Genomic DNA, 57,671 nt, shown 5'->3' with positions numbered 1-57,671 from the left:
GCGAGGTTCGACATGCGCGACATGGAGCTTTCAAGCGAGAGCAGCAAGTTCCCTTTTAACTGGTCTTTGGCGCGACGCAGTTCGTCGGCCGGGAGTGGCTCGCTCTTCAGGCGGCGAAACTGCTCCATGACGAGCTGCACAACCTGGATCGCCCGGTCGGATGAGGTTCCGGCGTAGACGCAGAGTGAGCCGGTGTCGCTGTATGGGTTCAGATCGCTGTAAATCGAGTACGCGAGGCCGCGCTCTTCGCGGACAGTCTGGAAAAGGCGCGAGCTCATGCCGCCACCGAGGATCGTGTTCAGAACGAGGGTGACGTAGCGGGATTCGTCAGCAATGGCCGGGGCGGGTACACCGAGACAAAGCTGCACCTGCTCAAGCGCCTTCTTGTTCTTGAGGATGATGCGGGCTGCGGTCTTGGGTGGAACTGTGACGGTAAGCGATTCTCCTGCAGGGAGCGATTCAAAGCGGCGCGTGACCTGCTCGACAAATACGTCGTGTTCGATGTTTCCGGCGGCCGAGAAGATCATGTTGCTTCCGTGGAATTGCTGCCCGTAGAAACTACAAAGCGTATCGCGTTCGAAGCGTCTTACGGTTTCCTTGGTTCCGAGGATCGGCTTGCCCAGCGGGTGGTCTTTCCAAAAGGCCTGGGTGAAGATTTCGTGTACCAGATAGTCAGGGTTGTCCTCGTCCATCTTGATCTCTTCGAGGATGACGCCGCGCTCGCGGGTGATTTCATCGCTGGCGAAGGTCGGATTGAGGACGAGATCGGAGAGAACGTCGAGGGCGACGGGTACATGCTCGTCGAGCACCTTGATATTGAAGCAGACTGTTTCTTTTCCGGTGAAAGCGTCCAGATTACCGCCAATTGCATCCACCTCGCGCGCGATGTGCTGCGCCGACCGTGACTTGGTTCCTTTAAAGACCATGTGCTCGACGAAGTGGGAGATGCCATTTACTTCGGCCAGCTCATGGCGCGAGCCGGCACGAATCCAGACTCCCATGGCAACGGAGCGGATGTGGTCCATTTTTTCGGTCAGAATCGTGAGCCCGTTCGGCAGGACGGTGCGGCGTATATTGCGTTCGTTATCCATTGCTAAATTCCTGAGTCTTCAAATGCCCTGGGGCGTGTTCTGGGCCGCTCTTAGGGGTGGGGAAGAATGCGCTATGCTTGTCTCTACGAGCTTTGGTTATGATGCCACCGGGCAGGAAAGAACCTATATCCATTTTAGACTCTCCGGAGGCTGCCGGGGCTCACAGTCTTTTTGGCCTTAATCTTCAACAACTTACGGACCTGTTGGCGCAATTTGGCACACCTGCGTATCGGGCAAGGCAGCTTTCCGAGGCGCTTTACCGGCAATGGGACGAGGATCTGGCCGAGATATCGACGCTGCCTAAGAATCTGCGCGAGGCCATGGTTGAGCATGGATACAAAGTGGGCTTACCCCGGATTGTTGAGTCATTCGTTTCGATCGATGGAACTGAGCGCTATCTGATTGCCGGGAACGATGGCCAGACGGTTGAGACAGTCTGGATGCCAGATGGCGATGGCGGCGAGGCTGGCGACGGCACCGAGGCTGGGACCGATTTGCGGCGAGCGACGATCTGTGTTTCGAGCCAGATTGGCTGCGCGGTGAACTGCCAGTTCTGCCTGACGGCGAAGCTTGGAATTATTCGCAATCTGACTGCGGGAGAAATTGCCGGGCAGGTTGTGTCGGTCCTGAAGCGCCACAAGGTCGAGATTGGGAAGAACAGAATCAACCTTGTTTTCATGGGGATGGGAGAGCCATTCCTGAACTATGACGAGTTCATGGCGGCGGTGCGGTTGCTGGTACGGGAAGTCGGAATTCCCGAGTCGCGGATGACAGTGTCGACTTCGGGGATTATGCCGGGAATTCTGCGCTTTGCCCAGGAGGCCATCAGGCCGAAGCTTGCGATTTCATTGAATGCTCCGAACGACAAGGCGCGCACAGAGATCATGCCCATTACAAAGAAATGGGATATCGGGCATTTGATTCAGGCGGTGCGTCAGGTGCCGCTGCGTCCGAAAGAGAAGGTCACGTTTGAGTATGTGCTGCTGGGCGGGTTGAATGATCGCGAGCGTGATGCGGATGAAGTGGGACAGGTGCTGCGAAGGGCGAATCTGCCACTGAAGGTAAACTTGATTGTCTGGAATCCGGGACCGGGGATGCCTTACAGCATGTCTGATCCGCATACCGTGCATATGTTCCAGTATCGGATTAAGTTCAACAACATTCCTGCGTATGTGCGGCGACCTCGCGGGCGGGATATTTTTGCGGCTTGCGGTCAGTTGAAGCGAACTACGGAAAATTTGGTTCAGTTGGGTTGATTTGGCGTATGTCGTCTGAGCCAAAGAGAAAAGCAGGTCCTTCGCTCCGCTCAGGATGACAGCTTTTGAATGCGATGAGCTACTTCGTCCCTTTGTCGGTGCGGACTTCGTCGCCGGTTCGCTGTACTTCCCAGTGAACCTTGTCGGTGGATTGCGCCTGCTCGAAGTGGATGTGGCTGTCGTCGCTGAAGTCGTTGGTGGTGCGATACCAGGTGGTCTTGCCGTCAGCTTCGCTCTTGCCCAGATACGTCCAGTGATTGTCTTTGATCTCCAAGTCACCCGGTCCGATGGCGGCGCCGTCCTTGGTGATTGGATTGGTGCGATAGTGGCCTTCGGCGTCGATGGGGACGAAGACGACGAGGGCCCCGGGATTGCCGTTGACGTTTTGCTCGCAGGCAAAGAAGAGTCCTGTGCGAGAGCAGTGGTTGATCAGCGTGTCGGTTGGTTTGCCGGGAATGCTGACTTTCCACGTGCCGTTGTAATTCCAGAGCGGGGCGTAGACGGAGTCGGGAAACCCTTGCGCGGCGGCTGTGATTGCTACCATCGAGAGGCACGCAGTCACGAGGGCGGTCCTCATCCGGCGTTCGGTCTCCGGCCGTTCTGCGGATAGAGCGCCAGATCGAGTACGCGTGCGGCGACGCGGTCGGCCGCATGGCGCAGCACGTCGCCTTCGTCGGCGAAATTTCCGGTGATGCAGCGAATTCCCATGGCCTCGACGCCATCGATGTCGGGCTGGATCGGTTCGGCTCCTTCGGCGGCGTATCGGGCGATCATCTCGTCGGAGATGGTTCCGGTATTGATGACCGCATAGTCGAAGATCGGACCGCCGGCATGATCGTAGATGCGCTCGATGTGCTCGGAGGCGGTGAGGTGCAGGCTCTCGTTGGCCTGGGTCATCAGGTTGCAGACATACACGCGCAGACCCTGCGCGTGGGCCAGAGCTTCAGGGACGCCTTTGACCAGAAGATTCGTGACGAGGCTGGTGTAGAGCGATCCGGGGCCGATGGTGACAAGGTCGGCGCGCTCGATGGCTTCGAGGGTCTCGGGCATGGGCTCTGCGTCGGGCGGCTCCATGGTGAGTTCGACGATCTGTTTTTTGCTGGCGGTGATGTTGGTTTCACCGCGCACCGTCTCGCCATCATCCATGAGCGCGGCGAGGCTGACGTCGGCGGTGGTGGCGGGATAGATATGCCCTCGTGTGGCCAGAATCTCGGCGGCCAGGCGGATGGCCTGGGCAGCGTCGCCGGTCATCTCCGAGAGCGCGGCGACGAAGAGATTGCCGAAGCTATGCCCTTCGAGCCCGGCGCCGGAGCGGAAGCGATGGCGGAAAAGACGCGAGATAAGGTGCTCGTCTTCCGAGAGTGCGACCATGCAGTTGCGCAGGTCCCCCGGCGGGAGCATGTTGAAGTCTTTGCGCAGACGACCGCTGGAGCCACCGTCGTCGGTGACGGTGACAACGGCTGCCAGATGACTGATCAGGCAGGGGTAATCATCGTATTCAGGCTGCGTAGCACCTGGGGATGGAACGTAGCGTTTGAATCCGCGAAGCAGGGTCGAAAGGCCGGTGCCTCCGCCCATGGCGACGACTCGCAGGTTCACTTTCTCTGCATTGGGCGGCGATGAATGTGAGGGTGCGAGGGTCGCTTGTTTCATAACGATGATGCGTTCAGTGTATCTTCTTTGAGCTTACGATCCGGTAAATTGGAAGCCTGAAGTGGAAAACTCTTTGCGCGGCAAAAAGTTACGGTGTTCCCAATAAACGAGAGTGTATCGCGAAATGAAGCGAGCTCATGGCTCCTGTCCAGGTGGATGAAAATGAAGTTGCATATCGTCGGGGATCATCTCCTTCGTGCCTAAAACCAAGCGCGTCCCGGAGAGCAGGCTGACGGTCTGCTTGTCGGAACGCAGCAGATCGGCAAACTCGGGCCCAGCCGCGATTTCAAGTTTCATATTGTTCTCTCCGAGGACTGCGCCGACGCGAATCGATGACGTCTCGTCGCCTGAGGCTATATTGTCATCGTGCGCCATTGGAACTGATGTCATTCCCCCTTTTCCAGTCGGCAGCACCGAGTGTAAGGGAACTGACTGGAGATCAGGCGCCATGATCTCCAGAACGTGAAGAGCGAACCCAGAGCGCGAATGGCTGCCCTGGCAATCGACACCTTCAATGAGGAGCCCTAAAGTTGATTCTGGAGAAGATTTTGTATGCCGGGTTGCTGCAACGACCTTGCCGTAAATCCTTCCGCCTTGAGGTATTGTGCAGCCCGCGATGCTCCAGCCTGAAAGCGTCTCAGCTTGAAACTCTTCGCCGATCTTAGTGTGTCCTGCGTCGACTCCAGTTCGCAGCTTGGCTTCGAGATAGCCAGAGGCGGGATGCTCAGGGTCCTGCGCCAGAATTGGCGGGAGCGATAACACACAAAATACTCCCGCGACAAGCATGGATCGAAGCGTGTACCAACCGGGAGCTTTCAAAGCGGCTCTTTTTGAGCGGTAACCACTACGATGTTTCCGGATACAGCAGTTCGGTAAAGCGCGGGTCGTCTGCCATGTCCTGGAAGTCGGAGTCGCTGCGCGCCTGGATCCGGTTCTGCGGGTTGAGTTCGATGGCGGCGATCAGGTGTTCGAGGCACTCTTCGGCCTGTCCCGTCATGCTGTCGAGAACGGCCAGCCCGTAGTGGGCGAAGTCGGCCTTCGCGTCTTTTTTGAGAATGCCTTCGAGTTGATCGCGGGCATCTTCATAGTCGCCGGTGTTGAGCAGCGATATGGCGTAATCGTACTGCTCGCCGAGGGTGGAGAATGCCAGCTCCGAGCGCTTGGCATTTCGCTCACAGGCAGCGAGGTAGACCTTGGACCGTTCGAGCAGCTCAGGCGGAGCGTGAGGAATGAGCTTCTCAAATGCGGCGCGGGCCTTTTCAAACTTACCCTCCTGCATGAGTTGCACAGCGCTCTGGTAATGCTGAAGAGCCTGCTCATGGGCCTTGTCGACGATCGGGCGCGTTTTTTCAGTTGCTGCGCGAGCGGTACGGCGAGTGCCAGGAGCCTGAGTTGTATCTTGCATAAATGCGACTTTTCCTTGATTTTCTCGAGACATACAGCGCAACTGGCGCCTGGAATGCAAATATCCCGCTGAACTCGTTTTTATACGCAGAACGGTGGTGCGAGTCAACTGGGGAACAGTAAGCCGGCGGGAACTGCGGTTAAGAAGCGGCCAGAGTGCATTTCGATGCCCGCAAGCCAGTTGTTCCTCGGGTGGCTTATTTGTCCGACCAGATTGCCAGTTCGTTGCCTGCCGGATCGGCGAGGTGAAAGCGTCGGCCGCCGGGAAAAGAGAAAGTATCTTTTGTGATTGTACCTCCCGCCTGTCGCACTTTTTCCTGCACTGCTTCGAGGTTCTTGGAGTAGAGAATCACCAACGCTCCCTTAGCCGGCCTGGACTCGCCGCAGGCGAAGCCGCCAATCGACACGGCCATCGCTGAAGGAGACATATTCATCGCCCCAGTCCTGGAACTTCCAGTCGAAGACTTCACCATAGAACTTTTTGATCGCGGGCAGGTCGGGGGCTGTGAATTCGATGTAGTCGATGGCTCGGTCAATGTGCTCGTGCTGCATGATCCTCCTTTGGCCTGCCTCCGAATCTCTGCTGGAAGATGCAAGAAGCAAGCCTGGTGGTTTCGTCAGATATCAAAATTTCACCGGTCGATCGCCTGCTCCGCGGCCACAGCAAGGAAGGAGTGACCGAAGATGGTTGGGTGCTCAGCATCCCAGAAGAAATTGGTATATGGGTTGCTGCACAGCGTCGGCGGGTTTACAGCCGTGTTCAGGCATGGATGGGTGATGTCGGTAAATCCGTAATGGCTGCCGTCGGCAACGACCCCCTGTAACAGGCTGTAGGTGTCACTGCGATAGAAGTGGGTGTTTGGCAGGAACGACTCAATGAACAGTCCCGCGTCCAGGTCCGTGTTCAATGCCTGCGTTGCAGCAAGCGCGAATGCAGCATTTCCTTGAGCAGCAGGCAGCAGTCCGATGTTGAAAAAGTGGGGAACGAAGAAATACCGGGCACCGGCGCGCTGGAGCTGCGCAATGCTGGAGAGCAGACCGAAAGCGATCTCTCCACCGAGCGTGTCGGGTGAGCCACCGGTTGCGTTGAGAATATCGTTGCCGCCGCCCACAACGATATAGAGCGCCTTTGGATCTGCCTTGAAGTTGTGCTGGCTAAGATAGAGGGCTACTTGTTCGGGAATACTTGGGATCGTTTGCGTGCTCCCAGCTACTGGCACCGCTTGCGTGACCTCGGCGCCGCCGAAGGCGTAGTCCGTGCCACCGGCGAGTGAAGGCTTGACGGTGACGCCATAGGTGCCTGCCAGATGGTCGATCCAGATGGGGCCGTTCGAAAAGCGTCCGTTGAAGTAGGGGGCAGCGGGGATGGTGCCATTGCTGGCGATGAAGATGTTGCCGACATCGCTATAGCTATCACCGAAGACGTAGATGGCGTCGAAAGCCGGATGCGACGCGGCATATGCAGTGAAGGACAAGGTGAGCATGAGAGCTGCGATCCCGATAGCTCGCAGCAGCGAAGGGCGTGAGCGCATAGAGGGTCTCCTTTTCAAGTGCAACAAGGCAGGAGAACGTAAATGATCGCGGGGGAGCGCGAAGAAAAGCCGTGGCTTTTCGCTGGTGTGCCAGCATACAGCAATCGATGAGCGCCTGGGTAAGAGGAAATTGAATCCTGCCGCCGATCAAGGTGGCCGACTACGACGCAGGCCCAGTCGGTATTTTTCAGAGGCGGTCGCTGCTAGTGAACCACCTCAAGCAGCAACGCACTGCCGTTTCCAATCTCCCAGTTCGGCTTGTTTGCAGAGAGGGTGATGGGCGAATTTGCGTCTCCATGAGACGCGATGGAGAATTCACGGAAGCCGTGCAGCCCGGTGGCCGTGGTGGAAAACGGGCCAACAGCGCGGGGCAATTCGCTCGGAGTAGATGGGCTGGCATACACACCGGAGAAATCGGCAAATCCTACGGGCTCGCTGTACTGGTTGTAAACCTTGCCCGATCCGGCGGAGAGGTACACTTCGTCGCCACCGATCTGGCGGGTCGTCCAGTCGCCGGGGTCGCTGGTTCCTCGTGCGGTCCCGCCGAGGGGCAGTCTTGCGTGCAAGACATTGTACGGGGCGGCGGCAGCGACCAGCCGGACACGAACGGGAAGCGTTTGTCCTTTCCATCGCAATTGGTCAAACAGAATACTGATCGAGGAGGCACTGACACCGACAACATGACCCGTGAGCTTTGTGCCCCTGGGCAGGTTGACGTCTTTCTTGACTGGCACTGACTGCACGAACTCCGCTGTGATTGGCTGTCCTAGTTGGAGATTTTGAGGCTTAAGCGTTTTGTTGAGGAGAACAGGCAGAGTCGCGCCGGCGGGCGGTGGCGCCAACTCTTTGCTAGCTGGTGCGGCATGGACCGGCAGGGCGACGCTGAGGGCGAGGAGTGCAACCAAGCATCGCATAGGTGGTTCTTCCTTTCAATTCGTTAGACGCGTGGGCTGAGTTGTTTGGTCCGGCTTTCACGAAGTTGGTTTGTTTGGGGTGTAAACGGCCGGGTTCAGGGCTGGATCGTTGTACATTTTAAGTTGCCGATAGAGCTTGAAGCTGCGCGTGCCAGCGAGAGTCTGCTGCCAGAGGCGGTCGAGGCAATGAGCAAGATCGTGGCGTTGGTCTTGGAGAATTTCAAGGCGGGCTCGATTGCGTTCGGCGTGGCCCTCGGGTGCGTCTGGGCGCTCGATTTCTTCGGTGGTGTGGAAGATCTTCAGCGATAGGATCGAAAGCCGGTCGATGATGAGGCCGGGGCTTTCGGAATTCAGCTCAGCTTTGGGATTAGGGAGGTTGAGCGCCCGCAGGTGGTCAAGCAGAACCACGTCGCAGCTCTCGGCCAGATCGTTGCGGCGCTGGTTGATACGGTCGATGGCGCGCTTTACTTCCGCGAGGTCGTGATCGGTCGCATGTGGTGCCCGGGCATCGTCTTCTGTGTGCCAGAGCTGGAAGTTCGCCAGATGCTGGGCGATCACACTGTCCAGAAATGTCCCAAGGCTTCCAGCCGGAATAGCAGCCCGCTGCTGATGCCAGAGGGATGTCAGGTGATCCTGTTGCCGGGTGATTTCAGCAGCCGAGAGAATTGTTGTGTCGGGCAAAGCCATAGTTTCGAGCAGTACAGTTTCCTTGCAAACACTTATGGTAGAGCCAAGCGAACCAAGGATGCGAGGTGCGGATGAAATTTGCTCGAGAGTTCTGGCTGGCTATGGTGCGGGGCTCTCTGGTGCTTGGCTGCGCCGATCCGATTCGGGCCTGTTGTTTTTCGCGGCATGCAGGAAGAGCCGTCCTCAAACGGTCTCTTCTGGTACGGCAATTCACAGACTTTAGATTGGTCTAGCGATACGCAATTACCAGGCGACCCATTCCGACTTGCGGTGGCGCGAGTTCTACACGTGAAAAGCCGGCATGTTTCGCAATGGTCTCAAGTTCAGCGAAGGTATAGGCATCGCCCGATGGAGTATTCGCCAGCATCGTCATGCTGAAGGCAGCCGGCGCGGGCGGAGTGACGCGATCTGGATTGGGAACGAATTCAAGAATCGCGGCGCGGCCACCTGGCTTGAGCGCGGCATGCACTCTCCGCATAAACGTGGTACAGGTCGGGGCATCGAAGTGGTGCAGGAAATTTGTGATCAGCGCCAGATCGTAACCGCTGCCGAGTTCAACCTCGAAGGCACTCCCGGGAATCAAGTGATGGCGATCGGCAAATCCCATGGCGCGCGCGTTCCTCTTTGCAACCTCGAGCACATTTTCCCAATCAACAGCATGGATGTGCGCGGCGGGATTCTGCTTTGCCACGGCGATTCCATACATGCCATGACTGGCAGCGATATCGAGAACCTTGTGCGATTCACCGCCCTTGCGAAGTTCGACAGCCATGATCTCAGAGGCCATCCGCGTGAGCGGCATCATGGCCTCGGCAAACTTTACCCAGATGTGATTATCGGGCTCGAGCACGTCGTCGCCTAACGCCGAGCCTCCCTTACGCACGGCGTCGGCCAGGCGCGCGTTACCTTCACGTAATCGAGGAGTGAGCATGAACTCAATCGCACCGCCGACATATGCCGGGGAATGCCGGTTGAGGAACAGGGCTGAATCCGGTGCGAGATCGTACTGTGATCCTTCTTTGGTCAGGAAGCCATGAATGGTCAGGAAATCGCATAGCGTGCGCGCGCCGCGCTCGGAAGCCGAACAACGCTTGGCAATGGTTGCTGCATTGGTATTCCCTTCGGCGATAGCGGTGAAGATTTCCAACTCGATGGCTGCCTTCAGTGCTTCCGTCTGCTGATAGGCATTTACGGCATTGAAAAAACGTTCTGGGGTAAGCGGTTGTTGCTGGGCTATGGCAGCCATTCATTCCTCCTGACGTTCAGAGCCTCCACAGTCTATATCAGCGATGGTTGTTGAGCGACGCGTATTTTTCGGGTCTGAAGCGTACGGAAAATGGCGGATACAGAAAGCCTCTCAGGGTGTAGTGTTTCTAGCATGAGCGAGCGGATTCTCTGTATTACGACCTATGAAAAGGGACAGGCATTCATGCGTCAGTGCGCAGCGATGGGCTGCCGCATCGTGCTGTTGACAGTCGAAAAACTGAAACACGCCGACTGGCCGCGCGACATTCTGGAAGATGTGCTGACCATGCCGGCTGACCTCGGTGTGGAAGGCGTTATCCGCACCGTGGCCTATGTTGCGCGTGGCTGGAAGATCGATCGCATGGTGGCGCTCGATGAATTCGATATGGAGACCGTGGCTGCGCTGCGAGAGCATATGCGCGTTCCCGGCATGGGGCGGACCACGACCGCGCACTTCCGCGACAAACTGGCGATGCGCTTTGAGGCACAACGAGCCGGAGCGCTGGTGCCGGAATTTTCTCCGGTATTGAACTACGACGATCTGCGTATCTACATGGCGAACGTTCCAGGGCCGTGGGTGCTCAAGCCGCGTGCAGAGGCTTCAGCGATCGGAATAAGAAAGATCCATGATCCCGAGCAACTGTGGCGCACGCTCGATGAGCTCGGTGATCGTCAGAGCTTTTTCCTGCTGGAGCGCTTTGTGCCGGGCGACATCTATCACGTAGATGCAATTACCAGCGAACGGCAGGTGGTCTTTTCCGCGGTGAGCCGCTATGGCAAGCCGCCTATGCAGGTGATGCATGAAGGCGGCGTCTTCACGACGCGGATCGTCCACCGCGGTGATGACGATGCGAAAGAATTGACGACGATCAATGCGCGGTTGATTCCGGCGATGGGCCTGGTGCGCGGTGTAACGCATGCCGAATATATTCACGCGAAAGACGGGCGCTTCTATTTTCTCGAAGTGGCGGCGCGTGTGGGCGGAGCGTTTATTGCGGATGTGGTCGAGTTCGCGACCGGCGTAAACCTGTGGGCGGAGTGGGCGCGCATCGAGGTGTGCTCTATGCGCGGCGAGCCGTATGTGCTGCCGTATACAAAGCAGGATTACGCGGGCAGCGTGCTGTGCCTGGCGAAGACTGCGGAGCCGGATACATCCATGTTCGACGCGCCGGAGATTGTTTACCGCATGAAGAAGCACCATCACGCAGGGATGATTGTGCACTCGACGGATCCAGATAGGGTGCGATCTCTGCTTGAGGACTACAGCGTTCGCTTCGCCGAAACCTATCTCGCGGTGGCGCCCGTTCCTGATAAGCCGACTGCTTAGAATAGACGACAGAAGCTTCACTGAAAGGAAGTATTCGTGAGCGATTCTGCCTACCAGTTCCCCCATCGCCGTTACAATCCGCTGCGCCGCCAATGGGTACTCATTTCGCCGCACCGCACACAACGGCCATGGCAGGGAGAGGTCAATCCGTCATCGGGATTTTCCGATGTGCACTACGATCCCATCTGTTACCTGTGCCCGGGCAATGAGCGCGCAGGAGGGCATCGTACGCCTCGTTATGAAAGCGTATTCATTTTCGATAATGACTATGCAGCGCTGCTGCCGGATTCTCCCGCGCCCCAGACTGCGGGAATGCTGCCGTTGCTGCGCGCAGAACAAGAGCGCGGCATCTGCCGCGTGCTCTGTTTTCATCCCGATCACAGTCTGACGGTGGCCGTGATGGATGAACCGGATATTCTGCGTGTGGTCGAAGCATGGGTTGAGCAATACAAGGAACTGTCTGCCAATCCGTCGATAAGCCATGTGCAGATTTTCGAGAACCGCGGGGCGATGATGGGCGCGAGCAATCCGCATCCTCACTGCCAGGTCTGGGCGACGGAGCATGTTCCTGACGAACCGGCGATCGAAACGGAGTCGCTGAAGGCGTATCAGGCGGAACACGGTTCTTGTCTGCTCTGCGATTACTTAAAGACCGAGACCGACCAACGGACGCGCATCATCTGCGAGAACGATGAGTTTCTCGTTCTTGTTCCGTGGTGGGCAGTGTGGCCGTTTGAAACTCTGGTCCTGGCGAAGAAGCATGTCGGTTCGATGGCTGAGTTTTCTGCGGCGCAGCGCGCGGCGTTGGCAAATATCCTCAAGCAGGTCACGACGCGCTACGACAATCTTTTCGAGACGAGCTTTCCTTATACGATGGGCTTCCACCAAACGCCGTGCGATGGCGAGCAGCATCCGGAATGGCACTTCCATGCGCACTATTACCCGCCACTGCTACGCTCGGCGACAGTGCGCAAGTTCATGGTCGGGTTTGAGATGCTGGGAATGCCGCAGCGTGATATCACGCCCGAAAGTGCGGCAGAGAGGTTGAGGGCGCTTTCTGCGACTCACTTTACCCGTAAGTGACAGATACGCATGCATGTTGCTCTGAGCCTGCCTGATTCGAGGAGCGCGAAGCTCCCGGAAATGTACAACCCGCTGAGCGACAATCGACTTCCTACTGGAGAGAGGGACTAGTCCCTGGAGGTTATTCCAAAATGTCCAATCCCAATCCTCAGCATCCTGGATCGCAACAGCATCAAGGAACCGACAAGGATAGAGAGCAGCAGGGAAGTAAGCAGCATCAACAGGAGCAGTCCGGGCAGAAGGAGCAGTCCGGGCAGAAATCTGGACAGCAAGGTGGCTCTTCCAGCACGCCGGGACAGCAGGGCGATACAAGACACGACATGGGTAACAGGAAATAGAAACGATCTCTGATAGGGGAGAGATGCGGCATTCGCCGCATCTCTTTTTTTTTTGGCCTTTTGCGGTTGAGTCGTTCGTCGCGGCCATGGTTTTCAGAAAAGCGCGTTAGGCCGAGCCTTCTATTGGACCTTTGGGTATTACTGTCGTAATTTTGAACAGGTTCTGCAGAAGGAATAACATTCTTATACCCCCGTATGTGAGCAAATGTTCTTCCTGCCGAAATCTCACAAGGCCGTCAGCGATGGGGAGATCAGTTCTTCCGCAGACTCTGTAGCTCTGTTCGCTGCTCACAAGGAGCAGCTGACTTCGCAGGAGCCGGTTTTCTGCAAGACCGGCTATCTCATTGACATGAGTTTTCAGCGTATGTGCTCAGTTGTGGTGGAGCATGCGGGCGAACCCGACATGGATAACCATTTCCGAGACGCGGTGCGCGACGCGATGGAAGAAATGCTGCATCATCGTCGTGAATGCCCGCGATGCTCGCGACACTCCATTGTTCAAACATCGCCGGAGGAAACAAAACGAGACAAGGACTCGTCGCCAGCAGACCGTTCCAGGCAGCGATCGAGCGGGAATTATATGGTCTTCGCGCCGGAGATCCCGCGATAAACGCCGGTGTGTATCGGACATCGCTGTTTGTATTGGATTGAGCGATGTACCTAGGTAACCGATGAGTGATTACAACATTGTTTTGCTGGGAAACCAATGGGGGCTAGGCAACTCTTGGACAGCCAGGTACAGTTCAATCATTGAGTAGCACTTGGGGGAGGGCTACTGAATTGTGGCGCCAGTGGACAAACTGTTCACTGGCGTTTTGCATTTCGGCGCAAAGGATACATAGATACAGGGCTCTGCATCCGACCTAAAAAGTCCGCAATTTTCTGATGGATTTCCCCGGATAAGATGGCCTGATTCCAGAGTGACGGGAAAGCGCTGATACGTGGTGAGCTCGCTGGGATTCGAACCCAGGACCCACGCCTTAAAAGGGCGTTGCTCTACCAACTGAGCTACGAGCTCACGGGATTTCCCGCTACTTCAAAGCTAACATAAAAATGACAGTTGGCGGACACGCAAGGCCGCATCCTATTGTCATATATGGATAGGATGTCCGCCGATTTTCTGCAGTCGGCGCTATACTGCATGCGTTTGATGAAAGCGCTTGGCAATCTTTCCGGGGAATGGATGGCTGTGAGTTGTTTGCGATGAGAAAGTGGATGGGTTTCGATTTTCTGCCGTGGATTCTAGTTGGGTTCTCGCTTGTGCCTTCGAGAACAGAAGCCGGACGCATATGACGCCCAATGGATCTTCGATGGTAGTGCCAAACTCGAAGACTAACCGTGGCGCCTCCCGCCGTCGATTCTGGTTGGCGATTTCGGGATTCGTCATGGCGCTTGCCCTGTCGCCCTTTTCTTACAAGATCGAACGTCGCCTGGAGACAGCCGTTCACATCAAAGGCGCAGAATCCGAAAAAGTTGACCAGGAACTGGCGCAGCGTTTTCAGTCTCCGTATGCCCATCGCCTGGTTCTGGTAATCAGCGGTATTCCCGAACCGGATTCGGCACAGGGCGCAGATGCATTGAGCTTTTTAACCAGTTCATTGCGCAGCGTGCCAGGAGTGTCGGGTGCGATCTCGAGTGTCGATTGGCCAGATCCGCTATTCACTGGGACCAATGGCGGGGCCTTGATCATCGTCGGTTTGGACCCGCACGATGAAAGCGTCGAGGCGTTGGTTCCCAAGTTGAGGGCAAAAGCGGACTGGATGGAAGGTCAGCTCAGGTCGCAATACCCCAATATCAAGCTGGAGATTACTGGTGAAACGCCACTGAACTTCGATCTTCGCAAGGTGAGCGCAGATGATGTGAACCATGCCGAGGAACGAGCGATGCCGGTAACTCTGCTTCTGTTGTTGCTGGCTTTCGGCAGTCTTGTAGCAGCGCTATTGCCGCTGGGAATTGGAATGCTATCCATCTCGATGGCACTGGGGGCGGCTGCGCTCCTCGCGCATTATCTGCATCTGTCGATTCTGGTGCAGAATCTGGCGACAATGCTCGGCCTTGGCCTGGGCATCGATTATGGATTGCTGATGGTGAGCCGGTTTCGCGAAGCATTGGCCGAGGGGTATCCTCCTGGCTGCGCTGCCGATATTGCTGCCGTGCAGGCAGGCCGGACGCTGATCATCTCAGCAACGACGGTTGCCATCGGATTTTCAGCGCTGCTGACTGTGCCGATCAGCGAACTGCGCTCTATCGGGATAGCTGGCCTGCTGGTAACCGTTTGGAGCGTCATGCTGTGCACATTCATTCTGCCCTGGGTGCTGGGTCTGCTTGGGCATCGCATCAATGCCGCCAGAGTGCCTCTTCCAGTCAAGCGATTCAAAACGGCGGACAGTCTATGCGCGGCGAGCGAGCGTTGGGCGCGGTGGGGTGGCATCGTCACCCGCCGGCCCTGGACAGCGCTGCTTATCGCCGGGATTCCGCTACTGATTCTTGCATTCCAGGCACGGAGAATCTCCCCCGGGCTTCCTGAGCATGGTTCGCTCCCAGCCGCAGCCGATTCGGTAAAAGCCTTGCACACGCTTCGAGGCATGGGACGATCGGGTATAGTCGAGTCTCTCCGGGTGGTTCTGGAGTTGCCGACGCAGTCTCAGCCGCTCTCGCAAGCAGGCTGGCTTGCCGTCAGTCGCTTGACAAAGAGCTTTCAGAGCGATCCCAGAGCGGAAGAGGTTTTATCTCTTCCGACCCTCACCGGAATGTCCGACACTGCGGATGCTGTGACCGATGTGCCCGAGGCACTCCGCAAGAGTTTTCTGAGCACCGATGGCCAGGCTACCTTGATTGAGTTAATGCCGAAAGCCAATCTTTCGCCCAACGATCAGATCCAATGGGTGCGAGAGGTGCGCTCCTCCGATGTCGCCGCGATCACCGGCGTGCCGGGAACCGTGCTGCGCGTTGGGGGTATTCCCGCTCTTAATGCAGATTATGACGCGGTAGTGAAGGAACGCATGCCGAAGGTGATCCTTGGGGTTGTGTTGGGGAGCTTGCTGGCGCTCCTGATCGGATTACGTTCTTTATTTGCGGCGGTTAAGGCAATTTTGCTCAATCTGCTCTCTGTTGGCGCGGCATTCGGCGCGTTGGTTCTTGTTTTTCAGGAAGGCTACGGGAGCAAACTCTTTGGGCTCGACCAACCAACCGGTGCTGTGTTCCCGATTGTGCTGATTCTCTCGTTTGCCATCGTTTTTGGGTTGAGCATGGACTACGAGGTCTTCCTCGTCGCCCGAGTCCTCGAAGAGCGGCGGCGCGGCCTATCCGAGAGTTCAGCCGTGATCGAAGGCCTGGCACGGACGGCCGGGCTCATTACAAGCGCTGCGGCAATTATGATTGCCGTCTTTACAGCGTTCACCCTGGGCAGCTTTCTCGTCGTCCAAATGCTGGGCTTTACGCTCGCTGTGGCGGTGCTTATTGATGCTACCGTGGTGCGGATGATTGTCGGGCCAGCACTCTTGCAACTTGCTGGTGACTGGAATTGGTGGCCCCTTGGCTTACATGGAGTCCCGGTAACGTGTGAAAAGCAGGTTATTCCATAACAGCACAGAGCTGCGCAAGAATTTGATTCGGCGACCCGATTTATTTTGCCTGAGCACCGGACTGGCCGAGGTCAAAGTCTTTGCGTCCAAGATTTGCCTTTCCTGAGCCCCCTTCGATGACAAGCATCGAGGAGCCGGGCTTGCCTTGCATCTTTGCTTCTACTTGCGACGCGGACCAATCCCCACGGATCTGCCGCAGCCCGTAATAAATGAATTCCTTCTGTTGGCCCGTCCCGTGAAGCGTCTTGACGACATGCACTGGGAACAAAATGCTGCGGTCGATCCAGGACGTTACGGAGTCATAGTGACTCCGGTCCTGAGAGCCTGACGTGCTCTTAAGGACGAAGCAGTCGCGTGCACCGTATTTCGCCGGCGGCAGGAGTTGCTGATTCTTCCAGAAGAACTGGCTCTCTACCATGTCTTCATAGGAGAAGTCCGTTCCTAAGAGCGGGTCATTCCAATGTTCGAATGGCAACGAGCTAACGGTCTTCGCTCCAGGAAGCATTGCTTCGATGGTCACGTGCCCGCTTGCGTTCATGTGTAGCAGGAGTGTGGTTTTGTCTGAGGCAGCAGGCCCGGAGATCTCACAGAGCAGGAGCAGACCATCGGGAAACCAGTGCGCCTTGCCGACAAATTTATAGTTCGTGCGCTTGCCATCGCCGTCAACCTTTGTGAGGCGGCCGGTTGCGCGGTAATCCAATTTCTCAATCCGCTGGCGCGAGCCCGCCAGCACCGTCTCCAGGTCGGAACTTGCTGCGAAGGCGCGCGATGGATGCATCAGCGACAACAGCATCACCAACGCGAGGAATGCTCGAATCGTCCCAAAGGCGCGATTTGCCCATCGGGACTGTGGATACCGGCCAGGCTTGCGGCTGCGAGGGAGCATCACGATGTGGCGCAGGAAGATCATAGCTAATGTATACAGCCGAAGTCCGTGTTGCGACTACAACATCAAGTTTCCAGCGCTCACCAGAGCTTTTGACACCGGGCAGGGCCTTGGTTTCGATGATCGGATGGCCCGGGGTGCTCGTGGCGAACTGTCGAGCCGCTATTTGTAGACAGCCTGTACCAAAAGGAACAGCAGCGCCGCTGCCGATAACGAAATTTCCTTGTCCCGAGCCGTTTTGTTACGACAACTGATCAGCGAGGCCGAGCATTTCTGGTTTCAGCTTAAGCCGGCTTCCATGTAAACTCCCTATGTCCATGCCGTTATCTGTCGCTGAATTTGTCTACCGTTGGAAAATTAACTCTCAATCCGAACGCAGCGGAGCACAATCACACTTTATTGATTTGTGCGACATGCTGGGTGAAAAGCATCCTGCTGCAAGTGATTCGGCTGGCGAACGTTATGCCTTTGAAAAGCCTGTAAGCAGAACACGCGGCGGCAAAGGATACGCCGACGTCTGGATGCGCGACCACTTCGCCTGGGAATACAAGGGCAAGCACAAAGATCTCAAAAAGGCCTACGAGCAGCTTAACGACTACCGTGAGGACCTCGGCAATCCTCCCCTGCTGGTCGTCTGCGACCTTGACCGTTTTGAAGTCCACACCAACTTCACCGCAACCTCCAAGCGCATCTACGCCTTCAATCTTGAAGACCTCAACCGCAATCAGGTCACCGCAACCTGCCCTCTTCCGCCCATCGATGTGCTGCGTGCTCTCTTCGGCGACTACAGCATTCTGCGCCCCGAACGAACTGACGCGCAGGTCACGCAGGACGCTGCCCGCCTCTTCAGCCGCCTCGCTGAACGGCTTGAAATCGAAGACCGCAGCCTCGGAGCCACGCGCGCAGAAATCGCGCACTTCCTCATGCGCCTGCTCTTCTGCCTCTTCGCCGATTCCATCGGTCTGCTGCCCAACCGCGTCTTTCGCAATCTCCTCCAGAGCGAAGACCGCTTTACCCCAAAGCGATTCCTGCGCAAGCTCCGGCTCCTCTTTGAGGCAATGAGCGAGCGTGACGGCATCTTTGGCGAGCACACCATCAAGTGGTTTAACGGCGGCCTCTTCGACAGCGCTTCGATCATTGAGCTCGATCGCGCCGACCTCGGCATCCTCTATGAGATCTCGAAAAATTACGACTGGTCACACGTCGCTCCTGCGATTTTCGGCACTCTGTTTGAGCGGTCACTTGATCCCGCGCGTCGCTCGCTGATCGGAGCACACTACACCAGCGAAGAAGACATCCTGCTGCTGATTGAGCCTGTGTTGATGCATCCGCTCAAACAGAAATGGGCGGAGGTGCGCCAAAGAGTTTTGGAAGCTCTGGAAGTGGAGCGCGCGGAAGAAGCTGCACGGAATAGCCGCCAGGCGCGCCTGCGCGCGGACCGCCAGTCGGAGAAGATTCTTGGCGCGTGGATCGAGGAGCTTACCAGCGTAAGCGTGCTCGATCCCGCCTGCGGCTCCGGAAACTTTCTCTATGTCGCCCTGCGCCGCATGCTTGACCTCTGGCTGGAAGCAACACGTTTTGCCGCCGAGCAGGGTATTTCGCTGGTCGTTCCCAGAATGGTGTCGCCGAGCCAGCTCTTCGGCATTGAAACGGAGTTCTATGCACATGAGCTTGCCTCCATCGTGGTCTGGATTGGATTCCTGCAATGGAAGCACGAGCACGGCGTCTTGGAAGACCGCGAGCCTATCCTGGAGAAGCTCTCGAATATCGAGCACGGCGACGCCATCCTCCGATACGATGCCGAAAGCAAGCCCTATGAAGCGGAATGGCCACGAGCCGACTACATAATCGGAAACCCACCTTATCTGGGCGGCAATAAAGTTCGGCAGGAGCTGGGCGATCAATATGTAACTGACCTTTTTAAGGTCTACAAGGATCGGTTATCCGGCTTTTCAGATCTTGTCTGCTATTGGTTCGAAAGGGCACGAACAGAGCTCGAACGAGGCTGCACAAAACGGGTTGGCTTATTGGCAACACAGAGCATTAGAGGTGGCGTAAATAGACGCGTAATTCAGAAGATCGAAGAAACCGGCGCGATATTTATGGCTTGGAGTGATCGGGAGTGGCGTTTGGACGGTGCGATCGTACACTTCTCTTTCATTGCATTCGACGATGGTAGCGAAACACAACGTACACTCGACGGGCAATTGGTTGTTCGAATCAATTCCAACCTTACTGCAGACGCGGACACCACTGCCACAGTTAGCCTTCCGGAAAATGCAAAGCTTTGGGCGTACGGTTCTCAGTCGAAAGGCTCGTTCAACATTACTGCTGATATTGCAAATAAGCTACTTGTGTCGGTGAGTCCGTTCGGACGTGACTATCGGAAAGTCGTTTTGAGGAGCTTCAACGGCGGACAACTGCTCGATGGAACAACTCGTTGGGTGATCGATTTCGGTGAGAACATGAGCGAAACTGAGGCCTCGCTCTATGAGGCCCCGTTTGAGTACGTGAAATGTGTTGTGAAGACGGAGCGCGAGAAAAGAAGGGAGCGACGTCAGAGAACGCATTGGTGGCTTCACGCGAGGCCATCACCAAAATATCGCGCAATTCTAAAGACCCAGCGCCGTTATATTGCGACCGCCGCGACTTCAAAACATCGTGTGTTCGTGTGGCTGACTCCAGACATCCTGGTCGATCATGCAATCATCGTGTTCGCACGGGAAGATGACTACTTCCTCGGTGTGCTACAGTCATCGACCCACGAGATTTGGTCCCGGGCAAAAGGCACCCAAGTCCGCGAGGCAGAGAGCGGTTTTCGATACACGCCATCATCAACCTTCGAAACCTTTTCCTTTCCATGGCCGCCCGGAACCGAGCCCTCAGAAAAGAAAGATACCCGTGTTAAGGCTATCGCTGACACGGCCCGGGAACTTGTCCGTTTGCGCGATGCGTGGCTGAATCCGTCGGGGGTGAGTGAGGACGAGCTACGAAAGCGCACCCTGACTAATCTCTACAACCAGCGTCCGGAGTGGCTGGCCAATGCCCATCGCAGGCTCGACGAAGCAGTCTTTGCCGCCTACGGCTGGTCGGCTGATCTCACAAAGCAGGAGATTCTGGCCCGCCTCCTGATTCTCAACCACGAGCGCAGTGCGAAGGAGCAAGAGACCCCGGAAGAAATGTCAACTCAGAACCCCGCTATTCCTTCGACAGCCTCCTGATTATCCGCCCTTGACACGCCTGTTACCATAAAAGTGAGTAAAGCTCTTCCTGAAGCAAACGCCCGTGACCTACGGGCGTTTTGCTTTTCAGACAGCGCTGCTGAGGAAATGCGCACAAACCTTGCAGAATGAATAATTTACCAGAAAAAAAGTCATAACTACTCTGAAATGAGTAATTTGCAAAAGACATAGGGGTCCTCTTAGGCCAGGGAAGAAATCCAGTTGCAGAAGGGCAGCAAAGATGAAGCACCGTAAATACCATAGAAAAGAGGAATTTACAAAAACATAGGGGTGGGTGAAAAGGGTCAAACAGCTGATGTAGGTTCAGCGTTTTTCCCTGCTCATAGGCACGACCTGGACGGTGGTGTCGCGGACCTCAGCGAGGAAGCGGTTGATAATCGAGCCGCGCAGCAGAATATCGAAGCGCGATCGTGCGGATTGACCGAAGACCACGTGCGAGATGTTCTCTTTCTTGCTGAAGGCGATGAGCGCATCGGCGACATTCTTATCTTTGAGGACTACGACCTTAGCGCCCAGATCGCGCGCCATGCGCTCATATTCCTCAAGGCGTTGCACAGCCGTGGGGTCGTTGTTCCGCAGGTCCTTATCGGGATTCTCCACGTAAACGGCGTACCAGTTCGTGGCCAGCCGGCCTGCGATGCGAGCGCCTGTTCGGATCAGCCGCTCCGTGCCTGGGCGGCGGGAGACGCAGACCATCACTTTTTCGGGAATTGGGGCCTGTTCCAAGCCTTGCGTGCGTCGATATTCGGAGGCGGCCGTGCTCACCTGTTCGGCGGTTGTGCGCAGAGCAAGCTCGCGCAACATGTTCAGGTTTCCCTTGCGGAAAAAATTTGCTAATGCCTGCTCGACCTTTTCCGCGGAGTAGATTTTGCCTTCGCGCAGTCGGGTGCGCAGCTCGTCAATTGTAACGTCGACAGTTACAACTTCGTCGGCGCGCTTCAGGAAGCTATCGGGAATTGTCTCGCGAATCTGCGTGCTGGCAGAACGTGAAACGGCATCGTTTAGAGTCTCCAAATGCTGGACATTGAACGCGGTCATCACGTTGATGCCTGCATCGAGAAGCTCCTGCACATCTTCGTAGCGCTTGCGATTGCGCGATCCGGGAACGTTGGTGTGCGCCAGTTCGTCAACGATGCAGGTATGCGGATGCCGCGCCAGGATGGCATCGATGTCCAGCTCACGCAACGTCACGGAGCGATAGACGATCTCCTTTTGCGGGATGATTTCGAGGTCGCGAATGAGATCGGCCGTCTCTTTGCGCCCGTGCGTTTCGATCAATCCGATGACAATGTCGATGCCCTGGTGACGCAGCATGTGCGCGTCTTCCAGCATGCGATAGGTTTTGCCCACGCCCGGCGCAGCGCCGAGGTAGATGCGCAGCTTGGCAGGTTCTAGGGAAGTGTCCTGGGAGTCGCTGCTTAGATTAATCTGCGCGGACATCAGCCGATCTCCACTTGATGGCGCGAAGGCACAGCTGTGGCCATGGGCAAGGTAAAGCTGAAGGTTGTTCCCTGACCGAGCCGACTCTCGACGGAGACCTGGCCGCCCAGAGTTTCAACCAGCCGGCGCACCAGCGCGAGACCAAGGCCTGTACCAGTGCCAGAGCTGTCGGTGAAGCGCCCGAAGATGGTCGACAGGCGTTCGGCCTCGATGCCGCGTCCGCTGTCCTGCACCATGAACTGGATTCCATCCTTGAACTCCGATGCTACGAGACGAATCTGCCCGCCTGTTGGCGTGTAGCGCATCGCATTTGAGAGGAGATTGTCCATGATGCTGCGCAATGCCCGGCGATCGGCATGAACGTGTGACAGATCAGAGAATGCGTTGACAGTAATCTCTACATTCTTCTCGCGCGCCTGCTCGCGGAATCGATGATAGGTATCGTCCAGAATGTCGATAGGGCGCAGGCGTTCGAGCTTCATCTGGCGTCGGCCGGTATCGAGTTCAGCCACTTCGATCAGGTCAGCCATCAGGTCATCGAGTTTTTCAGCTTCATCGCTGGCGCCTGCGAGAAGTTCAGTTTGCAGAGGCCGTAATTCGCCGGCATGTCCCCTTGTGAGCGTGTATATCGCCAGGCGCAGGCGTTGCAGCGGATCGCGCAGTTTTTCTGAAGCAACAGTAAGAAAGCGGGTCTTGAAGCGGTCGATGTCCTGCATTTCAGTGACGTCTTCAAGCACAGTAACCGCGCCCAGGAGCTTGCCATCTCCGTCACGCATGGGAGAGGTGCGCAGGCGATAGCTACGCTGTGCGCTGCCGATGCGCATCGGCAGCAGGGTCGCTTCACCCTCGCCTGTCATCGCGCGCTGCATAGAAACCGCATTGCGGATGGCGTTGAGAATCTTTTCTCCGCCCGGCGTGTTCGTAAGGGCCATCCTGTCTGAAGCAGCCTCGCCCAGCAGCTCCGTTGATGCCTGATTCAGCTTGAGCACGTGACCTTTGGCGTCCGTTACGATCACCGGCTCAAAGATCGATTGCACGACGGCATCGCTCAGTTGCTGTTCCATCTGCCGCCGGCCCGACTCCGTTTCGCGCAGATCGCGGAGGCGGATAGCCATTCGATTGATTTCTGTAGCGATGTCGCCCAGATCGTCGCGGTTGCGCCACTCAATTCGTTGGTGCAGATCGCCCTGGCCGATCAATCGTGCGGTCTTCGCGGTGCGACGGATGGGCAAAATGACGAAGAGGAGCGAGACGACGGCGATGGCAATGGCTGCGATAAGGCTCGTTCCAGAGGTTGCAATGAGACGGGCTCGCAGCAGAAAGCGCTGATGATCGAGCGTTGCCATGAGGATGGTCCGGCTGCTGAAGAGAGTCCTCAGGTCGTCTGAAATGGATTGGTCGATCTCATCCAGTTGCGGGCGTAGTGTGTCGCTTGCCAGGCGTTGCCACGTTTCCGGTCCTGCGGACTTGAGCTGAGCCATCAATTGCGCATGCTTCCGCTGCAGCTCCTGCAATGACAGAACCTGCTGATCGGCGGCAATGGCCGGGGTTGCAGCGGTGATGTTCTGATCCGTTGCGCTGCCTTGCGCAAGAAGCTGAGTATAGAGATTCCGATCAGAAGCCGATGCCATGTGCGCGGCAAGCACCTGCTCACGGGCAATGGATGCCTGCACCTGCGAGAGCGCTCCCACGGCGGCGTCGGCTGTCTGCTGTTGCGCGTCGAGCGCGGAGAGATGCACAAACGAGTGGCGAACGAGCATCCCCAAGGCCCCGACAAGCGCAATGAGCACCAAAAATCCAAGGATGAGTCTCTGATACAGGCTCAGCATGAGTTACTGTACCGAGACTAGTGGCAGTGCCCTTGCGATGCAAGCATGTGTTTAGATCATGGCAGCCTGCAGACGATGACCGTAGAGTTGCGGTAGGGACAGTTGAACCGGGTATTGGCACCGGCACTCAGCAGAATCCAGGTAACTCCCGCAGGACGCAGCCGTGTGACTCTTTCCTGATCGCTGATGTGGTCGAGGCCGAGTTCGAGATCACGCTGCAATTTCCAGCGGGGCGCCAACTCCGGAAAAATGGCGACCACGCCGCCGTCCTTTAACTCGTCGACCAACGCGCTACGCACAGCACTGGCGCGAAAACCTTGCGTGTCTTCCGAATCTACTCTTGTGTAATCCGAATCGAGCGCGAAGATAGCGTTTTGTGGAGTGTTCTGGCGTATCCAGAGAAATGCCTGTTGCCAGGGGTTGCGCGGCGTGGCGAACGGCCATTCCACATGGGAAGATGCCATATACACCTGCTTCTGCACGAGAAACATCAGAACGGAAACGACCAGCAACAATGCTACACCCCACACCGTGCGTTTGCCGCGAAGATGTTCAGAAAGAAACGCGCCAAGCAGCAAAACTCCAATAATGTAAACGATCTGGAAGGTGCGCAGCGGCTGTATGCGGGCTAGAAAGTAGCTGCCGCTGGGATGAACGAAGCATGCTACGATAACGGACGCGGTGACGCCAGTTGCAATGCAGGAGAGGCACAAATTCCTGACCACGAGATTGCGAGTGCTGTATGCCGCAATGAGCATGAGCGTCAGCGGGATGACCAGCCCAAGCACTTCATACCAATGCCAGAACGCCAGGAAGAAATACGTCCGGGTCAGTACCGCGTCTTTGTATCCATCGGGCAAGGATGCATGCCGCGTTGCGAAGTAAATCACCGCCGAAGCAGCCAAGCTTGCCAGACACGCAGCGGCGAGCCCAAGCCACCACCTTCTGCTTACAAGGCCGTAGGCCACGAGAAATCCGGCGAGATACGCTGCCATGAGAGGATGCAGAAGTGCCGTTGCCACCAGCCACAAAGCTGTACGTTTCATGTCGCGGTCGATGCAGGCCGTCAGCGCGAAAAGAGAAAGCGGTGTTGAGAAGGAGCGCGCCGTCACATAGGGGTCCATGATCCAGAGCGCGGTGGCGGCTACAGGAAGCGTAAAGAGGGCGGCCGCGAGCAATGTCGCTCCCCATTGCAGTTGCGCGTCGCGGAATGCCCGCTGCGATAGCCGAAAACATCCCAACAGGAAGGCAAAAATCGAGAGCGCGTAAGCTGCGAAGAGGCCCACCTTAAGCGGAACGTGGAAGAATCTGACGACTTCGGCAAAGAGATGGGAGAAAATCGAGAATCGCGTGTGCGTGACCACAAAACTCGAATCCACACTGAAGAGCGTTGGGTCCAATATTTTCCGGATACCAGCAACATAGATGCCTGCATCGTCTGCGAATGGATGATATCCGTGGAGAAGGAGGACAAGAGGTGTGAGAAACGCCAGATAGCTTATCTCGCGGGTGCCCAGCGAGAGCGGACGATGAGAAATTCGCTCATCGAGAACGAGCGTAGAGGATTGCGCTTCCAGAACAGTGGAGCTCAAAATAGCAACCTCGCCATAATTGGCAGAGAATTTCTGCAGAGAATCAAATGTGTAGACGTAGAAACTTGTCTTCGTGTCTCAATCGCGACGACGATTTTAGCCTTATCGAAACAGATGAACCTGGACCTGCAAAAGTTGGACGACAAATTACGCTAATGCTGGCGGTAGCAGTGGAGCACGTCGTCCTGTGTGACAATGCCCTCCAGCGTACCTTTGCTGGCCCGGTTCAAGACGGGGAGCACTGGCCAGCGCGGAAAATGATGAAAGGTACTATCGAGCGGCATATCGGGAAAGAGGATTGGCGTGCGTTCAGCGGGTAAGGTGCTATCGATCGGCGTATCTGACGTCGACATGGCGCATGCGGACGTGAGATCTTGGGTGGTCATTGAGTACCATGAGCCATCCCAGAGCGATATCAGGAAGGCAGATGCCTGTGCAGCGGAGGCGATCTGCGCCGCATCGCTAATTGTTTGGTGTCCTTTAATAATCGGCACGTTGACCGGGTGCAGTGCATCTTCAAGGTGCAGCTCTGATTCTTCTCGCGCTTCTTCCATCGAGGGCAGTTCAAGACCGTCCTGATGTGTGAAGACCTCGAAGATAGGAACTGGCTGCAAAGCCCGCGACATGAGATAGGCGATCATGTTGGCGAGAATCACGGGCACAATAATCGAGTAATTGCCGCTGACCTCAAGCACCATGAAGACAGAAGTCAACGGAGCACGCAAGAATCCGGCGAAAAGAACGCCCATGCCGACCAGTGCATACGCGCCGACCGTGCCGGTCAGGTGCGGGAAGAACAGCTTTTCGAATGAGCCGACGGATGCGCCCAGCATTGCACCGATAAAAAGAGTCGGCGCGAACATTCCTCCCGGGGTGCCACTGGAAAAAGACAGTGTCGTAGCCAGAATCTTGAGCAGTGCAAGCGCCAGCAGAAGCTTCCAGGCAAACTGGCCGTGCATCGCCTGGTCCATCACTTCATACCCCGGTCCCATCACCTGCGCAAAACCAAAATATCCGATCGACCCGACCAGCAGACCGGCAATGCCAGACTGGCAATAGTGTGTCCAATGCGGTAAAGCGCGCAGACGTGGCCGCAAGTAGCCGAGAGACTTCGAAAAGACGAGCGCGGCGAATCCACCGACCACGCCGAGAACCGCATAGGCGATCAACTCGCGCGGGTCGCGGAGCGTGATCGTTGGAATTCGGAAAATCGGTTCCGATCCCCAGAACCAGCGGGCTACCACGACACTTGAAATTGCCGAGAGGACGATGGAGCCCAGCACTGCGGCGCTCCATTGGCCGATGACTTCTTCAATGACAAAAAGAATCGCGGAGATGGGCGCATTAAAAGCTGCAGCAAGACCGGCTGCGGCGCCGATGGGCGCGAACAGCCGCAGTCGCTGCCGCGAAAGATTCAAACGTCGGGCCACCATGGATGCCACGCCGGCGCCGATCTGTAGTGAAGGATCTTCCGGCCCGAGCGAATGTCCGCAACCGATCGCCAGCGCCGAGGTGACAAATTTTCCAATGACGGTTTTGAACGAAATGTAACCGTTGTAGATATATAAGGCGGCTTTGGTCTGATTCACACCGCTGCCGCGAGCAGCCGGGAAAAAGAGCTGGACCAGAGCCGCAACAAACAAACCAGCGAGAGCTGGAACAAGCAGGAGCCGGACTTGTCCAGCATGTGGCGCTGAGCCGAGTGTCAGAATCTTGATCCACTCGATGGCGATGCGGAAAGAAACGACCAGTAGGCCGGAGAGCACTCCGATGAAAATCGAAAGAACGAGAAAAAGCCGCTCATCCCGCGTCGGTGCAATCTTTTCAATCTCTGACTGCGTTAAGGGACGATAGGGTGCTTTCTTTGATTTGAGGGTCGCGGCTTCCTGCATCGGCTGTATGCTCATTGCTGCTCGACTGCATCCGGTGCGTGGCCGATCTTCAGCAGTAGGGCGTCGTTGCCGGAAGGCGCGCCGCATTGCTGGCTCGTGACCTGCTCAGTTTGGTACACGAGTTGCATGATTTGCTGTTCCATCTCCGGATTCTCTTCGAGTTGCAACAAACGGAGCGTTGCTGGCAGATGCTGCCATTGATCGGCTAGCGTTTGCAATGCGGGAGGACCCGTAGATTTGCTGCTCAGGCAGGCTGCAAGTCTTTCCTGGGCAATCTTTCGGCTCGCCAGAATGCGCTCGGCTCGCCCGCGAGCGCTTAGTTCGAAACTCGGATACAGCAACAGGATGTGATCCGCATCGGAAAGCATGTTGCGAAACTGTGCCTGATCCTCGGCAGGCTGCCTTTCAAACTCGGCATGGTTGAGCGTGCGCTCCAGATATTCCTTGGCCTGCAGAAAACGGTTGAGTTCATAAGCCGTGCGGGCAGCCCCCTCAAGCACAGCCAGCTTTGTGGGCTTATGCTGCAGGGCCTTTTGATATAGATGCAGCGCGTTTGCGGGGTCCTGCGCTCTTTCGAGCAATCCAGCTATCTGAAGCTCAATGTTGACTTCGTCCGGGGCGTTGCCTGCAGCAATCAATAGCTGGTTCCGCGCGCGGTCGTATCGTTTACGGTCAATTAAATATTGCGCCAGTTCCAGTCGCACCTCGCGGCGGCGAATATAGCCGTCTCCTTCCCAGGTTCCATCAAGCGCGGCTTGGTAGTGGTCGAGTGCGGTTGCTTCTTCGCCCTGTCTTGCCGCCAGCCGCGCAAGCTGCAGGTTGATCATCCCGTTGCCGGGATGCGATTCGAGCAGTGTGTTGAAGTAGGAGACAGCTTCTTCCGTGCGGCCGGCGGCGGCCAGCGCCTCGGCCAGTTCGATCTCAAGATTTTCATCATCCGGGGCATAGGCCAAAGCCGACCGCAATGCGTCTATGGCAACAAGGGGCTGGTTGGCTTGCAAAGCTTTTTCACCGCGTGTGTGCCACCGTTGCGCGAGTTCCCGGCGATGCATGGAAAAAGAATGGAAAAGGAAAAGCGTAATGAAGAAAAGGAGAATGGCGATGGCGAACAGGCTCAACAGAGCCGCCGTATCTCGCAGAATGAGCGTTTGCCTCTGCTGCCGTTCCTCGGGGGTAAGGGCCGATCGTAACTGAAGCACTGCCATCCTTCTTCTTAGAGTATCGCGCTTGCAACGGGCACACCAATTCATGCTCCTGACGCATCGAAAGGAGATGAACAAGGTTCGTCATCCTGCTTGCAAGGAGTAGGATGACGTTGAGGACCAATATGATGGAACGGCGTGAGTTTCTTAAGTCCGCGGCGATAACCGCGCTCGCCTCAACTCTCCCTCCTTATGCCGAGGCTGCGGATTCTGTGTCCGGCATACCCTACCGCACGCTGGGCAGGACCGGGGTCAAGGTATCCCTCGTCGGACTTGGCGGCCATCACATCGGCAGGAGTTACGTCTCGCAGGATGAAAGCACCAGGATTATCCGAACCGGCCTCGATTCTGGCGTCAATTTCCTCGACAACTGCTGGGATTACAACAAGGGTGTCAGCGAAGAGCGCATGGGCATCGCCTTAAAGGACGGTTATCGGCAAAAAGCCTTTCTGATGACAAAGCTCGACGGCCGCACCGCGAAATCCGCGCAACAGCAGGTTGAAGAATCCTTGAAACGCCTGCAGACCGACTACATCGACCTTATTCAGATTCACGAAGTCATCCGGATGGACGATCCGGAGCGCGTCTTCGCGACCGGCGGCTCTCTGGAATATCTTGAAAAAGCCAAGAAGGAAGGCAAGGTCCACTTCATCGGGTTCACCGGGCACAAGAGCCCCGAGATTCATCTGCACATGATCGAGACCGCGACCAAGCACAACTACACGTTTGACACGGTGCAGATGCCGCTGAATGTCATGGACGCCCACTTTGACAGCTTCGGCAGTAAAGTCATTCCCGCGGCAAAGAAGCTGAATATGGGCATTCTCGGCATGAAGCCAATGGGCGACAGCATCATTCTGAAGAGCAACACCGTTACGCCCGTTGATTGTCTCCGCTACGCGATGCATTTGCCCGTCAGCGTAGTGATCACCGGATGCGACTCGATGCAGATCCTGCAGCAGGCAATCGACACTGCTAAGAATTTCCGCGGCCTCAGCGAAGCAGAAGTCAGCGCTATCCTGAAGAAGACCGAGACGGTTGCGCAGAACGGGCAATTTGAGCTTTACAAGACAAGTCACGATTTCGACGGAACATATCAGAATCCGCAATGGCTGGGTTGATGACAGAGTTAGAAGGAAAAAGGCAGCGTCTGGATGCGAGGCTCCGCGAGTTGGGCAGCGTAATTGTTGCCTATTCTGGCGGCGTTGACTCGGCGTATCTCGCCCACGCTGCTCATCAAGTGCTCCACGAACAGATGCTTGCAGTCATCGCCGATTCTGCCAGCCTGCCGCGCAGCCATTACCGCGAAGCAGTCGAATTCGCGCAGGAGCAGGCGATTCCGCTGCGCACCGTTGAGACTGACGAACTGGAACGTGAGGAATACGCCGTAAACAAAGCAGATCGCTGCTTCCACTGTAAAGACGAGCTCTTTACGGTACTCGAAAAAGAGCGCCAGCAGCTCGGTTTCACTGCTGTCGCCTATGGACTAAACATCGATGACAAGAGGGATTTTCGCCCCGGTCAGCGCGCTGCGGCCGAACACGCCGTAGCCGCGCCGCTCGCCGAAGCAGGGCTGACGAAGGCTGACATCCGCACACTGGCGCAGGCCGCAGGTCTGCGGGTGTGGGACAAGCCCGCCTCCGCGTGCCTTTCGTCGCGTATCGAATACGGTCGCCGCGTAACTCCTGAAGCATTGCGCATGGTGGAAGATGCTGAGGAAGCTCTGCGCAGCATGGGATTGCGTAATTTCCGCGTGCGCCATCACGGCAACATTGCGCGCATCGAGATTGCGGAGAGCGAGCTGGCATCGACGCTCAAGCCGGAGACATTCTCTCAGATGGGCAAGGCAGTGCGCTCGGCAGGTTTCCACTATGTTGCGGTGGATTGCGACGGCTACCGTTCCGGATCGATGAACGAAATTCTGCCCGTCGACATGCTGGCGAAGGCAACCGGGAAATAAAGAATGCGAATTGGTTATCTCGAATGTTTTGCCGGCATCAGCGGAGACATGCTGCTCGGCGCACTCATGGACGTGGGTGTCTCTCAATCTTTGCTCGAAGAAACGGCACGTGCGTTGAACATCGGCGCTAGCCTGAGGTTTTCATCCGTCGATCGCAGCGGCATCGCGGCCACCAAAGTCGATGTGCTCGACGCGGCCAGCGGCGAGATCGCCGAGCATCGCCCGAGTCACGATCATCACCATAGCCATCACGATCACTCACACAGTCACGACCACGATCCTCATCATGAGGACAAGCATGTTCACGGACGCAGTTGGAAACAGATTCGCGAGCTGATCGAAAATGCGCAGCTAGCTCTGGATGCGCGTGCTCTGGCCCTGCGTGCCTTTGAGCTGCTTGCTCAGGCTGAAGCGAAGATTCACAGCGTCCCCGTCGAGACGGTGCACTTTCACGAAGTTGGTGCCGTAGACACGATCACGGATATTGTTTGCGCCGCAGTTGGTCTTTGCTCGCTCGGTCTTGACATGTGGTACGCATCGGCAGTGAATGTCGGCAGTGGATTCGTCCAGTGTGCTCATGGCTTGTTTCCGGTGCCCGCGCCTGCAACCGCGGAACTGTTGAAAGGCATTCCCACCTATTCGGCTGGCATTCAGAAAGAATTGACGACTCCCACCGGCGCCGCAATCCTCAAAGCTCTCGGATGTAGTTTTGTCGATGTTCCGGTGATCACAACGGAAGCGATCGGTTACGGAGCAGGCACGCGCAACCCGAAGGATTTTCCCAACGTCCTGCGCCTCAGTATCGGCGACTCCACGGGCGCCCGGAAAACATCCGGCGAGCGAGTCTCCGTTCTGGAATGCGCGGTAGACGACGCGACTCCGCAATTGCTGGCGCATACGATGGAACGGGTGCTTGAAGAAGGCGCGCTCGACGTGATGTGCGCGCCCGTAGTGATGAAGAAGGGCCGTATGGGCAGCCTGCTTACTGTGCTTTGTCGCCCTGACCGCCGCGAAGCTCTCGAAGAGCTTCTATTGCGAGAAACAACAACGCTTGGCCTGCGCGTACGAGAAGAAGATCGAGTTATCCTGACGCGCCGCTTTGTTGAAGTAGAGACAGCGTACGGCGCCATCCGCGTCAAGATCGGATCGCGCAATGGCGAAGACCTGAACTGGATGCCGGAATACGAGGACTGCGCACGTGCCGCGCGTGAGCACGGCGTTCCGCTGAAGCAGGTGATGCAGAGTGTTCTGTCAGCTGCAGATAAGAAGGTGGAAGCATGACCCGCGACGTGATCCTCGCACTGCTGCAACAGATTGAGCGTGGCAACGTGTCCTCGGCTCAGGCTCTGGAACGGCTATCGCGTCTCCCTTTTGAAGACGCGGGTTTTGCCAAGATCGATCATCACCGCTCGCTGCGCCTTGGCTTGCCTGAAGTCATCTATGCTGCGGGAAAAACTCCCGAGCAAGTAGCCGAAATCTTTGCGCGCATGGCTCACGCTGGCGGAGACGTGATCGCCACACGTGCCAGCATTGCCGCGTGGGATGCGGTAAAGCAGATGGTTCCCCAGGCGGAATATCATACCGACGCGCGCATCATCGGGCTCCGGCAGACAGACGCATTGGCCGACGCCGGCCCCGTTGCCGTTTTGTGCGCAGGTACCAGTGATATTCCAGTCGCAGAAGAAGCCGCAGTCACCGCCACATACCTGGGAGTGAAAGTGGAGCGCGTTTACGACGTGGGTGTTGCTGGATTGCACCGCTTGCTCGCTCAGCGTGAGACGCTCAAAGAAGCACGCGCTGTCATTGTTTGTGCAGGCATGGAAGGAGCGCTTCCGAGTGTCGTCGGCGGGCTGGTGGCGGCTCCTGTCATCGCCGTGCCCACGAGTGTCGGCTACGGTGCTGCGTTCGGAGGGCTGACGGCGCTCCTTGGAATGCTCAATTCATGCGCGCCTAACGTTGCTGTGGTGAATATCGATAACGGCTTCGGTGCAGCCTATGTCGCAGCCATGATGCTGCGTTCCATGCACGCACCTTCGGCGTCAGAGCTCCTGCGAGCTTCTCAAAGTAGCTAAAGAAGTTCAGGGCTGGAAGACAATCCGTGCATCGCGCTCCGGGTTGTTCCACACCGATTCCACGTCACGCAGTGCAATTGTTTTTATGCTGGCCTGGAATGGAGTCTTCGCGGCCACCTGAAAGAACTCACGAACAGCCTGTAGAATCTCATCCATCGACGCGCTGCCGAAACCGCTGCCCAGCAGCTCGATCCCAGAGCTGCGCAGTGTTGCCGCAGGAAGGGAGATGGTCGGCGCGGCGGTATTCCCCACTTGAATAAACCGGATGCGCGATGTGGCGTGTTTCAGCCCCTTTTGCGCGATAGCCGCAAGCACCGCCTCCGCTGGTTGACCCCATAGATAGTCGAGCACGACATCGACGCCATTTTCAGCGATCTCGGTCCGAAATGCGGAGACCAGCGCATCGCGTTCCTGCGTGAGCGAGATGACCGCGTCTGCTCCCAGCGCCTTCAATGCATCGAGCGATTGCGGATTGCGCCCCGCTGCGATCACGCGCCGAGCGCCCAGACGCTTCGCAATCTGCACCGAAAGTTTGCCTGCTATGCCCGTCGCGCCCAGGATCAGCACGCTTTCTCCAGCAGTGAACTTGGCCCTCGCCTTCAGCGCTGCCCAAGACGACATGCCTGGGTTGGCAATTCCGGCGGCGGTTACCTCGTCCAGACCATCCGGCAGCGGAATGCACATCCACTTCGCAGCAGCAGCTTTTTCTGCAAAAGTACCGTAGCGTGGTTTGGTTGTGCCGAAGTAAACGCGCGTGCCATCTTCGAGTCGGCCCGCACCATCGACTCCAGGGATAAATGATAGTTCTCCCGAGCTGCCGTAGTGAGTCCCATTGGCTAGCGCCCGCACGATTGGGTGCAGACCAGCGGCCGCGACTTTCACGATTACGTCACCGTCTCCCGCAACGGGGTCGGCAAAGGTCGTGTAGCGTGGCGGAGCATCGAAAGCGTGGACGACAGCGGCATTCATAGACGTTCTCCCTGAGCCAGAATAATGAACGCGAAAAGCTATTTGAGAAGAATCGAGACTTTAGAAGACTGCTGGTGGCGGCGGGTAGAATCGAACTACCGACCTACGGGTTATGAGTCCGTCGCTCTAACCATCTGAGCTACGCCGCCGGTTTTCAGGTGGGAAACCGCTGAAGTAAAACCACTTCTAATGATACGAACGAATGCTGCCAATGGTCAAACGCGCGTGGCGTTTCATTGGCCCGATTTCAGCCCAAGAAAAATAATAACGTAGCTATACGCCGTATAGGTGTTTGCTATACAGTGTATAGCTATGAAAGCAGCAGCGACTTCAGATCGCATTGCAGAAGAGGCGCTCAGGATTCTTGAGCGCGAAGGCGAAGACGCTGTGAGCATGCGGAGAGTAGCCCAGGCTGTCGGCATTACGCCGATGGCTATCTATCATCACTTTCCCAAGCGGGAAGCGCTGCTCGATTTTGTTGTGGATCGGGAGTTTGAAAAATTCCTGGGATACATGCAGGCGCGCCCGCTGCGTGGATCTGTCGAATCGCGCCTGCTTGGCAGCATGGATTCCTACATCAGTTACGCCTTCGACTGTCCCCGCATTTTCGACTACGTATTTTCGCAACCGCGTCCAAACGCGCGTCGCTATCCCGATGATTTTCGCGCGCGGCGTTCGCCTACTCTCAATCCGATTGCCGATCTCGTGGCGCAGGCCATGGAGTCGGGACTTCTAAAGCGCGATGATGTGTGGGAAATTGCGCTCGAGTTGTGGGCGCACGCTCATGGCTACGTCACCCTTTACCGGGGAGGGCGTTTTCATCTTTCGGAAGCGGAGTTTCGCGCGCTGGTACGCCGTTCGCTCAGGAGATTGATTCATGGCCTTAAAGCTTAGTAATTCCGCCCTTGTCGTTCTTTGCCTCGCAACCTCAGCCGCCCTTTTCTTTCTTGGAACCGGACTTGCGCCTGTCTGGCTATTTACATGGCTTGCCGCCATTCCTGTGCTTTGGATTGCGCCGCGCGTATCAGCCGCAGATGCATTCCTTCTTGCTGTTGCAGCATATGCGTTGGGCGGATTGAATGAATGGAGCTACTCCCGGACCGTGTTGCCAACTCTGCTCGTCGTATGTATTCTCCTGGCGACCGCGTGCCTCTTCGCCATTGCAGTCCTGCTCTTCCGCAGTCGCATCGTTCGAGGAAAACTGTGGCAGGCTGTGCTCATCGTCCCTGCGTTCTGGGTCTCGTGTGAATATCTGATTGCGGTTACTTCCGTCCACGGAACCTTCGGCAATATCAGCTATTCACAGATGAATTTTCTGCCCATTCTGCAGATCGCATCCGTTACTGGTATCTGGGGTATCAGCTTCTGCATCTTCCTGTTTGCCTCTACAGTTGCTGCCATGTGCAGCAGCGGAACTGTTTCGACAAAGATTTCGCTGGTGCTCGCCGTGTTTGTTTTTCTCGCGTGTGTTTTCGGATACGGAATCTGGCGTCTAGCTGCCACTCCCAGGGATTCGGCGACTGTGAAGGTGGCTCTCATCGCTTCTGATGAATCGGCCAACATTCATCCCCAGACCACGGCGCAGGCTGAGGCAATTTTTCAGCGATATGCGGAGCAGATGAAACCTTTAGCGGCACAAGGCGTTCAGATCTTCGTTCTACCCGAGCATAGCGGGCCCGTGACAGATGCGTCCCAGGCAGGATTCGACGCCTTTATGGGGCAGATGGCGAAGCAGACCGATGCTTACGTGGCTGTGGGGATCGACCAAAGTACTTCCAACGCGACATGGAACCAGGAGCGACTCTATTCGCCAAAAGGATCGTTTGTTGCTTCCTATAACAAGCATCACCTGCTGCCCCATTTTGAGGAAGAAACGCCCGGTACAAATCGTGCTGTCGTTACGGACGCGTCCGGTAAATGGGGCATGCAGATCTGCAAGGATATGGATTTCCCGCATTTGAGCCGGCAATATTCTCAGGATGGCATTGGCTTGTTGCTTGTGCCTGCGTGGGATTTCGTGCAAGATGGCTGGCTGCATGGACGGATGGCGGTGCTGCGTGGTGTCGAGAGTGGATTCAGCATCGCGCGTTCGGCGAAGCTTGGCATATTGACAGTTACAGATGATCGTGGCCGCATACTCGCCGAGCGCGACACGCTGGGCGTGCCATTTGCAACCGTGATTGCCACGGTTCCGGTCCGGCATGACGCGACAATCTATTCACGCTTCGGCGACTGGTTTGCCTGGTTGAATCTGGCGCTTCTCCTTGTGCTGTTGGCAATGCCCATGATCGGAACGCGATTCGTTAAACTAAGCTCTTAATCGTCTCAACGACATTGGGAGCATGAAGTGCGTATTTTAGGTGTTATCCCTGCGCGACTCACGTCCACCCGCTTGCCGCGCAAGGTTCTACGCGAAATTGCCGGCGAGCCCATGCTGGCCTGGGTCTATCGTGCAGCCCGTGCCTGCGCGCAACTCGATCAGTTGCTGATCGCGACTGATTCAGAGGAGATCATGAGCTTTGCGCACTCGCGCAACTTTCCTGCAGTCTTTACCCCTGAAGACTGCGCCAGCGGGTCCGATCGCGTCTATGCCGTCGCGCAATCCATCGCGGCAGATGTCTACGTCAACATTCAGGGCGATGAGCCGATGCTTCGGCCTCAGCATCTCGACGCGCTTCTCGAACCGATGACGCGACCTGAAGTGGAAGTAGCCACGCTCTCAACGCCATGCGCTCCGGAATTGATTCACAATCCCAACGCAGTGAAGGTAGTGACTGCCTCTGACGGATGGGCGCTGTATTTCTCACGCGCTGCAATTCCGTTTGATCGCGATGGCGTCGGCGGCATTCCCTATCAAAAGCATCTCGGCATTTACGCTTATCGCAAGTCCGCGCTAGACCGCTTTCCCAAACTCGCTACCAGCAGGTTGGAAGCGATAGAACGCCTGGAGCAATTGCGTTTCCTTGAAAACGGGATCGCCGTATATGTGACCTCAACTCCATTCGACACAATCGGTGTGGATACGGAAGAGGATTTGCAGGCAGCCGAGCAATTTCTGCTAAATCAGCAGGATAAATAATCGCAAAAATCGCTGAATCCTTACATGACTGGGGCCATCTTATTCGTTGTAACGACTATTTGGCGAAAGTCGATAGGAAATAGGAGGCCGTCATGGCAAATCTTCTGGTAGTCGAGTCGAGTCCGCGTTCATCATCCGTTTCTGGTTCTGTAGCAAAGGAATACGTAAACGAGTGGCAGCGTAAACATTCGTCAGGAAAAGTGGTTCGTAGAAATGTCGCCTCGAACCCGGTTCCCTTTGTCACGGAGCAGTGGATTGCCGCTGCCTATACGCCGGTCGAGAACCGCACGGTTGAGCAAAAAGAGGTGCTCTCCGTATCGGACAAGCTGATCGACGAACTCGAAGCTGCGGACACCATCGTCCTTGCGGTGCCGATGCATAACTTTGGCATTAGCGCTCAGCTCAAGGCATGGATCGATCAGGTTGTTCGCGTGGGCCGCACCTTCGCCTACACTGCGCAGGGTCCGCAGGGGTTGCTGGAAGAGAACAAGAAGGTTGTTGTGATTGTGGCGCGCGGTGGCGCCTATAGCGGCGAATCGCCTTATGCTTTTCTTGATCAGCAGGAGCCGTATCTCCGCACCGTGCTCGGATTTGTGGGTCTGAAGAACGTTCAGTTTGTTTATGCAGAGAACCAGGCATTGGGAGCCGAGGCCGCCGAGAAAGGCGTGAAGGCCGGCATCGATGCTGTTCTGGCACTTGCCTGAAATTAAGATGGGCTCCTTTCTGAAGCCGGAGGGACCCGTCTCCGGCTTCTGTTGTTTGCCAACCGTCATTTTCATCGACTGCATATCGGGATAGACGACTCCATCCTTCATCACGAAATCGACTTTTTCCATTACAGAGCTGATCGAGCGGATTGCCCGGTACGGCGACAGTCGCAATTCCTACTGAGAAACCGTGAAGTCTGTGGTGAGCGGTGTATTTGCGGACGAGTCGCCAACGTAAACAGTGAACTGGCCGGGATCGATCCGCCAGTCATTGCTATTGACGTCCCAATAAGCGAGCGCGCGGCGATCCAACGTGAGCGAGACATGCTGCTTCTCGCCGGGATTGAGACGCACCTTTTGATAGCCCTCCAGTTCCTTCACGGGCCGCTTGATTTTGGCAGAAAGATCGCCAACGTAGAGCTGCGCAACTTCGGCCCCGTGAAGGCATGCATGGAAAATCGGTAACCTCCAACTCGGCATGCATGCCGACGCAAGTTCACCGAATCAGAAGATCGGCAGAAGGATACGCGATCCCTTCGATCGTCGTCGTGATTTGCGGAAGCGATGGCGTCAGCGTGAGCACTTCGACTGCTCCATTGTGCAGGAGTGCAGTGTCTTCAACCTTAGCGCCGCGGATGCTCGGATTCCACGCAAGAACCTCAGTCTCGGTCAGTGTTTGTTGACCCTTCGGCGTCGCAATCCATTCGCGCTCCATATATCCTGCCGGGCCTCCCTGGTGATGGAATTGTTCTTCACCCGGAAAACCAACTATGCGATAAGCGTTCTCAGCGACGGCATACAACTCGGCAGAAGTGGCGCCGCTGCGGCTCGCATGCAGCAGCTTTGCATTCACTTCTGCGCAGGCTGCGAAAGCATCCGTGAGTTGCTGTGAAGGCGCGCCGAAGTGCACAAATCGTGTGATCGAAACGGCGAGTCCCCACTTGCGGGCACAAAGATTCAGCATCCCGTAGCGTTCCAGAACTGCTCCGCGTGAAACCGCGTGCTTATATTTGCGAATGCGGTCATCCGCAGCCATCAGCAGCACTGTCGGGAGGATGCCTTCAGCAAGCAGGCGCTGAGCGACATCGGCAGACATCTGATCTTCGGTAATTCCCGGCTCAAGCTCCGCAAGTGCCTCTGCTGTCATCGCCGCGGTGCGCTCCGCAAGCCAGCGGAAACGCTCTACTTCAGCTGCTGTGAGAGGCGCGCGTAATGGTGCCATGTCCACCGGAGTAAGCCCATCTAGCCCGTGATCTGTGCCGATCGCGCCATCACCTGCCAGCCGATGTATTGCGGCCACGCCGTCTTCATGCCAAGGCGTGATCACCGGCTCGTACTCAAGATCACAGAACTCTTCATCTGCCAGCCGTGGAGCCTCGTTATTCGGAGCGAGATAGTACTTGCGGCCTGTGCGCGTCAGCAGCAGGGAAGTAACAGCAGTTTCTCCAGGGATAAGTACCCGTGCTTCGACTTGTCCTGCGGTGATCCATGCAATGTTCTCATTGCACTGCAGGAGAATCGCCGACAACTGAGAGCGATCCAAAACAGCCTCCAGGCGCGACCATTTTTCATTCAGCTCCGAAGCGCGGAGACCGGGCTTGTGAATGGAATGAAGAAGAGCGAGACTGCGCGTTGGAGAGCATACCTGCTGTGGGCTGTTCATGGTTCTCCTTGATGGCTAAATTTATGAAAAATAAATCGATTTTCCTCGATTTCCACCTGTAACTGTACATGGCGTAAGCCACAGCACGCAAAAGCCGTACCTGTCAGAACTGCCGGGATACTTTCTGCAGGGTTCATGTATTTCCACTTATAGAAAAAATGTGGCACACTTAGCACGCTTCAATGTAGATGGCGGTGGACACTCTCAATCCGATTGGATGAAACGTGTACCGGCTTCGACATATATTGGTACTGTTCATGCTCCCCCCTGCTGGCAGCCTCCTTGCCGGCGCAGACAAAACAGAAGACACAACCGAAAGAAGCAGTAAACGTGTACTACAGGCCGTATTATCAGGGATCAGCACTGGTCTATCAGGTTGTGACATATCCATAGAAACAGTGCATCTGGCAGAAATAAGAACAGCCGCCCACTGGGCGGCTGTTCTGTTCATACAGTGGGGTTACTCGCTTGCCCGATGCGGCGGAAGAGTGAGCGAATTCGCCAACTTGAAGCTGACAACCGTTTCCGGCGCGAAGGTGATCTCTCGGTTATTCCCCGTAAGAGCGGCACCCGCAGTCCCGGCACCGGCTCCAGCCAAGGCACCGATCGCAGCGCCTTTGCCGCCACCAGCCAGGCCGCCGATCAGGGCGCCTGCGCCTGCGCCGCCGCCGATGAATCCAGCAGTGCGCTTGCCTTTGCCCGTAGATTGCTGACTATAGACGCTCGTAGTAATCGGATAGCTTACGCCGTGAACAGAGATCGACGAGAGCGTAATGCCGAGGCTGGCCGCGCCTTTGAATTTGCCCGCGGACTTGGCATCGGTCACCGTGCCGCTCACAGGTGAGCCAGCAGGAATCGCTCTCGCCCCGCCAACGGATACCGAATTGGCGAGCGTTCCATTAAACCCTTGTCCCGCCGAACTCTCCTTTGAACTCAACCCGGAGGTGAGCGTCACAGACAAAGTCGTTCCCGCTGGAATCACGATAGGCGGTGGCGGAGGAGGCGGTGGTGGTGGCGCCGGTGCAGGTGCCGGAGCCGCTGCCGGAGCCGCAGCTGGAGCCGAAGCCGGTGCACTCGGCGAAGCCGCAGGCGCCGCTGCCGGAGCCGCGGCCGGCTGGCTTGACGCAGGTGGGTTTGCAGCGGGTTCGCTTGCTGGAGCCGCGGCAGGCTGCGTAGCTGCTGCCTGCTCTTGATCCGAAGACTTCTTGCACCCGGCGAACAGCAATCCTGCCGACAGCAACGTGGTCACCAGAAATAGCTTTTGACGACTCATGATCGGCTACCTTTCATTTCCGTGGATGGGTGGAATCAATACTTGGCCCGAAGATTACCACTCTTCAGCTGCATCTGCACACAAATCGATGTCAGGGATTCCGAGAAGCAGAGGACTCGTGGACAGCATGTCGTCGGTCTGGCGCAGGGCGTGCTAAATCTTGTCAAGTCCAAAAAACTGTGGAAATTATCTAATCAATTGAAACGAAGCCACTTGCAGACAGTCCAAATTGGCGTGTTATGTCCGCTAAATTGGTATCCTGAATATAGGGGATATTTCAAGGAAACACCAAATGGACCCCCCGCTAAGTTGTTGAAAACACTAGAACCAGGTTAAACGATTTAGAATCATTGGCTTGGAGGGGGATGATCCCCCTGTAAATCATTGAAAAATATAGAAGACATCTTCCCGACCGGGGGAGGGGGACAGGCCAAGGAAGCCGCCACACCTGTGCCGCCCGAATCAGGCGATTCAAGCATTGATCTGCCGCGAAAATCTGGCCTTCGATGGACGAATTATGGATGAATTCACGATCCGTTGATTGCTCTGCGGGAGCCGACGCTCTAGCATGAATGATCTGCGAAGTATTCTGCCAGGCTGATACGCGCCCAAGGATCCGCCAACACTGGAAGGCTCTGCCTGGACCACACAGAACGAGGTTCAACAACGAGGTGCAACTATGGAGAAGCTGGCATTTCCGGCACCCATCGTGCAGATTGAGGACGACCGCACGGCCACCAGCGTGGAGGCCTTGAAACGGGCCATTCTGGACAACCTTTACTACATCGTAGGAACAACCCAGGCAAACGCCAGTAATCAGGAATTCTTCGCCGCAGTCGCCTATACGGTTCGCGACCGAATCCTCGCGAGATGGTTCGCGACGTTGGCCTGCTACAAGCAGCAGGATGTCCGCGTTGTGTGTTACCTATCGGCTGAGTTCCTGATGGGACCGCATCTGGCGAATAACCTCCTCAACCTGGATCTTGAAGAACCTATCCGGCAAGCTGTAGCTGAATTGGGCCGTGATCTCGGTGTCATCGAGGAACAGGAGAGCGAACCAGGTCTAGGCAACGGTGGTCTTGGCCGTCTGGCCGCGTGCTATCTCGACTCTATGGCAACGCTCGGCGTTCCTGCCATCGGATATGGAATACGGTACGAATTCGGTATTTTCAGCCAGCAAATCCGCGATGGATGGCAGGTGGAACTCACGGATTATTGGCTCCGATACGGAAATCCGTGGGAAATCCGGCACCCCCATGAAGCCGTCGAAGTGGGCTACGGCGGCCGCACGGAAGGCTGGACGGATTCAACCGGAAGATACCGGGTGCGGTGGGTACCCGCATCGGTAGTCAGGGGCGTTCCATACAACACCCCAATAGTGGGGTACCGGTCGGGCATAGCAAACGACCTGCGGTTATGGAGATCCGAATCGACTGAATCTTTCTATTTCGATCGCTTCAACAGCGGCGATTATCAGGGAGCTGTTGCAGGCAAGACCTTTGCTGAAAACATCTCGAAAGTCCTGTATCCAAATGACGAAGAAATTCAGGGCAAAGAGCTTCGTCTCCAGCAACAGTATTTTTTCACCTCGTGTGCCCTGCAGGACATGATCCGGCTGCACCTGCGTGCTGGCCGGCAAATCGACACCTTCCACGAAAAATGGGCGATCCAGCTGAATGACACACACCCGTCCATCGGCGTCGCGGAACTCATGCGCCTGTTGGTCGATGAGCATGGTCTCGATTGGGAGAAGGCATGGGAAATCACTTCCAACACATTCAGCTATACCAATCACACGCTCCTTCCTGAAGCTCTGGAACGCTGGCCTCGGCCGATGTTCGCCTCGATTCTTCCGCGGCACCTTGAGATCATCAACGAAATCAACGCGCGCTTCTTGTCGGAGGTCCGCAAGCATTTCGATGGGGATGAGGCGAGGGTCTCAAGGATGTCGATCATCGATGAACATGGCGAGAAGTTTGTGCGCATGGCGAATCTGGCTTGTGTGGGAAGCTATCGCGTCAACGGCGTTGCGGCGTTGCATACTGAATTGTTGAAGAAAGAAGTCCTTCGTGACTTCTATGAATTGTGGCCCGAGAAATTCATCAACGTAACGAATGGTGTGACGCCGCGGAGATGGCTCGCTGTGAGCAACCCGGAGCAATCGGCTCTGATGACGCGACGGGTAGGAAATGGATGGCTCAACAACCTCGATGAGTTGAAACAGCTTGAAGGGCTCGCCGAAGACGCTGCTTTTCGCGCGGAATGGCGCAGAGTGCAGCACGATGTGAAGGTTCGATTGACGAATTACATATTAGAAGCGACAGGGATTTCTGTAGATCCCAGCTCAATGTTTGACGTCCTCGTCAAGAGAATCCATGAGTACAAGAGGCAGCATCTGAAGGTCCTACACATCCTCACGCTCTATTTCCGGCTGAAGCGAAAACCGAACCTGGAGATGGCTCCGCGTACGTTCTTGTTTGGCGGAAAGGCGGCACCTGGCTACGCCATGGCCAAGCTGATCATCAAACTCATCAACTCCGTCGCCGAAGTCGTCAACACCGACCCGGATGTGAAGCATCGTCTGAAGGTAGTCTTTCTTCCTGACTATGACGTTTCGCTCGGACAGAAGGTGTATCCAGCCGCGGATCTTAGCGAGCAGATATCCACTGCCGGCAAAGAGGCTTCAGGCACCGGGAATATGAAGTTCGCCATGAATGGAGCGCTCACGATAGGAACGCTCGATGGAGCCAACATCGAAATCAGAGATGCTGTGGGCCATGAGAACTTCTTCCTGTTTGGTCTTACGGCAGATCAAGTGCAATCCACGCTGGCACAAGGGTATCGTCCGCGGGCAATCTATGAATCCAACCCCTTCCTTCGAGAAGTGATCGACAGCATTTCGTCGGGGCAGTTCTCTCACCGAGATCAAAACCTCTTCCGGCCGCTTCTCGATCAGTTGCTCAACAGCGATCCATATCTTCTCTTTGCTGATTATCAGTCGTACATCGATTGTCAGGACCGAGTGACGGAAATCTATCGGGACCAGGAGCAGTGGTCCAGGATGGCGATCCTGAATGCTGCAAGGATGGGAAAGTTTTCCTCCGATCGCTCCATTCGCGAGTACAGTGAGAACATTTGGCGAGTAGCAGCAATTACTCTTTGCTAGAGATATTGGCATATAGCCAACCACCAGGATGCCAACTCCATTCTTAGGGAGTTGATGTGCGAGGGCTGGCTGTGGCACGCAGGAAGTCGGATGTGTTTATATTCTTCCTGAGAAGGCGCAGCTCAGTATCGCCTGTCAGGAGGTTCCATGGTAAGCGAAGCAAAAGTGCAATCGCGTATTTCTCCGCTGGCCGGGCATCCAGCCCCGAAAGAGATGCTGATCGATGTCGACGATCTTAAGCGAGAGTACCTGGAGCGGCGCCCTGATCTGAGTGATTCCACCCAGATGGTGAGTTTCGGAACCAGCGGCCACAGAGGCACCCCGAAGCGCGGAACTTTTACCGAAGCTCATATTCTGGCCATTACGCAGGCTATTTGCGATTACAGGCGCATGCAGGGAACGGATGGGCCACTCTTCATGGGCAAGGATACGCATGCACTCTCAGCGCCCGCGCAGATTACTGCTCTTGAAGTGCTGGCCGCGAACGGCGTCGAGACTGTCATTCAGCAGAACGATGGCGTTACCCCGACACCGATCGTTTCGCACGCCATCCTTGTCTACAACCGGGGCCGCAAAGACCATCTAGCGGATGGCATTGTCATCACGCCCTCACATAATCCTCCGGAGGATGGCGGCTTCAAATACAACCCAACGAACGGCGGTCCAGCGGATACTGATGTCACGCGCTGGGTGGAACAACGGGCGAACGATTCGCTGCGGGCGAACAATGCCGACGTTAAGCGCATGCCCTATTCAAAGGCGATCAAAGCCGCGAACACGCACGAGCAAGACTTTGCTCTGCCTTATGTCAAAGATCTGAAAAATACTGTCGATATGGACGCGATTAAACATGCTGGCCTGAAGTTGGGAGTAGACCCGCTGGGCGGCGCGTTCGCGCCTTATTGGGAGCAGGTCAACTCGGTTTATGGTTTGGAGATCCAGGTTGTGAATCCGATCATTGACCCCACGTTCTCGTTCATGACGGTTGATCATGATGGCAAGATTCGCATGGACTGCTCAAGCCCGTACGCCATGGCGAGCCTTCTGCGATTGAAGGATCAATATCAGGTCGCCTTTGCCAATGATCCTGACTCGGATCGGCATGGCATTGTCACGCCATCCGCTGGCCTGATGAACCCAAACCACTATCTCGCAGTTGCCATCCAGTATTTGTTGACGCATCGACCACAGTGGCCGACCCATACAGTTGTCGGCAAAACAGTGGTCAGCAGCAGCATGATTGACCGAGTGGTGAGCAGCCTGGGCAGGCAACTTTCAGAGACCCCGGTGGGCTTCAAATGGTTTGTTGCAGGCTTGTTCGATGGGTCATTCTGTTTCGGTGGGGAAGAGAGCGCTGGCGCAAGTTTACTGCGGCGGGATGGCACGGTATGGACAACAGACAAGGATGGTCCCATCATGGACTTGGTGGCGGCGGAAATCACTGCCGTCACCGGAAAAGACCCCGGCCAGCACTTCTCCGAGTTGGTGGAGAAGTTCGGTATGCCCTACTACACGCGTATCGACGCGCCAGCCAGCCCGGAGCAAAAGGCAAAGCTCAGCAAACTATCTGCTGACTCGGTCAAGGAATCACACATGGCAGGAGAGCGAATTACCGGTAAATTGACGAATGCTCCAGGCAATAACGCTCCCATCGGTGGCTTGAAGGTTGTTGCCGAAAATGGCTGGTTCGCAGCGCGGCCCTCCGGAACCGAGAATCTTTACAAGATCTATGCGGAGAGCTTCAGAGATGAAGCTCACCTCCAGAGCATCGTAGATGAGGCGCAGCAGATCGTAACGAACGCGCTTGCCTGATATTGGCACGTCCGTTGGTGTTTCGCGCTCTCAGGCGTCGAGGGCAGGCTCGTGAGTGTGCAGAAACCAGCGATCCAGGACGATGCGTCGTGAAAACCAGTGAGTCCTCAGCAGTGATCCTGCGATTGACTGCATGAATCGTGGTGGTAACTTCCGGCCGATAAGCGTAGACCAGTCCGATCGTGACTCGCCGAATCGAGAGTTCAACATTTCTCGGTAGCGTTCGAGTCGGGAACGTGTATATTCCCCTTCGGCGGCGAGGATGGTGTCAGCCGCCAGTAAGCCGGATTCAATCGCCGGGCGGATTCCTTCACCGCTCTGCGAGTATGCCAGGCCGGCAGCATCTCCGATCAACAGAACTCCATCGCTGACAACGGGACGTTTTGTTTCGCGAAAGATGAGATAGGCGTGACCGCGCATTGCGGCAGGAAGAGCAAAAGCCACTTTGCCTGATTCCTTCAGCCAGCGCAGAAAGTCGGAGACATGACCGGGTAAGGAGTGGGCATCAAGCCTGCCCAAACCAATATTGAGAAAATTTTCCTTGCGAAAACACCACCCATAGCCCTTCATGTCCGAACAGAAGTAGAGTTCCGGAGCTTCACCGCGAATCGAACATGATTTCGCCTGCTCTGGATCCATCTCGAATTCGATTTCCTGCGCGGCGACCGCAGTTTCGTCGCGAGCCTTTGTACCCAGCAATCGGGCGACCGGGCAGAAATGTCCGCCTGCGCCTATCAGGAGCCGTGCGCGAATCGCGCCGTTTACGATCCAGGAGTCACCTGAGCGTTCCATGCTTGTCAACGGTGTTCCCAGAATGAGTCGCGTTCCGCAGCGACGCAGCAGATAGTCATCAAATTCAACTCGTCGAATTCCATAGCTGACCGGACGGCCATAGTCTGTTTCAACTTCCGTGTCGCCCATTCGGCTGGTCCGAAAGCGGGTAATGAGCTGCAAGACACGTCCACTTGCGTACTCAGTCAGATCAATTTCAAGCTCCCGGATCACTGCGGGCGTGATCCAGCCGCCGCACACTTTGTCGCGTGGAAATGCACTCTTATCGAGAATGATGGTATCGAGGCCAGCCTCATGCAGGCGCTTGGCGCAGGAAGATCCTGCAGGGCCGCCACCCACAATCAAGACCTGGCAGGAGTCCATTGAGATTCGTTCTCCAAGCGTGCGGACTCGGTGTACAAGTAGGCCCGGGTCCAGGGAATCTGCCGGCATGCTGAACCAGCGAAAACGACCTGGAACAGTTGCAGCATCCCAGTGCGGAAACTTGCAATGGAGCCGGCGAGATAGAGCCGCCAGGCACGAACGAATTCAGGTCCGAACATGGAAGACACACTCTCGACCGAGCGTTCGTACCGAGCCAGCCAGTGTTCGAGCGTTTTGGCGTAGTGAAGTCGGAGGTTCTCGACGTCGAGTACCGAGTAATTCTGCCGTTCAAAGATTTCGAGCGCCTCCCGCAGTGCTGGCACGTAAGCACCTGGAAAGATGCGTTTGCGAATCCAGGTACTGAATGGCGCTGGCCGATTGCGCCCTATGAAATGCATGAGACCTCGTCCGGAGTTACCGATTGTGCGTTGAAGGACCCTTCCCAGTTCTCCATAGTGTTCGCGTCCGATGTGCTCCAACATGCCGACCGAGACAAAAGCGTCAAATCTTCCGGAAATATTCCGGTAGTCGTCCTCAACGAACGTAACCTGATCCGTTAGACCTTCTCGTCGTGCTTGCGCACGTGCATATTGAATTTGTTCATGGGAAATATTGAACGCCTGCACGCTAACGCCGTAATGTCTTGCCATGTGCAGTGCGAGTGCGCCCCAGCCGCAGCCCGCATCCACAACTCTCTCACCCGGCTGAAGCCGCAATTTCCGGCAGACGTGTTCGAGCTTTGCCTTCTGTGCCTCTTCGAGGGTTGCAGAATGAGTTGGAAAATATGCGCAGGTATAAACCAGGTGCGAATCCAGCCACAGCTTGTAGAAGTCGGTATTCAGGTCGTAGTGATGATGAATGTTAGCTGCCGATCCTCCCCGAGTGTTGCCCTGCATGTGCTGCAGCCAATTGGAAAAGAGGCGACCATACCAGCTTCGTTTTCCGCTTGAGCGCATGGATCTGAAGACTTGTTCCAAGATGTTGACGAGATTGCCGTTTATTTCGATTCGGCCCTGCATGTATCCGTCGCCGAAGCCAAGCTCGGGATCGAGCACCATATGCGCGAGCGTTCGTCGGTCTCGAATGACAACGCTCTCATTCTTCGTCGGATCCGGAGGGCCAATCTTCTCTTGGTCGAATTCCAGTTGAATGGGCGCCTGACCAATCAAGCCCTGAATTCTTCTTAGTAGGCGATTTTCCAGCGTACTTTCGCGTTCAGCGGTAGACACGGTGGACAACTCCTGGATGAAATAGTAGTCATCTTCTCGATTGCATCATTGTGTCAGCCATTATGGAGCAGATTTAAGCTCCAATGGAATTAGCCTCCGAGCAGCCAGGAACTACGCACTCATCGCGCTATGGTCCTGATGGATTGCTATCTTATTCGATTTCGAGTCTGAATGACCATTCACTGTAAGAGGTGACCCAAGCCCGGCAGAGCAGAGATACGAAGACGGCGATTTCGATTGTGAGGTGGAATGTGAATAAGAGGATTCGGCCACATTGACCGATGATCCGTTTTTTGCGCCTTCTGGTGTTTGTCCGCATGAAGTTTTTTTCTGCGCCGGGCTCGCAGGGGCGGACCTTCTTTGGAAGATTTGAGTCTAAAGAAATGCGGTAGTTCGTGGAACGAAATAGACCGCTTTTGTATAGTTGCACCTGATCTGGGTGAGTGTTAAACAGGAACGGCCTCGATAAAATTCCACTGCAACATGCTATGAAGAACCTCAGGATACTTGCGGGACCTCTGATCTTCGCCGCTATTGTGATCAGCGCGGTTTTCGCTCAGCGGGCGTTCCGCGAGTATCCTTCGGTTGAATACGGTTTAGAGATACCGCTACCCGCAGACTGGAGCAAGCCTGGGGAGTGGACTTTTGCACGGCTGATGTTTCCTCCGGGTCCGCTGGACGGGTATCGCGGCCGGTTCGACGGACCATGGCAGCAGGGGCTCTCTCTCTGGACGCAGGATTACCCGCGTGCCGACCGCGCACTTGCGAACGCTGTCCGGCGGTTAACGCGCGTGGATGCGCGGTCAGTGGAGCAGCCGGTGAATCTGGACGATGGCGACGAGGTCTACAACTGGCCATTTCTTTATGCAGTTCAAGTGGGCGAATGGGGGCTGACCGAAGCCCAGGCAAAGAAGCTCCGTGACTACCTGCTGCGCGGCGGCTTTTTAATGGCTGACGACTGCCATGGTTCACAGGAGCAAGCCTATTTCGACAAAACCATGAAGATGGTTTTTCCTGATCGGGAGCTGGTGGACATTCCGAACGACGATCCAATCTTTCACACGCTCTTCGATCTGGACGATCGCTACCAGATTCCAGGTGCAGAGCACCTGGTCACAGGACACAAGAAGGATGGTTATGTCGCTCGCTGGAAGGGAATCTATGATGACAAAGGGCGCATCATGGTCGCCTTTTCGCTCAACTCCGATCTTGGTGATTCATGGGAGTTCCTGGACGATCCGCGTTATCCGGTCAAGTATTCTGCTCTCGGTACGAAGATCGGTGTGAACTATGTTCTTTATGCAATGACCCACTGATGTCATCGAGTGCTATTTACCCAGTTTGCCGCCTGACGCAGAGTCCGGTTTCATCAGGTAGCGATCAAAGAATTCCTCGCTTCTCGTCCAGGCATCGCGTAGTACGTATGCTCTTCGGAAAAAATGAATTTCTCCCGGATAGATGGCCATGTCGAATGGCTTGCCGAGCTTTTCGAGAGTGTCGATGACTTTGAGGGACTCCCAGAGTGGGACGTTCGCATCGTTTGTACCTTGCAGCAGCAATAGCGGCCGCGCCAGCTTATCTAAATGCTTGACGGGAGCAGAGCGATCGTAAAGCTCCGGATCCGTCACTGGTGTCTCGCCGAGGCGTCCGAGGATGAGCCCTCCTGTAGTCCAGCTTTCCCAGTCGCCTACACCTGCTGCATTGATGCCACATCGAAAGAGCGTCGGATCGGTTATTAAAGACTGCATCGTCATGAAACCTCCATAGCTTAGCCCCCAGATGCCGATACGATCCGGATCAACGTAGCTAAGGGTCTTGAGATAGTCTGCACCCGCATTCACATCCTGGGTTTCGCCGCCACCGAGATCCCTCGAAGTACCGGTGGCCCAGTCCCGGCTATATCCAGAGCTGCCGCGATAGTCGGGCGTGAGAATGACATAACCTTGTTGCGCGAGATACTGATCCATGGCGTAGTACATGCGGTAGTAGCCTGGGTGCCACGCGAGGTAGTTTTGATCGGCGCCCGAACCGTGAACCCAGATGATAGCCGGGTGTTTCTTCGAGCGATCGAGATGTTTATCGACAATCAACGTCGCTGGAACCTGCTTCCCGTCGGCGCGGCTCGGGTAGTGAACCGCTACAGGCGCCGTGAGATCTTCAGGGAGTAGTCCGGGCGGAAGGGAATTCGTAAGTCGGGTCGGCTCTGATCCGGCTTTTGCGGAGATGGAATACACCTCAAGTGGGTGTTCCACCGCGCTGCGCTCGTAGACCAGCATCGTGCCGTCGGGAGAGAATTCCGGAGCGCGATTAACGCCATGCTGAGTAACAATAGGCTCAATGCGCCCATCGTCGACGGAGGCAACAGAGATAAAGCGCTCCATCTGGTTGCCCTCTGCACTGTGCGTGAAGGCAATCCGTTTGCTGTCTGGGGACCACGCGGCGTAGCCGTCACCAAAATTACCTTTGCTGATTTGTCGGGCCTGCGATTCGGATGTCGCGTCGATCGGAATCACATAGAGGTGAGGCCATCCGCTTCGATCGCTGATGAATGCGATCCACTTCCCATCCGGAGAGGTGACATCCATTGCTCCGTCCGCCGACGAAATCCAAGCGGGGTCATGGTCCTTCCAAAGCGTGCGACTCTCGCCAGAGAGTGACGTAACCTTAAGCTCCATCGTCTTGTGATCTGGAGAAAATTCCTCATGCACAATCGATGGTCCTGCTGCCCATTGCTTGTCGGTGGAACCGTAATTGCGGGCGGAAACTGGAATCCACATTGGCTCCGCGGCATAGCTGTAGACGGAGACGATGCCGATGCGATCATCCCAGCTCAAGCTGCGGAAGACTTTCATGAGGTTCCCGTTGTAAGGAAGCGGTTCAGGCACTGACTCATGTCGAGCAGCGTCGAATGCCACATATAACCCATCGGGGGAAAAAGATGGGTCGAATGCCCGAAGGCCCTCCGGCATATGCGTGAGTCTGCGTCTGGTGTGTGCGCGAAGTGACCCAACCCACACATCGTCCTTTTGTACAAAGGCAATTTGTTGCTTATCGGCGGAGAGCGAAAAACTGCTGACGCCCTGATAGCCTGGCAGCGGTTCTGGCTTCCGCGTAGAGGTTGAGACGACCCAAAGCTGATCGCCTTTGCTGAAGATAATTTCCTCGGCAGAAGACCATTCAAAGTGGCCGATGTCAGATATAAGAAGATCGGGGTCAACGGGAAAGTCAGTTAGCGCAACGGGCGGAGAACCTGCTCTGACTATAAACAGATCTTGCTTGCCGGCCGCGTCCCACAGGAAAGCGATGGTCTTGCCATCAGGTGACCATCGAGCCTCACTTGGGTACTTGATGTCTGCGATTCGATCGATTGTGATACTTCCCCGAGGCTGCTGTTGAGCAACGGTCGTCCGGAGAGGACACAGAGACACTAAAAGTAAAAGGCAAGCAGGATAGAGTCTCATAATCATTTGTGTGAATCTCCTCATGCGTGGATCATGACGCGGCAGTGGGTCTCGTTTTGCAGATCATTTGAAAGGCGCGCTTAGCAACGATTGTCATCTGTCGTCGGTCAGCGCGCCACTTTTAGAGGACTGTTCCATTCGCGCAAGCCCCTGAGCTAGAAGCTGAAGCGTAATCCAAAGCGGGCAATGAACGGGTTGAGTTGATTCGTTGGTTTTTCGAAACTGCTGCCACCGGTTGGGACCTCACTGATCACGGTGTTGGCATTTGTGATGTTGAAGAGGTCGACGATTGGTTCAAGGTTGAACCTGTCGCCAAGATGCGTTGGACGGGAAAGACGCAGGTTAAATATATCTACATTGGGAAGACGGATTTTGCCGATTTGTTCGCCAATCACCGATACCTGCCCCTGATTCAGGTTCTCGAAGATTGCTGTTGGAGGTCCGTTGTTTGGATCGAGAGGATAGCCAGTGTAGTGCTGATAGTTGATGCCAAGAGCAATGGACCATGGAAATGTGTAATTGCTCAGTACCTTGAACATCTGGGTCGCGTCGTAGTTCAAAATCGAATTCTTGCGATTGATTTCATTGTTTGGATTGTTGAAATCATCTGTGAGGCCACGGGTATAAGTTCCCTTCTGCTGCTGAATTGTGTAGCCCGCGAGTACTTGCCAACCCTTGCTCATTCTCTTTGTTACCGTGAACTCAACCCCGTTGTAGTGGTTTGAATTGAGTTCCGAAATATTCGTAATTAAGTAGTTGGAGAGGCCGACGTCCGCGGGATTCAGATTGTAAAGTGTGATGGGCTGACCGGTGATGGAGTTGATGAGCGGATTTCCGCTGTTATCGACGGAAGTGGCCGTGTAGTCACTCGTAGGATTAGCGAGGTTCACACCTGCGAACTGGTTCTTGATGTTGCGAAAGTAGTAGTTGACGCCGACCATTACGGATGAAAAAACCTGCTGCTGATATCCAACGTTAACTTCGTTCGTATACGCGCGCTTCAGGTTTGGATCCACTGAGGTGACGACGCCACCGGACGCGGCAATTAGGTTTGCTGGAGATTTCCATTCGCTAGGCTGCGGAATACCATCGCCGTTTGTGTCGTTCCAGGTATAAACCTGCGTACTCAGGCCGTTTGGATTGATCTGCTCAGCGAGGCCGGCACCTTCGATGATGTCGAACTGCCCGAAGTACGCGCGGATTACGGATCGTCCCTGACCTGTGAGATCGTATGCGGCGCCGAGACGTGGACGGAAAGTATTCCAGGTTGCGATATTTGGAGATTGCGGAAACGTGCGCTGTGGGAAAAGGTCGGGGAAAGTAGCTGCCGGGCTTGATTGAGCAGGATAAAACGTATTGAAGTGATCGTACCGAACGCCGAGGTTGAGAGTAAGTTTGCGCTTTACAGTGACGGAGTCTTGAGCATAAGCGGCTGTCTCGTGATAGACACTTCTGACGTTCACAGGCGTGTTGTATGCAATTACCTCAATTGGCTTGCCATCGTTGTAGAGCGCATTGATACCTTGATTGACCGTGTAGTTGTAGCCATTCTTGTTGTCCGAAGTGTCGACGCCGAATTTAAAAGTGTGAGAGCCACCCCACATGTGGCCCTTATAGAATGACACACCTTCTGCGAAAGCAAAAACGCTGGCCGGATTCACAAAAGCATAAGGCGGTGCGCCTGTCTCCGTTGATAATGTCACGTCCTGACGGTTCAATGCGGTGACTGGAGTTTCAGGCTGATTCTCTAGAGGAAATACCTGGTGCAGATAACCGAACCGCGTGTCAAAGAGCCAATTGCGGAAGGTGCTTGTCCATTCCGCCTGTAAAATGTACGCCGGTTCGATCTGGCGCCAGGCGGCATCAGCACTCACAAATGCATAAGCGGTATCACGTCGGAAGAACCTATTTTGCTCGTTATACCACCAAACAAAGTCCAGATGATTGTTCTTTGAAAGTTGATAGTCGCTTCGAAGCGTGACGTTACTCTGGTGATTGGGATCGGTGGTCGGCGTGCCGTCTGGATTAGTAATTGACAGGACGCTTTCCTTGAGGTCATAGAGACGCCATGAGCCGAAGATCCACCATTTGTCCTTTAGAATCGGCCCTCCGAGATTTGTAGCAATGTCTCTCGCCATGATGAATGGCGTGCCGGAAGGCACGGGAACCCCATCATAGACAGGATCAGAGATTGTGGCTTGTGTGCCTGCCGACTGGTAGTAGAAGGCCGCGAGGCCGTGCATCTGGTTAGCGCCTGATTTGGGAACCAGATTCATGTATACACCGCCGACGGCAACGTCTGCGGGCGCGCTATCCGTTACAACTTGAAGCTCTGAAAGAGAATCATTGTCGACATAGAAAGATGTATATCCGCCTGTCGATCCGGGCCAGTTGAGACGCAGGCCGTTGAAACTATAAACCTGATCTCCAGGAAGACTTCCATGGACCTGCATTACTGACTGTTGAAAGCTCTGGCTGCCAGCGACGTCAAAGTCGCTTGATGCTACCCCTGGCGCCTGCGCGACCGTAGAGAACGTGTCACGGCCACTAGGAACATTTTGCAAGAGTGCATCATCAAACGTCGTGCTTGACGTGTTGTTCGTCGTGTCGACGACAGGGGCTGCAGCCGTAACCACTACAGACTGCTCGCTGGTCCCGATCGCCAGTTCGGGACTTATCGTTGCCGTAAATCCAGGCGTAATCGCGATATTTGACTGCACCTCAGTCTTAAATCCTGAGACAGTGAAAGTTAGTTCATAGGTTCCAGGCGGCAATGAGTCGAACAGATAACTTCCGCTCACACCGGTCGTGGTTTTGCGGGGTGTCATCAGAGCAGGACTCGTGGCGGAGATAGCAACATTCGGTAATGCACCGCCGGAGGCGTCTGTCACGACGCCTTTTATTTGCCCGGTAATTGCGACTTGACCAAGAGTGAATGAGGAACAGACACTCAGGAGAAACAGAAGTAAGAAGACCCTCTTCGTCATGACCTCTCCTTAGGCTTGTTACTAGGTGGACCGTTGGTATAGCGATGATGAAGTCTGCAGGCTCTGCTTCAACGCTTGGAACGTGGTATTGCTAGAACCGCAGTAAAGAGATGGGGCAGCTAACCGCATGAACGAATCGCTGAGCGTGCAGTACAACCCGCATCACAACGCTTTTAGCAACATCCCCAAATGAAGTCCCGCGTGTGCCCTCTACCTAAAGAGCAGGGTGCTGCAGGTGCCAATCTGTGTGGCTCTGGTACAGTCGTGCGGCTTTTAGAACAACCGCATCGTTCAACGCCCGTCCCATGATTTGCATTCCGTAGGGAAGTCGAGCCGTGCTGAAACCACAAGGAACACTGATTGCCGGCAAGCCGCAAAGGCTCGAAACTCCGTCCGGTGCCCGACGGTCCATGTGGAACTTTCTCCCAGCCGCGGGATCGTCTGGATCTTTGTCCCTCAACGGCTGCGCTGCAGTTGGCTGCGCTGGAGAAATCAACACGGCGTAGCGGTCGAACATCGCGTCCGCTGTGCGCTGCAGCATGAGCCGGACACGCTGGACATGAAGGTAATCCGTGACAGAAAACTGTTCGCTCACATAGCCATTAATCTTGCCGAGTGGATCAGTAAGATTCTGGCAGCCGCCGGACTGTATCAAGTGCCCGAACGCGCTGGCTGCCTCCATAAGGATTGTCAATTCCGCGGCTTCTTCAAAAGGGCCATCCGGAAATTCGCAGGATTCGACTGTCGCGCCAGCTTTCTCAAAGACAGCGCATGCTTCGTCGACAGCCTTGTCAACACCGGTATCGCTCTTGCCGTAAACATTCGTGAGACGCCCAATGCGGAAAGTGCCATTCACGCTAGGCTCGGTCTCATGGTAGGAGAAGGGTTGCGCGCTGCTGCTGACCGAGTCGTGATCAAGCGGATCGTGGCCTGCTAGAACGCTCAACACTAGTGCGCAATCATCCGCAGTACGCGCCATGGGGCCCAGCTTATCCATGCTGTATGCAATTGCCATCGAGCCGTAGCGGCTGATGCGGCCAAAACTGGGCCGCAGTCCTGAAACCCCACACCATGAAGAGGGGCAGAGAATGGAACCGCGTGTATCCGAACCGAGAGCCCAAGGCGCGAGGCCGGCGGCGACAACGGCACCTGAACCACTCGACGATCCACACGTCCAGCAGTCGGGATTCCATGGATTGCGGGCCGGACCAGTGAGAGATGCTTCGCCTGAGCTATAACCCAGCCCACCGGCCAATTCGATCATTGCTGCTTTACCCAACAGGACGGCTCCAGCCTCGTTGAGGCGCTCGATCACAGTCGCGTTGTAGTCGAAGCTCTGATGAGCATAGGGCACAGCTCCCCAGGTGGTGGGATATCCCTTTACAGTCACAAGATCTTTGACGGCGTAGGGAACTCCGTGGAGAGGTCCGCGATGCTTACCTGCCTTGATCTCTGCGTCTGCCTGTTTAGCTTGACTCAATGCGAGATCAGCAGTGAGAGTTGCAAATGCATTGAGGCGCGCGCCGATGGTGCGGCTGCGTTCAAGGTATCCCTCTGTCAGTTCGACAGAAGAAAGCTGGCCTTCGCGGATAGCGTTGCCGAGCGCTCGAACCGACATGAAATACGTTTCCTGCGGGAGCATGGAGCCCTCTAGAAACCTGCTGAACTGAATTCGCTATAAGAAACGCGTGCCTTTGCGAAAGCTATTTAGACTTGTTTGTCGGCTGATGGCTGATTTGCGTCATAGACTCGCAGCGTGCACGCTGATACGTCCCCATTTTGGACCACGAACGATCTGATCGATGCGAGCATGTGTTGGTTGGTGGCGAGAATTTCTACGGTCTTCCGCTTCTCCTCTAGGGAGAGCCTTTGTCCATAAACCCTTAAGACGTTCGAGTATCTCGCACGGACTTCATCCCAATCTGCAACGGACATATCATCTGGTTTCAAACCTATATTTGCTTCTGCCTCCCCATCCTTCGCCGTTTGCCCATCGGCGATCGGACAAAGAGTGCCAGCAAGGCCCGCAACCAAACTGCCGGCAAACCTTCTTCGAGTTACCGCACCATCGTTGCGGCGCTCTTCATCACGAATATGCATTTCGATGAGCTTCGCTCCTTCAGATCGTTAGTCTGCAGTGCTGACACAAATTGCAGGAGGGTTGAAGTAGGCAATAAATTGAACAGAATTATATACAATAATAAATTCATGTCAACGTATATTTAAGAACCTCATAGGGGACATCGACACCGAACGCTTAGTTATCATCTGATGCGAGTCGGGACGCCTCATGCAAAAAGATGCGTTCTGATCGATGCAAGCGGTGAAGGTCATAGCCAAGCAAGAAAGTACGCTCGCTATAATCGCGGGAATTATAAACGCGGTTCTGATGCGATCACGGTTCACCGGGTAATTTCAAAACTCCAGGGGATCGAGTATTATGCAGACACTGCTATTGAATGCGACCATCATCGACTCCACGGCGCCCGAGCCAAGATCTGGAAACATTCTGATCGAAGACGGGATCATCCGTGACCCCGAAGCAAGATCATCGTTCGCGAAAGATTGCCAGGTGATCGACGTCAAAGGCCGGACAGTCATGCCGGGCCTGATTGACTGTCATGTGCACGTCGTTGCAAGCACCATGAATCTGGCTTTGAATGCGCAATTGCCTGCGGCAACCGCTGTATTGCGTTCGGCGCAAATCATGAAGGGGATGCTGGAGCGGGGATTCACAACCGTTCGCGATCTTGGCGGTGCTCCCTATTCGCTAGCAGAGGCTGTTGCGCAAGGGCTGACGCCTGGCCCCAGACTGATCGTCTGCGGAAAGGCGCTGTCGAAGACAGGAGGGCACTCAGACAGTCGCCCGAGGTATGACACATACGATGCGACCCGATGGGGGAGCAACTTCGGGGCGCTCGGTCGTGTCGCCGACGGGGTAGAGGAAGTGCGGCTTGCCTGTCGTCAGGAGTTGCGCCAGGGAGCTGCTTTCATCAAAGTGATGGCGAATGGAGGTGTGGCGAGCCCCACGGATCCGATCAACTGGTACGGCTACACGGTGGACGAATTGAAGGTGGCTGTCGAAGAAGCCCGCGATTCCAAGACGTATGTTGCCGCGCATCTCTACACAGCGGAAGGAATCGTCAGGGCGCTCGAATGCGGCGTGCATTCACTTGAACACTGCAATCTCATTGATGCTCATGCGGCACAAATGGCCGCAAAGGCAGGGGCTGTGGCGGTGCCCACACTCGTAACGTACGAAGCGCTTGCACAGGATGGTCCGTCGTTGGGATTTCCAGCCGATTCGATTGCGAAGATCGAGCATGTGAGGAAGGCTGGCATTGATAGTCTCTCGATTCTGAGCGATGCAGGAGTCTCCATCGCCTTCGGGACCGATCTTCTCGGCGAAACGCATGTTCGACAATGCGAAGAGTTCTCCATTCGCGCTCGTGTTTTGCCTGCCGCAGAAATACTGGCCAGCGCTACCACGGTAGCGGCGAAACTCGTCGGCATGGAAGGACGCTTGGGACTGATCACGGAAGGTGCGATCGCGGATCTTCTCGTGGTCGACGGTTCGCCGCTTGAAGATATAACCATCTTGTCGAATCCGAAAAAGAATCTGCTTCTGGTGATGAAGGAAGGGGTTATCTTTCACCGGAGGTTGTAAAGGCGAGTTCGGTGGGTTCCTTTTGATCCATCGATCGAGTTCTAAGCAATATGAAAGCCAACGTCTAGAGTTTCGCAAATAAGCATCAACCATTGCGGTTTTCCAAGGGTCACCATTCCAAACCGCGCTATAGAGCAGGAACTACTCGGCGCGTAGGGCCTCCACAGGGTTTACAGATGCGGCGCGACGCGCGGGCAGGAAGCTTGCCGCCATAGACGCCAGCATGAGCAGGAAAGCCACTCCACCGAGAGTGAATGCATCCCACACCTCTACG

47 protein-coding genes and 2 tRNA genes (2 of these 49 only partly in view) are annotated in these 57,671 nt (G+C 55.7%); 19 read left to right on the top strand and 30 right to left on the bottom strand.

Going from position 1 to position 57,671, the window contains the following annotated elements:
• On the bottom strand, positions 1-1,091 hold the 5' portion of the coding sequence (locus H7849_RS14185; protein ID WP_186740136.1) for a M16 family metallopeptidase. The gene continues 184 nt to the left of window position 1, outside the view; only the first 1,091 of its 1,275 coding nucleotides appear in the window; its start codon is at positions 1,089-1,091; the stop codon falls past the left edge of the window.
• 98 nt (positions 1,092-1,189) lie between these two features.
• On the opposite strand from H7849_RS14185, the gene rlmN reads away from it, so the two are divergent.
• Complete coding sequence (gene rlmN / locus H7849_RS14180; RefSeq protein WP_349627426.1) at positions 1,190-2,347, top strand: dual-specificity RNA methyltransferase RlmN; 1,158 nt, start codon at positions 1,190-1,192, stop codon at positions 2,345-2,347.
• A gap of 79 nt (positions 2,348-2,426) precedes the next feature.
• Here the strand turns inward: rlmN and H7849_RS14175 are convergent, their stop codons facing one another.
• From H7849_RS14175 to H7849_RS14135, 10 genes are all read right to left on the bottom strand, one after another.
• On the bottom strand, positions 2,427-2,924 hold the full coding sequence (locus H7849_RS14175; protein ID WP_186740134.1) for a hypothetical protein: 498 nt from the start codon (positions 2,922-2,924) through the stop codon (positions 2,427-2,429).
• Positions 2,921-4,000: a gluconeogenesis factor YvcK family protein gene (locus tag H7849_RS14170; protein WP_186740133.1), complete on the bottom strand. Its 1,080-nt coding sequence runs from the start codon at positions 3,998-4,000 to the stop codon at positions 2,921-2,923. Before H7849_RS14170 ends, H7849_RS14175 begins: the two co-directional genes overlap by 4 nt.
• Positions 4,001-4,135: 135 nt before the next feature.
• A complete protein-coding gene (locus tag H7849_RS14165) occupies positions 4,136-4,762 on the bottom strand; it encodes a hypothetical protein (RefSeq protein WP_186740131.1) in 627 nt (208 codons plus the stop codon).
• 82 nt (positions 4,763-4,844) lie between these two features.
• Positions 4,845-5,405 (bottom strand): TPR end-of-group domain-containing protein, encoded by a 561-nt coding sequence (locus H7849_RS14160; protein WP_186740129.1) that lies wholly within the window; start codon positions 5,403-5,405, stop codon positions 4,845-4,847.
• Positions 5,406-5,601: 196 nt separating this feature from the next.
• A complete protein-coding gene (locus H7849_RS26475) occupies positions 5,602-5,757 on the bottom strand; it encodes a VOC family protein (RefSeq protein WP_222439650.1) in 156 nt (51 codons plus the stop codon).
• Positions 5,758-5,767: 10 nt separating this feature from the next.
• Entirely contained in the window at positions 5,768-5,956 is a 189-nt protein-coding gene (locus tag H7849_RS26470) for a VOC family protein (RefSeq protein WP_222439649.1), read from the bottom strand.
• Between the two features lie 80 nt (positions 5,957-6,036).
• Positions 6,037-6,936: an SGNH/GDSL hydrolase family protein gene (locus tag H7849_RS14150; RefSeq protein WP_186740127.1), complete on the bottom strand. Its 900-nt coding sequence runs from the start codon at positions 6,934-6,936 to the stop codon at positions 6,037-6,039.
• A gap of 203 nt (positions 6,937-7,139) precedes the next feature.
• Entirely contained in the window at positions 7,140-7,850 is a 711-nt protein-coding gene (locus H7849_RS14145) for a hypothetical protein (RefSeq protein ID WP_186740125.1), read from the bottom strand.
• Between the two features lie 57 nt (positions 7,851-7,907).
• Positions 7,908-8,537: a DUF4254 domain-containing protein gene (locus H7849_RS14140; protein ID WP_186740123.1), complete on the bottom strand. Its 630-nt coding sequence runs from the start codon at positions 8,535-8,537 to the stop codon at positions 7,908-7,910.
• A 229-nt stretch (positions 8,538-8,766) separates the two neighbouring features.
• A complete protein-coding gene (locus H7849_RS14135) occupies positions 8,767-9,783 on the bottom strand; it encodes a class I SAM-dependent methyltransferase (protein ID WP_186740121.1) in 1,017 nt (338 codons plus the stop codon).
• 132 nt (positions 9,784-9,915) lie between these two features.
• Between H7849_RS14135 and H7849_RS14130 the strand changes: the two genes are divergently transcribed.
• From H7849_RS14130 to H7849_RS14115, 4 genes are all read left to right on the top strand, one after another.
• A complete protein-coding gene (locus H7849_RS14130) occupies positions 9,916-11,109 on the top strand; it encodes an ATP-grasp domain-containing protein (RefSeq protein WP_186740119.1) in 1,194 nt (397 codons plus the stop codon).
• Positions 11,110-11,145: 36 nt separating this feature from the next.
• Positions 11,146-12,192: a UDP-glucose--hexose-1-phosphate uridylyltransferase gene (locus H7849_RS14125; protein ID WP_186740117.1), complete on the top strand. Its 1,047-nt coding sequence runs from the start codon at positions 11,146-11,148 to the stop codon at positions 12,190-12,192.
• Between the two features lie 131 nt (positions 12,193-12,323).
• Entirely contained in the window at positions 12,324-12,530 is a 207-nt protein-coding gene (locus H7849_RS14120; protein WP_186740115.1) for a hypothetical protein, read from the top strand.
• Positions 12,531-12,735: 205 nt separating this feature from the next.
• On the top strand, positions 12,736-13,140 hold the full coding sequence (locus tag H7849_RS14115; RefSeq protein ID WP_186740114.1) for a hypothetical protein: 405 nt from the start codon (positions 12,736-12,738) through the stop codon (positions 13,138-13,140).
• 332 nt (positions 13,141-13,472) lie between these two features.
• Here the strand turns inward: H7849_RS14115 and H7849_RS14110 are convergent.
• Positions 13,473-13,548, bottom strand: a tRNA-Lys gene (locus tag H7849_RS14110).
• Between the two features lie 367 nt (positions 13,549-13,915).
• Here H7849_RS14110 and H7849_RS14105 point away from each other — a divergent pair.
• Positions 13,916-16,114, top strand: a complete 2,199-nt coding sequence (locus H7849_RS14105) for an MMPL family transporter (RefSeq protein ID WP_186740112.1) — start codon at positions 13,916-13,918, stop codon at positions 16,112-16,114.
• 40 nt (positions 16,115-16,154) lie between these two features.
• Here H7849_RS14105 and H7849_RS14100 read toward each other — a convergent pair whose 3' ends face one another.
• The gene (locus H7849_RS14100; RefSeq protein ID WP_186740110.1) at positions 16,155-17,024 is read right to left on the bottom strand and encodes an outer membrane lipoprotein-sorting protein; all 870 of its coding nucleotides are present in this window, start codon (positions 17,022-17,024) and stop codon (positions 16,155-16,157) included.
• Positions 17,025-17,317: 293 nt separating this feature from the next.
• Between H7849_RS14100 and H7849_RS14095 the strand changes: the two genes are divergently transcribed.
• Complete coding sequence (locus H7849_RS14095) at positions 17,318-20,221, top strand: class I SAM-dependent DNA methyltransferase (RefSeq protein WP_186740108.1); 2,904 nt, start codon at positions 17,318-17,320, stop codon at positions 20,219-20,221.
• Between the two features lie 324 nt (positions 20,222-20,545).
• Here H7849_RS14095 and H7849_RS14090 read toward each other — a convergent pair whose 3' ends face one another.
• The 5 genes from H7849_RS14090 to H7849_RS14070 all read right to left on the bottom strand — a co-directional run bounded on the left by H7849_RS14090 (position 20,546) and on the right by H7849_RS14070 (position 28,194).
• The gene (locus H7849_RS14090; protein WP_186740107.1) at positions 20,546-21,682 is read right to left on the bottom strand and encodes a universal stress protein; all 1,137 of its coding nucleotides are present in this window, start codon (positions 21,680-21,682) and stop codon (positions 20,546-20,548) included.
• Positions 21,682-23,511, bottom strand: coding sequence for a sensor histidine kinase (locus H7849_RS14085; RefSeq protein WP_186740105.1), 1,830 nt, complete (start codon positions 23,509-23,511; stop codon positions 21,682-21,684). Before H7849_RS14085 ends, H7849_RS14090 begins: the two co-directional genes overlap by 1 nt.
• Positions 23,512-23,567: 56 nt before the next feature.
• A complete protein-coding gene (locus tag H7849_RS14080) occupies positions 23,568-25,103 on the bottom strand; it encodes a hypothetical protein (protein ID WP_186740103.1) in 1,536 nt (511 codons plus the stop codon).
• 152 nt (positions 25,104-25,255) lie between these two features.
• Positions 25,256-27,010: a chloride channel protein gene (locus H7849_RS14075; RefSeq protein ID WP_186740101.1), complete on the bottom strand. Its 1,755-nt coding sequence runs from the start codon at positions 27,008-27,010 to the stop codon at positions 25,256-25,258.
• On the bottom strand, positions 27,007-28,194 hold the full coding sequence (locus tag H7849_RS14070) for a tetratricopeptide repeat protein (protein WP_251106268.1): 1,188 nt from the start codon (positions 28,192-28,194) through the stop codon (positions 27,007-27,009). Before H7849_RS14070 ends, H7849_RS14075 begins: the two co-directional genes overlap by 4 nt.
• Positions 28,195-28,304: 110 nt before the next feature.
• On the opposite strand from H7849_RS14070, the gene H7849_RS14065 reads away from it, so the two are divergent.
• Genes H7849_RS14065 through larB form a run of 4 tightly spaced genes read left to right on the top strand, consistent with a single transcriptional unit; the run spans position 28,305 to position 32,229 of the window.
• Positions 28,305-29,318 carry an aldo/keto reductase gene (locus tag H7849_RS14065; protein ID WP_251106267.1) on the top strand — a complete coding sequence of 338 codons (1,014 nt, stop codon included), beginning with the start codon at positions 28,305-28,307 and terminating at the stop codon, positions 29,316-29,318.
• Positions 29,318-30,157: an ATP-dependent sacrificial sulfur transferase LarE gene (gene larE, locus H7849_RS14060; protein WP_186740097.1), complete on the top strand. Its 840-nt coding sequence runs from the start codon at positions 29,318-29,320 to the stop codon at positions 30,155-30,157. The genes H7849_RS14065 and larE overlap by 1 nt, the downstream gene beginning before the upstream one ends.
• Before the next feature lie 3 nt (positions 30,158-30,160).
• A complete protein-coding gene (gene larC, locus H7849_RS14055; RefSeq protein ID WP_186740095.1) occupies positions 30,161-31,438 on the top strand; it encodes a nickel pincer cofactor biosynthesis protein LarC in 1,278 nt (425 codons plus the stop codon).
• Positions 31,435-32,229, top strand: a complete 795-nt coding sequence (gene larB / locus H7849_RS14050; protein WP_186740093.1) for a nickel pincer cofactor biosynthesis protein LarB — start codon at positions 31,435-31,437, stop codon at positions 32,227-32,229. The genes larC and larB overlap by 4 nt, the downstream gene beginning before the upstream one ends.
• Before the next feature lie 6 nt (positions 32,230-32,235).
• Here larB and H7849_RS14045 read toward each other — a convergent pair whose 3' ends face one another.
• Both H7849_RS14045 and H7849_RS14040 read right to left on the bottom strand, forming a co-directional pair.
• Positions 32,236-33,198, bottom strand: a complete 963-nt coding sequence (locus tag H7849_RS14045; RefSeq protein WP_186740091.1) for a quinone oxidoreductase family protein — start codon at positions 33,196-33,198, stop codon at positions 32,236-32,238.
• Positions 33,199-33,270: 72 nt separating this feature from the next.
• Positions 33,271-33,347: transfer RNA gene (locus tag H7849_RS14040), tRNA-Met, on the bottom strand.
• Between the two features lie 163 nt (positions 33,348-33,510).
• On the opposite strand from H7849_RS14040, the gene H7849_RS14035 reads away from it, so the two are divergent.
• The 4 genes from H7849_RS14035 to H7849_RS14020 all read left to right on the top strand — a co-directional run bounded on the left by H7849_RS14035 (position 33,511) and on the right by H7849_RS14020 (position 36,981).
• Positions 33,511-34,092 (top strand): TetR/AcrR family transcriptional regulator, encoded by a 582-nt coding sequence (locus tag H7849_RS14035; RefSeq protein WP_186740089.1) that lies wholly within the window; start codon positions 33,511-33,513, stop codon positions 34,090-34,092.
• Complete coding sequence (locus H7849_RS14030) at positions 34,076-35,518, top strand: apolipoprotein N-acyltransferase (protein WP_186740087.1); 1,443 nt, start codon at positions 34,076-34,078, stop codon at positions 35,516-35,518. Before H7849_RS14035 ends, H7849_RS14030 begins: the two co-directional genes overlap by 17 nt.
• Before the next feature lie 27 nt (positions 35,519-35,545).
• The gene (gene kdsB / locus H7849_RS14025; RefSeq protein WP_186740085.1) at positions 35,546-36,277 is read left to right on the top strand and encodes a 3-deoxy-manno-octulosonate cytidylyltransferase; all 732 of its coding nucleotides are present in this window, start codon (positions 35,546-35,548) and stop codon (positions 36,275-36,277) included.
• A 92-nt stretch (positions 36,278-36,369) separates the two neighbouring features.
• A complete protein-coding gene (locus H7849_RS14020) occupies positions 36,370-36,981 on the top strand; it encodes an FMN-dependent NADH-azoreductase (RefSeq protein ID WP_186740083.1) in 612 nt (203 codons plus the stop codon).
• A gap of 180 nt (positions 36,982-37,161) precedes the next feature.
• Here H7849_RS14020 and H7849_RS14015 read toward each other — a convergent pair whose 3' ends face one another.
• The 3 genes from H7849_RS14015 to H7849_RS14005 all read right to left on the bottom strand — a co-directional run bounded on the left by H7849_RS14015 (position 37,162) and on the right by H7849_RS14005 (position 39,920).
• Positions 37,162-37,464 (bottom strand): fibronectin type III-like domain-contianing protein, encoded by a 303-nt coding sequence (locus tag H7849_RS14015; protein WP_186740081.1) that lies wholly within the window; start codon positions 37,462-37,464, stop codon positions 37,162-37,164.
• A 16-nt stretch (positions 37,465-37,480) separates the two neighbouring features.
• Positions 37,481-38,647 carry a M24 family metallopeptidase gene (locus H7849_RS14010; protein ID WP_186740079.1) on the bottom strand — a complete coding sequence of 389 codons (1,167 nt, stop codon included), beginning with the start codon at positions 38,645-38,647 and terminating at the stop codon, positions 37,481-37,483.
• Positions 38,648-39,107: 460 nt separating this feature from the next.
• Entirely contained in the window at positions 39,108-39,920 is an 813-nt protein-coding gene (locus H7849_RS14005; protein WP_186740077.1) for a hypothetical protein, read from the bottom strand.
• 679 nt (positions 39,921-40,599) lie between these two features.
• Between H7849_RS14005 and H7849_RS14000 the strand changes: the two genes are divergently transcribed.
• Positions 40,600-43,086, top strand: coding sequence for a glycogen/starch/alpha-glucan phosphorylase (locus H7849_RS14000; protein WP_186740075.1), 2,487 nt, complete (start codon positions 40,600-40,602; stop codon positions 43,084-43,086).
• 147 nt (positions 43,087-43,233) lie between these two features.
• The gene (gene pgm, locus H7849_RS13995) at positions 43,234-44,898 is read left to right on the top strand and encodes a phosphoglucomutase (alpha-D-glucose-1,6-bisphosphate-dependent) (protein WP_186740074.1); all 1,665 of its coding nucleotides are present in this window, start codon (positions 43,234-43,236) and stop codon (positions 44,896-44,898) included.
• Positions 44,899-44,928: 30 nt separating this feature from the next.
• Here pgm and H7849_RS13990 read toward each other — a convergent pair whose 3' ends face one another.
• Complete coding sequence (locus H7849_RS13990; protein WP_186740072.1) at positions 44,929-46,053, bottom strand: NAD(P)/FAD-dependent oxidoreductase; 1,125 nt, start codon at positions 46,051-46,053, stop codon at positions 44,929-44,931.
• The gene (locus H7849_RS13985) at positions 46,032-47,282 is read right to left on the bottom strand and encodes an SAM-dependent methyltransferase (RefSeq protein ID WP_186740070.1); all 1,251 of its coding nucleotides are present in this window, start codon (positions 47,280-47,282) and stop codon (positions 46,032-46,034) included. The genes H7849_RS13990 and H7849_RS13985 overlap by 22 nt, the downstream gene beginning before the upstream one ends.
• A 488-nt stretch (positions 47,283-47,770) precedes the next feature.
• On the opposite strand from H7849_RS13985, the gene H7849_RS13980 reads away from it, so the two are divergent.
• Positions 47,771-48,598 (top strand): DUF4159 domain-containing protein, encoded by an 828-nt coding sequence (locus tag H7849_RS13980; protein WP_186740068.1) that lies wholly within the window; start codon positions 47,771-47,773, stop codon positions 48,596-48,598.
• Positions 48,599-48,610: 12 nt separating this feature from the next.
• Here H7849_RS13980 and H7849_RS13975 read toward each other — a convergent pair whose 3' ends face one another.
• From H7849_RS13975 to H7849_RS13960, 4 genes are all read right to left on the bottom strand, one after another.
• Positions 48,611-50,749, bottom strand: coding sequence for a S9 family peptidase (locus H7849_RS13975; RefSeq protein WP_186740066.1), 2,139 nt, complete (start codon positions 50,747-50,749; stop codon positions 48,611-48,613).
• A 149-nt stretch (positions 50,750-50,898) separates the two neighbouring features.
• The gene (locus tag H7849_RS13970; protein WP_186740064.1) at positions 50,899-53,730 is read right to left on the bottom strand and encodes a TonB-dependent receptor; all 2,832 of its coding nucleotides are present in this window, start codon (positions 53,728-53,730) and stop codon (positions 50,899-50,901) included.
• A gap of 214 nt (positions 53,731-53,944) precedes the next feature.
• Positions 53,945-55,348 carry an amidase gene (locus H7849_RS13965; RefSeq protein WP_186740062.1) on the bottom strand — a complete coding sequence of 468 codons (1,404 nt, stop codon included), beginning with the start codon at positions 55,346-55,348 and terminating at the stop codon, positions 53,945-53,947.
• 89 nt (positions 55,349-55,437) lie between these two features.
• On the bottom strand, positions 55,438-55,830 hold the full coding sequence (locus H7849_RS13960; protein ID WP_186740060.1) for a hypothetical protein: 393 nt from the start codon (positions 55,828-55,830) through the stop codon (positions 55,438-55,440).
• Positions 55,831-56,170: 340 nt separating this feature from the next.
• Between H7849_RS13960 and H7849_RS13955 the strand changes: the two genes are divergently transcribed.
• A complete protein-coding gene (locus tag H7849_RS13955; protein WP_186740058.1) occupies positions 56,171-57,397 on the top strand; it encodes a metal-dependent hydrolase family protein in 1,227 nt (408 codons plus the stop codon).
• A gap of 141 nt (positions 57,398-57,538) precedes the next feature.
• Here the strand turns inward: H7849_RS13955 and H7849_RS13950 are convergent, their stop codons facing one another.
• Positions 57,539-57,671, bottom strand: the 3' portion of a protein-coding gene (locus H7849_RS13950) for an FtsX-like permease family protein (RefSeq protein WP_251106266.1). It continues 1,700 nt past the right edge of the window; the window shows 133 of its 1,833 coding nt (coding positions 1,701-1,833); the start codon falls outside the window, past its right edge; its stop codon occupies positions 57,539-57,541.

Source organism: Alloacidobacterium dinghuense (assembly GCF_014274465.1).
GTDB classification, from domain to species: domain Bacteria; phylum Acidobacteriota; class Terriglobia; order Terriglobales; family Acidobacteriaceae; genus Alloacidobacterium; species Alloacidobacterium dinghuense.
This window is presented reverse-complemented; position numbering and strand designations above follow the sequence as displayed.

What these genes read in the sequence shown, in the direction of transcription:
- rlmN (WP_349627426.1), top strand. Translation starts at nt 1,190, where the DNA reads ATGATGCCACCGGGCAGGAAAGAACCTATATCCATTTTAGACTCTCCG.
- H7849_RS14175 (WP_186740134.1), bottom strand. Translation starts at nt 2,924, where the DNA reads ATGAGGACCGCCCTCGTGACTGCGTGCCTCTCGATGGTAGCAATCACA.
- H7849_RS14170 (WP_186740133.1), bottom strand. Translation starts at nt 4,000, where the DNA reads ATGAAACAAGCGACCCTCGCACCCTCACATTCATCGCCGCCCAATGCA.
- H7849_RS14160 (WP_186740129.1), bottom strand. Translation starts at nt 5,405, where the DNA reads ATGCAAGATACAACTCAGGCTCCTGGCACTCGCCGTACCGCTCGCGCA.
- H7849_RS26470 (WP_222439649.1), bottom strand. Translation starts at nt 5,956, where the DNA reads ATGCAGCACGAGCACATTGACCGAGCCATCGACTACATCGAATTCACA.
- H7849_RS14150 (WP_186740127.1), bottom strand. Translation starts at nt 6,936, where the DNA reads ATGCGCTCACGCCCTTCGCTGCTGCGAGCTATCGGGATCGCAGCTCTC.
- H7849_RS14145 (WP_186740125.1), bottom strand. Translation starts at nt 7,850, where the DNA reads ATGCGATGCTTGGTTGCACTCCTCGCCCTCAGCGTCGCCCTGCCGGTC.
- H7849_RS14140 (WP_186740123.1), bottom strand. Translation starts at nt 8,537, where the DNA reads ATGGCTTTGCCCGACACAACAATTCTCTCGGCTGCTGAAATCACCCGG.
- H7849_RS14135 (WP_186740121.1), bottom strand. Translation starts at nt 9,783, where the DNA reads ATGGCTGCCATAGCCCAGCAACAACCGCTTACCCCAGAACGTTTTTTC.
- H7849_RS14130 (WP_186740119.1), top strand. Translation starts at nt 9,916, where the DNA reads ATGAGCGAGCGGATTCTCTGTATTACGACCTATGAAAAGGGACAGGCA.
- H7849_RS14120 (WP_186740115.1), top strand. Translation starts at nt 12,324, where the DNA reads ATGTCCAATCCCAATCCTCAGCATCCTGGATCGCAACAGCATCAAGGA.
- H7849_RS14115 (WP_186740114.1), top strand. Translation starts at nt 12,736, where the DNA reads ATGTTCTTCCTGCCGAAATCTCACAAGGCCGTCAGCGATGGGGAGATC.
- H7849_RS14105 (WP_186740112.1), top strand. Translation starts at nt 13,916, where the DNA reads ATGGCGCTTGCCCTGTCGCCCTTTTCTTACAAGATCGAACGTCGCCTG.
- H7849_RS14100 (WP_186740110.1), bottom strand. Translation starts at nt 17,024, where the DNA reads ATGATCTTCCTGCGCCACATCGTGATGCTCCCTCGCAGCCGCAAGCCT.
- H7849_RS14095 (WP_186740108.1), top strand. Translation starts at nt 17,318, where the DNA reads ATGCCGTTATCTGTCGCTGAATTTGTCTACCGTTGGAAAATTAACTCT.
- H7849_RS14090 (WP_186740107.1), bottom strand. Translation starts at nt 21,682, where the DNA reads ATGTCCGCGCAGATTAATCTAAGCAGCGACTCCCAGGACACTTCCCTA.
- H7849_RS14085 (WP_186740105.1), bottom strand. Translation starts at nt 23,511, where the DNA reads ATGCTGAGCCTGTATCAGAGACTCATCCTTGGATTTTTGGTGCTCATT.
- H7849_RS14075 (WP_186740101.1), bottom strand. Translation starts at nt 27,010, where the DNA reads ATGAGCATACAGCCGATGCAGGAAGCCGCGACCCTCAAATCAAAGAAA.
- H7849_RS14065 (WP_251106267.1), top strand. Translation starts at nt 28,305, where the DNA reads ATGACGTTGAGGACCAATATGATGGAACGGCGTGAGTTTCTTAAGTCC.
- larE (WP_186740097.1), top strand. Translation starts at nt 29,318, where the DNA reads ATGACAGAGTTAGAAGGAAAAAGGCAGCGTCTGGATGCGAGGCTCCGC.
- larC (WP_186740095.1), top strand. Translation starts at nt 30,161, where the DNA reads ATGCGAATTGGTTATCTCGAATGTTTTGCCGGCATCAGCGGAGACATG.
- larB (WP_186740093.1), top strand. Translation starts at nt 31,435, where the DNA reads ATGACCCGCGACGTGATCCTCGCACTGCTGCAACAGATTGAGCGTGGC.
- H7849_RS14045 (WP_186740091.1), bottom strand. Translation starts at nt 33,198, where the DNA reads ATGAATGCCGCTGTCGTCCACGCTTTCGATGCTCCGCCACGCTACACG.
- H7849_RS14035 (WP_186740089.1), top strand. Translation starts at nt 33,511, where the DNA reads ATGAAAGCAGCAGCGACTTCAGATCGCATTGCAGAAGAGGCGCTCAGG.
- H7849_RS14030 (WP_186740087.1), top strand. Translation starts at nt 34,076, where the DNA reads ATGGCCTTAAAGCTTAGTAATTCCGCCCTTGTCGTTCTTTGCCTCGCA.
- H7849_RS14020 (WP_186740083.1), top strand. Translation starts at nt 36,370, where the DNA reads ATGGCAAATCTTCTGGTAGTCGAGTCGAGTCCGCGTTCATCATCCGTT.
- H7849_RS14015 (WP_186740081.1), bottom strand. Translation starts at nt 37,464, where the DNA reads ATGCCGAGTTGGAGGTTACCGATTTTCCATGCATGCCTTCACGGGGCC.
- H7849_RS14010 (WP_186740079.1), bottom strand. Translation starts at nt 38,647, where the DNA reads ATGAACAGCCCACAGCAGGTATGCTCTCCAACGCGCAGTCTCGCTCTT.
- H7849_RS14005 (WP_186740077.1), bottom strand. Translation starts at nt 39,920, where the DNA reads ATGAGTCGTCAAAAGCTATTTCTGGTGACCACGTTGCTGTCGGCAGGA.
- H7849_RS14000 (WP_186740075.1), top strand. Translation starts at nt 40,600, where the DNA reads ATGGAGAAGCTGGCATTTCCGGCACCCATCGTGCAGATTGAGGACGAC.
- pgm (WP_186740074.1), top strand. Translation starts at nt 43,234, where the DNA reads ATGGTAAGCGAAGCAAAAGTGCAATCGCGTATTTCTCCGCTGGCCGGG.
- H7849_RS13990 (WP_186740072.1), bottom strand. Translation starts at nt 46,053, where the DNA reads ATGGACTCCTGCCAGGTCTTGATTGTGGGTGGCGGCCCTGCAGGATCT.
- H7849_RS13980 (WP_186740068.1), top strand. Translation starts at nt 47,771, where the DNA reads ATGAAGAACCTCAGGATACTTGCGGGACCTCTGATCTTCGCCGCTATT.
- H7849_RS13975 (WP_186740066.1), bottom strand. Translation starts at nt 50,749, where the DNA reads ATGATTATGAGACTCTATCCTGCTTGCCTTTTACTTTTAGTGTCTCTG.
- H7849_RS13970 (WP_186740064.1), bottom strand. Translation starts at nt 53,730, where the DNA reads ATGACGAAGAGGGTCTTCTTACTTCTGTTTCTCCTGAGTGTCTGTTCC.
- H7849_RS13965 (WP_186740062.1), bottom strand. Translation starts at nt 55,348, where the DNA reads ATGTCGGTTCGAGCGCTCGGCAACGCTATCCGCGAAGGCCAGCTTTCT.
- H7849_RS13960 (WP_186740060.1), bottom strand. Translation starts at nt 55,830, where the DNA reads ATGCATATTCGTGATGAAGAGCGCCGCAACGATGGTGCGGTAACTCGA.
- H7849_RS13955 (WP_186740058.1), top strand. Translation starts at nt 56,171, where the DNA reads ATGCAGACACTGCTATTGAATGCGACCATCATCGACTCCACGGCGCCC.